Genomic DNA, 56801 nt, shown 5'->3' on the forward strand with positions numbered 1-56801 from the left:
TCGAACAGGTTGCGGCCGGCAAATTTCTGGCGAACGATGATATAAGCAGTGAGAAGCCCGACGGCTGCCGTCAACGGTGCCGAAATCAGCGCGATCTCCATCGTCGTCCAGAAGGAGTTCCAGGCGACGCCGGACCATTCGATGGCCCCATCGTTGCGCAACCCGACCGAGAAGGCACGGACATAGTGTTCGATCGTCAGGCTGTTATCAAGGCCCCAGGTCCGAACGAAACCACCGAACAGGATCATTCCGTAGATGACTAGCGTGAAGGCGATCCAGGGAAGCACGAGCACATGAATCGCGATTGACAGGCCTCGGGGAAGGCCGGCATGGGCGCCGGAATCGCCCTTGCCGGTCACCGTTGCAAAATTCTTGCCCGAAAGCCAGAAACGCTGAGCGATGAAGGCCGTCATTGTAAAGAAGAGAAGGATCATCGCCAGAACAGCCGCGCGTGACGGATCATTCTGGGAGCCGACGACGGCGAAGAATATCTCAGTCGACAGCACGCCGTTGCTGCCGCCAAGCACCATCGGATTGCCGAAATCTGCCATGCTTTCGATGAATCCGATCAGAAAGGCGTTTGCGATCCCTGGGGCCATCAGCGGCAAGGAAACCCGCCAGAACGTGCGCCAGCGGTCTGCGCGCAGAGTTTGCGAGGCCTCTTCCATCGACGGGCTGACACCTTCGACGACGCCGATCAGGACGAGAAATGAAATTGGGGTAAACGATAAGACCTGGGCGATCCAAATGCCGATCAGACCATAGAGCCAACGGCTCGGCTCCGTGCCGGTGAGGCTTGCGAACCATTGGGTGACGACGCCGGAGCGACCAAACAGCAGGATGAGCGCCAGGCCGATAACGAAAGGCGGAGTTATGATCGGCAAGATGGTGAGAAGACGAAGGCCTTTCTTGAAAGGAAAGCGCGTGCGTGTTGCGACCAGCGCGAAACAAAGGCCGAGCAATGTCGAGCCGCACGCCGTCATTATGGCGAGCCACAGCGTACGCCAGGCAACGCCGCATCGGTCACCGCCAACGAGGCAATCGAGGCTCCAGATCGATGGGTCCTGGATATTGCCGGTAAACCCGCTGGCATCAAACGAGCCATCGAAGGATTGGAAGGCGGCCACAAACATGCTGCCAACCGGGTAAAAGACGAAGATCGACACGAGTACGATCAGCATCGATATGGCACCGATGACAAAGGCATCGCCTTTCATCACGCCCCGTTCAGCAAGGCCAAAAGCGAACATCAGGACGAAGACGATGCCGGCTAAAACGCCGCCTGCACCGATGGAGGGTTGACCGTCGGCAAGTGGACCGAAGAGCGCCTCAAGAAATGACCAGCTCCAGCCGGAAAAATTGATCGCCAAGCCCTGGACCACCAGGAAGAGCACGCCGGCAGCACCCACACAGGACAACGCGGCGCCGCGAGTTTCCGGGGCCTGCAGGAAGCGCGTTGCACCAGCGGTCAGGAGGAGTAGGGCAGGGATGATCAGCCACCACCTTCCGAATTCGGCGATTTCCAGCACAAGCGGGGCATTTGCGGCATCGTTGAGGAAGCTCGAAAGCCAGCCGAAGCTGTAGAAGCCACCCTCGATCCGATACCAGGGCAGGGTGATAAGGCCGACGAGGCCGACGATGAAGGCAATATCCTGCCTCCAATGCACCCTTCGAATGAGATGGGTCATGGTGATCTTCCCGAAGTGATAAGAGCTTTCCGGTCCAGGCATTCGCCTGTGTTCCGGGCTATTGGCACTGCCTGATCCGGTGGTTGTCCTCCCACGGGCCAGGCAGTGGTCGAGGGCAGATCAGTTCGCCTTGGCGCCTATCTCTTTGTCCCAACGGGACAACAGCGCCTTGCGCACAGCCGGATCACCATACTTGGCAAAATCATAGTTGATCAGCTTGATGTCTTCGAATTTGGGCGCTTCTTTCGGTATCTCTGCCGACTTGTTGGATGGCAGTTGATAGGACTTGCCATCCTTCATATGCGACTGCGCCTCAGCACTCAGTGCCCAGTCATACCATTTCTTGGCGTTTTCCAAGTTTTTGGCACCCTTGATGATCGACATCGATCCAATCTCGTAGCCAGTCCCCTCGCAAGGGGCAACGGACTTGATCGGAAACCCTTCGACCGTCTGGGCAACGGCATCATGCATGAACACGATGCCGATCGTCGCCTCTCCGCGGGCCGCGGCCTTCACCGGCGCCGAACCGGATTTGGTATATTGCGAGATGTTGGCATTAAGCTTGCCTAGATAGTCGAATGCCTTGTCCTCGCCCATGATTTGCACGAGCGTCGCAAGTGTGTTGTAGGATGTGCCCGATGAATTGGGGTTGGCGATCTGTATCTCGCCCTTGTAGGCAGGATCGAGAAGATCGGCCCAGCATTTCGGCTCCTTCAGCCCCTTCTTCTTAAGAAGATCGGTGTTGTAGCCCCAGCCGAGCGCACCTGCATAAACCCCGACGGTGCGAAACTTGGCACTCTCCGCCTGTTTTTTCGCCCAGTCCTGCAATTGGTCGAACAGCGGTGACTTGTATTCCTGCGTCAACCCCTCCGCTGCAGCCTGAAGATGCGGGTCTCCCGTTCCCGCCCACCAGATGTCGGTCTTCGGATTGCGTGCTTCCGCACGGATCTTCGCATAGGTTTCCCCCGCCGAGAGACGGACCATGTTGACCTTGATGCTCGTCTGCTTCTCGAACAGGTTCTTCATGACGTCACAAACTTCGGGATCTGCCGAGCAGATCATATTGAGATCGTCCGCAGCATGCGCGGAAAAGGCAATAAGGGATACGCCCCCGGCAAGCATTGCCGCGGCCAGTGTCTTGATGCTCATATTTTCCTCCTTAGGGGCGACGCCTCCACGTCGCCAGCTATTGCAAGCGTGTGCAACGCTCTCATGGGCATTGCTTTATGTCAATCACTAAACCCCAGTGATGCGGATATTCGTGTTCATTTCGGCATTGCACGCAATTGCAATATGGTGCATTACCTTGTGCAATATCGTGGGGTTTGAGATGCGAAAAGAGTTTGTCAGTGCCCAGGAGGTAGCGGAAAAGGCAGGGGTTTCACGGTCGGCCGTCTCACGTACGTTTACAGCTGGTGCAAGCGTATCTCCGGAAACCAGAAAACGTGTTTTGGCCGCTGCCGATGAGCTTGGTTACCACGTCAACCAGCTCGCCCGTGGGCTTATGCGCAACGAGACGGGCATCGTCTGCCTTGTAGGATCTGAAGTTGCCACGCCTTATCGCTCGGTCCTGCTACGCGAACTGACCCAGCAACTCCAAAGCGTGGGCAAGGTGGCAATGCTGATCAATACCGACAGGTCTGACGGCAGTGTCGATCGCGCGCTGCAGCAGGCGATACGCTACCGCGCCGATGCTTCGATCATCATGTCGGGGATGCCAGACAAGTCGATCGCTCAGCTTTGCCTGCGCAGCGGTCAAAGGCTCGTTCTCATTAATCGGGATGACGATCAACTTGGTTCGCTGCGTATCAACCTCGACGATCATGAATGCGGGGCACGTATCGCAACGGCCTTCGTCAGGGCAGGGTGCCGACGTCTCGCCTTTGCCAATTCCGAGGCGGGAACTCCCAGTCTCATGGGCCGGGAACATGGTTTCGTTGCTGCAGCACGGCGACTGGGAATGGACGTGGTCGTGCAAAGATTTGGCCATACGGGCTACGATGCGGGTCGCGTTCTTGCACAGCGTCTTTTGACCCGATCCGACCGCCCTGATGCCGTGTTCTGTGCGACGGATCTTATCGCCTGCGGGTTCATGGATGCCGCACGCCATCAGTTTCGCATCGCGATACCGCATGAACTCTGTGTGGCTGGTTTCGACGACATAGAACAGGCTGCATGGTCTTCCTATGATCTGACGACATTTTCGCAGCCGGTGGCGGCGATCGCCAAGGAGGCTATTCGTTGGCTCCAGGCGAATGCGTCAGAGGGAGAAACACCAACCGGGGTTAGACTCAATGCGGATTTGGTCTGGCGGGGCACAGTGCGAGGCGCATAGCGAGTACCGAGCGGTGGCCGGGTACCAGCCGCTCGCCTTGGGGGCGTTATAACCAGTCGAGACCGAGGCTGAAATCATCTCCGTAAGCCTGCCAAATGGACGGAGCATCTTCTGGGAGGAGGAATTGAATGTTTTTAAAAGCACATGACGGATCAAACGTGCTCGCCCATTTACCATTGGGAGTGGGCTTTATCTGGATCGAAGCAGACGGAGGAGTACTCGACCGGGAAGCGAAACCTGCAATGGCGCGCGCAGGGTGTAAGGCCTCGGCATTTCTATTGGATTGGCTCCCGCAGTTCGTTGGTGCTCTGTTCGGGCTAACGTCGCCTAAAAGCCCGAATGGCAGTGCGGGATTGGAACGATCGGTTGTTAGGCACAGAACATTTCGACATCAGCACGCAGGACCGAGCGATGTCTGAGATATCCGTCCAGCAGGATGGAATGCGCTCGTTCACGTGCAACTGATCTCGCGTCGGTAGTCCCACGTGGCTGGGCCATCGGTAACGGCGTCAGGCTGGGACTGCTTATTCCGGCTCGTTGGCGATCGGAACAGTAACGAGGCATTTCCATTGACTGCGAACTTTTCAACAGGCCGGCCTCAACTTCAAAAATTTCCCTAAAGTTGCTGCATCAGAATTTGCAACAATTGGCGGGCAGTCAAAGGCGCATCTCTGCGGTATCGGATGGCTATATGCACAGCTTTTTGGCCAAGGTTGCTCGCCATGGAAGCCCCGCTTTGCTGACACCAGAAGTGGGCAGCTGCCATGACATCCTCGATCGCGGTATCGTCCAGTTCGAGAAGGGAAGGGGTCTCATCGCTGTTTCGGGGTTTGCTGCCCGTATCGTTCAAATGCTCTGTCACGGTGATTACAGTGCTGGAGCTGCGCTGTCGTTCGACGAGAGGCGGCTCTGCAACAGCTCGCCTTGCTTCTCAAGCACTGGGTATGCCGTCGCGGCGATCAGATGCGAGTTGATGGATTTCAAGTCTCGGATGATATCGAGATGCAGCGAACTCGTTTCCATAGTGTCCAGACCGCCCCTCCTAAGCCTGTCGAAATGGGCAGCTGTCGTCTCACGTTCGGCACGTCTGAAGATCACCTTTTCTCCTGCAAGCATGCGGGCCAAACGCTCGTCCTGTGACATGAACAAGGCCGCAGCCGTATCGAGATTGGTGACAAGCCTGTCGAACAGGCCGCAAAGTTCGTCCTGACCGGGCTTGGAGAAGGTCAAGCCGCGGCGCACACGCTTGGCAAGATGTGGCAGCAGGTTCTGATCGAGGACGTCGCCCGCCTGTTCCAGGTTCATCGAGAATAGAAGGATCTCGTCCATCCGGCCACGGTCAGCATCGCCGATCTCGTCGGGATCTATGGATGTCAGGTAGGTCTTGATGGCGGTGTTCAGGCTATCAAGGATGTTATCTTTCTTTCTCAACTCAGCGAGGGCTCGACGGTCGGTTGACGACACTGCGGCCTTCGCGCCTATGATCATTTCGCGTAGCACATCGGTCAGACGGAGCGCTTCGCGGGAAGCAGCACCGAGCGCAACCACCGGCGTCTCCTTCGCTCCGGCATCGAGGTAGCGAGGTTTGGATGGGTCTGCGTCGTCGATCCTCTGCGGAAGCATTTTCACCAGGAAGTCGGCATATGGCTGCAGGAACGGCATGAAGAGTATGGCGAGGAGGAGATTAAATGCGGTATGGAAATTGGCGACACTGCGCGATGCATCGTCGCTTAACATACTCATCAGCGCCGTCAGCGGGCTTAGGGTGGCGAGCGCGGCAACGACGCCAACGAACCTGGTCAGAAGATTGCCGAGCGGCAGGCGTTTCGACGCTAGATCACCGTCCGAGTGGCCCTCGACGACAGGATTGATGGACGTGCCGAGGTTTGCACCGAGAACGAGCGCGAACGCTTGATAGGGGTCGATCAGCCCTTTGGTGGCGAGCGACATGATCAGCAAGACGATGGCGACGCTGGAATGGGCGGCCCATGTCAGGACAGCCGCCAGAAGGACACTCAGGATGGGCGTCGTGGCAATGCTCTTCAGGACATAGGACAGGGCCTCCGATCCTTCGTACTGTGTCATCATCTCCAGCAACTGGTGCAGAGCCAACAGCATAAAGCCCAAGCCGATCACGACACGGCCGAGATCATGGATCTGCGGGTTACCGTTCCGCTTGAACATGATGAAGCCCGCGAGGACGAGCGCGGGATAGAGTGCTGCAACGTCGAACGACAGAACCTGGACGATCAGCGTCGTACCGACGTTCGCGCCGAGCATGACGGATAGGGCAGGCATCAAACCGACAAGGCCGCCGGCTGCAAAGCCTGACGCCATCAGACCGGTTGCTGTGCTACTTTGGAGGACGGCGGTCACACCGAGACCGGCCATAAATGCCTTGAAACGATTGCTCAATGCACGGCCAAGGAATGTCCGTAGGCTCGGCCCGAAGGCTCTTTGTATGCCCGTCTGAACCATGCGCGTGCCCCATAAAAGGAGCGCAATGTGACCCGCCAGTCCGACGAGGCCAATGATGAAAGCCATGGCCTTCCTTTCAACGGGAAGCAGGATACGTCTCGCTCCAAGTCTGCTGAAATCCCCAGCGCCTTAGAAGATGCTTCGCGTTAAGAGGTTGAAATTGCTCGACACGTACTGTCATAAAACTGTCACAAATCGACGGGCTGTCAACCCGAAAGTCGACAAATGGTCATGAGCCAGCTAAACATTGTCAGCATGTGCAAGACTGGCATCCGCGCGGCTCAGTCGTATAGATAATACTTCTTCCACTTCGAACGCGGTACAACCGGCCCTATCTTGTACTTGAGCTCATGGGCGTCGAGGTGGCGAGGGCCGGTTCTGCAGACGTACTGAAGACGATACCACTGGCCGCGGCTTCGTAGCACCGCCCCCGGGGCTTCGACCATGTTCTCGCTGGTTGTCGTGTCGCCGAACGTATACGCGATCACCTTGTCGACACCGAACTTTCTGTTCTCGCGGTTGATGCGCAGCATCACTTCTGTGTCGCAGGTCTGCTCCAGGCGGGTCGCTGGGTCGAGCTTGAGCAATTGCCCGTTCAGTCGTTCGTCTTTTAGCGCGTAAGCGGCCGGCGTAGACCCGATGAAAGCGATCGTGATCGCCGCTGAGAAACGGACCAGGAAGTACGACTTTGGCTTCCGGACGTTCTGAAGATGTCTCGACATACGGTGCATCCGGGCTGTGTACGGCGTTGGAAGCGCGACCGTCAACCGGACGAATCGCTGTAATAGGCTACTTCTGTGGATAGACCATCACAGGTCCGTCGATGCCAAGCAGCACGGTTCCGTCTGCTCCAATCTCTCTATCCCGGAGCAGAGGCACACTGAAGGTCCGGCCCGCGGCCTCGATCGAAGCGATCCAAACACCGCTCCTCATCGAGATGGAAAGCAACTGACCCGGCGTCCCGTCACATGCAGATCCGACCGAAATCTGCTCCGGTCGGACAGAAACAATACAACTGTCACCGGGGAACTTCTCGTGTCCTTCGGCAACAACGAGACCAAGGCAGGTTCGGACTCGTCGTCCCTCGACAGTTCCATCCAGCAGATAGCTCTGGCCAGTCAACTTCGCCACAGCCGGGGAGACCGGGCGCCTATAGATCTCCAATGGGCCACTCTTTTGCGCGATCACGCCATCCACCATTGCGGCGACCTCGTCCGCCACTTCGAAGGCCTCGTCGGGGTCGTGGGTTACCAGAACGGCAGTGACACCAAGGTCGCGCAAAGTATGGATAATGTCAGCCCTTATCGACTGCCGGAGATCCCGGTCGAGCGCATTGAACGGCTCGTCGAGGAGTACCACGTCGGGAGACGGGGCCAGAGCACGCGCGAGCGCACCGCGCTGCTGCTGCCCACCAGAGAGCTGGTGCGGAAAACGGTCCGCCAGATCTGCCAGCCCCGTCAACTTTAAAACTTCCTCGACGCGCCCTTGCGCGCGAGCGTGTCGCGATACGCCGTAGCCCACGTTCCGAGCGAGCGTGAGATGGGGAAACAAGGCGCCTTCCTGCGGCACGTAACCGATACGGCGCCGCTCGGGAGGAAGGTGGACGCCTTTGCCGGCGAGAACCGCGCCCGCTACCCTGATGCTTCCGCCGTCGATTGTGTCGAATCCCGCGATTGCACGCAGCAATGTCGTCTTGCCGCTTCCGGATGCACCCAGGAGGGCAACAATCCGGCCTTTCTCCACGATGCAGTCAAGTCCTCTCAGAACCTCTGTCTTCCCCAATGTCTTAACGATGCCAGTCAGCTCGATTGCATTCATTCGATATCTGCCCCCTTTGTTCCCCGGCGCGTGAAGACATAAGTCGGCACGGCCGAGACTACGACCAGCATGGCGGCGAAAGGGGCCGCGGCAGCATACTCGGTATCGTTGGTGTGGCTCCAGACCTCGGTCGCAAGAGTCGTGACCCCGATCGGCGCCAGCATCAGGGTCGATGTCAGCTCTCGCATGAGTTCCAGTGCCACAAGCGCAAGGCCGGCTCCGATCCCCGGAAGGATGTTCGGGAGGGTTATCGACATGAACGCACTGAGCGGTCCTCTTCCAAGGCCGCGGGCCAGCTCTTCCAGACTGGAAGGAACGAGCGCGATGGAAGATCGCAGGGCGGACTGAGCGAGCGGAAGGTACAAGATTGCATAGGCCGCCATCAGCACCGCATAGGTCTGATATAGTGCACTCGCATAGTGAATCGACACGAAGACCAGTGCCAGCGCGACGACCAGGCCCGGCAGCCCGTGAATGACGTAAGGGAGGCGGTCGGCCATGCGGGAGACCCCACCTGTATGTCGGCTGGAGAGAAGCACAACCGGCAGGGCAAGGACGACGACGATGACGGCTCCGGGAATTGCCAGGCTCAGTGACCCGTAGACTGCGTCATCGATGTCGGACAGGCCGTTTCCCGCTGAGAGACCGACGGACAGCCAGTAGCAGAGGATGGCCATGGGAACGGCAAGGGCAAATACAAGAAGGACGGCCAGGGCAAGCTGGACTGGCACCGTGCGCCATCCGAGCCGCACGAATGCGTCAGGTCTGCGAACACCCTTGCCGGACCTGACAGTGCGGCCGCCTGTTCGAAGCCGCATCTCGCCGTAGGCTGCTGGAAGACAGAGCAGGATGAGCACGAGCGACTGCAATGCCGCCGAACGGCTGTCGAATTCCAGTTCGAAACTGTCGAAGATCGCTGTCGTAAACGTCTGGACACGCAGGAAAGCCAATGCCCCGAACTCGGCGAACATATGCGTCAGGACAAGCAGCGATCCGACCCCGAGCGCCGGCCGGACCTGTGGCAGCGAAGCGCGGAAGAACGTTTCCCACGGTCCCTTGCCGAGAGATCGTGAAACATCCTCGTAAGTCGAGTCCATGCCCCGGAATGCTGCCGCAACCGGCAGGTAGACCAGCGGATAGGTCGAGAGCGTCAGAATGAAGATCGCGCCACCCATCGTCTGGAGCGACGCATCGAAGGACGACCACGCATAGCTGGAGATGAAGGCCGGCACGGCAAGCGGAAGACTGACGATCACCCGCCACAGGGATCGGGCAGGAAGCTCGGTCTTTTCCACACACCAGGCCACGGACGTCCCGACGGTCGCTGCTCCGGCGGTCACGCAGCAACCGAGAACGAGCGTGTTCACCAGCAGATCGAACGTGCGCCGCCTGAATATCTCCTCGACGCTCCCCTCCCATCCGATCTCGGCAGAGCGCGACAGCACGTAGAAGAGCGGAATGCAGGTGAGGGACAGAGCTGGCAGGCAACAAAGCGTCAGGAACAGGGGCGAACGTGCGCGCCCCTGTCTCTGTCGGATGGCAAAGCTCACGCCAGTCCGGCCTCGCGACGAAGCGCGAGTGCGTCGGCAGCATCCCCGAGATCGGCGGGCGTCACCGCCGGAGCGCCGATTTCCTTGAACGGCAGAAGTTTGTACGGCGACTTGATGCCCTCGCGGACGGGATATTCGGCGACGGAATCGGCGATGGCCTGCTGGCCGTCGGCACTGACCATGAACTCGACGAACTTCTGCGCCGTCTCCTGCTTCTTGCTCGACTTCAGGATGCCTGCTGCCGAAACAGTGATCAGCGCGCCGGGATCCTGGTGGCCGACATAGTGAAGCGCGGACTTCATCTTGTCCTCGCCGTTTTCCTTGGCCAGCGAGAACCAGTAGTAGTTGTTGATGAGAGCGGTCGCCACATCACCGTTCTCAACCGCCTTCAAGGCCGCGCCATTGCCGTTATAGATCTTGCCGTTTTCCTTCAGGCCCTTCAGCCAGGCGAGCGCAGCATCACGGCCCTTGAGGATTTCGATGGCAATGATCTGCTCCTGGAATGCGCCGCTCGTCGGGACGAAGCCGACCTTGTCCTTCCAGGCCGACGTCGCGAAGTCGAGAACCGAGCCGGGGAGCTTGCCGGCATCGATCATGTCCTTGTTATAGGCCACGACCCTGCAACGGGAGCTTGCGCCGAGCCAGGTCCCGTCCTTGGCATGATACTCCTTGGGGATCTGCGAGAGGGTGGCCTTGGCGATTGGAGACAGCAGACCTTTTTCTGCCAGGGTGGCAACAGGTGGGCTTTCTTCGGAATAGAACAGGTCGGCAGGAGAAGCAGCGCCTTCCTCGATGATCTGGTTCGCCAACTGCGAACTGCTGCCCTTGCGAGCATCGACCGTGATGCCGGTCGCTTTCTTAAAGGCTTCCACAAGAGCCTTGGTGGTCTGGGCGTGCTGGCCGTTGTAGAGCACCAGCGTTTCGTCTGCCGCCCAGGATGTCTTCACGAATGGTGTGGAGAGAATTGCGCCCGCGGCAACCGCTGAGCTCATCTTCAGAAACCGGCGACGGTTGAGTTCGTTCATCCGTTAGCCTCCTATCTAGTTTTCGAAACAACGCCTAAAAGGACCCTAGTGTTACAGCCGTCAAGGCGAAGTTGAACAAATCTGTCATGTTTTTGTCATAATATTTCGCGGCCGGGATCGGCTTCCCGAACGATCTTGGAAAGACTTCCGCCTTGTCGACGGGGAAATTCGGCCTACCTCCGTGGCAAATTTGACCACTGGAAATCAGTGAGGAATGTCATGACCATAAGACGTGTTTCATCCATCCTGGGAATGCTCCTCGCTGTCTCATTGGGCACCACGGCTCACGCTGAGCTGAAAGGAATAAGTTCTCGGGAGTACAAGCTCGGACTCGATCCCAAAAGCCTTTCGGGGCCGACTGGCGATGTCTTCAAGACCATCAGCGAACGCCTTCAAACTGCGCTGCCATTGCAATTCGGCGCCGCCAGTCACGGCAAGGTTCAGTTCTTCGACACACAGGCCTGTGACCTTTCCCACGGATCGATGCTACTTCGATATCGGCAGAGAGATGGCAAGGCCGAGCGGGTGACGCTGAAGATCCGCGACGCCGACATACTTGCAATCGATACCTCGCCTCTTCGGCCGGCGCAGGGCAAGATGCCGAAGATTGAAGACGATTTCAGCATCCGGGAGACCGGCAAGGCGGCGAGCGATTTTTCGAAGTCCTTCTCTTATGAAGGCGGCCAACCGGCGACGGTCGGCGAGCTGGCCGAACATCTCCTGCATCTGGACAAGGTCAGCAAGGCGGCTGCGTCAGATCGGTTTGTCGGCGGGCCTCCTGTTTCCGAAACGGTCTATGCCTCAAAGCCAGTAAGGCTGACCGATAGCCTCGATGTAACCGTCGAGGTTTCGCTCTGGTATGGAGAGGGAAGCGGAAAACCGCTTGCCGGCGACGTCTCCTTCACGATCGACGGACCGTTCGAGCACCAGTCGCTAGCTGTGGCGGGTGCCACGCTCGAACGGCTGGCCACTTCGCTCGGCGACATGAGGGGCAGTTCGGGCGAGAAGTCTCTCGCCGTCGTGCCTGAGCAATGCCGATAAGGAACTTTCGGCCACCGCAATGCATTCCGTCTCCACAAATCCATGGAGACATCCCCCTATGAAGATCACCGCATACGCCGTTTGCCTGTCCATTATCGCGCTCCCGACCTTGGCTTCGGCATCTGACCGTCCCGGTAGGGACTGGATCCAGAAGCCGGAGTTGAAGCAACAGATGCAGGCGGCTGGCTATAGCGCCATCGTCGTCGGGGCGGATGACGGACACTGGGAAGGCGAGGCTGTGAAGGATGGGCGCATCGTCGAATTCCATGCTGACGCCCGCACCGGAAAGATCACCAAGTCCGAGCCTAAAACGGAAGAATAATCGAATTGCCCTCTGGAGCATCGGCCCCCGAGGGCGCTTATAAAATTGACACTGCGGTCTCAGGGTCCCATGAAATCACGTCGACATCATCGAACGGAGATCATGGATGAAATTTTCCGCGTGCTATCTTGCCATTCTCGCGGCCTTGGCGACTTCGCCGGCCTTCGCTGACGATACCAGCTTTGGCGGCTCGACCACTGACCAGCTCGCGCACCAGGATCCTATCCACTGGGTGGACGTCGGCCAGATCGAGAAGTCGCTGGAAGGGAAGCCGCCGATGACGGTCGGCTTCGACATCGACGATACCGTGCTGTTTTCCAGCCCATGCTTCTTTTACGGCCAGCAGAAATATTCGCCGGGCAAGTTCGACTACCTGAAGAACCAGGCGTTTTGGGATGACATCAACAAGAACTGTGACATCAACTACTCCATCCCGAAGGATGTCGCGGCCAAGCTGATCGCCATGCATACCAAGCGCGGCGACACGATCTATTTCATCACCGGTCGCACCAAGAGCGAAGGCGAACGGGTCACCGAGACGATCAAGCGTGATTTCAACATGGATAAGATCAATCCGGTCGTGTTCACCGCTGGCGACGCCACCAAAACCGCCTTCCTCAAAGATAAGGGCGTGAAGATCTACTACGGCGATGCCGATGGCGACATGAAGCAGGCAATCGAAGTTGGCGCACGGCCGATCCGCGTCTTGCGCGCATCGAACACGACCTATAAGCCGATGCCCAAGAACGGATCCTTCGGCGAGGAAGTGATCGTCGACTCTGATCACTGACGAATCGCCTTGAAAACCCTGTGGGCTGCCCGTCAACTGTCGGGCAGCGATCTCTCTCAACGCCAGATATTCCCATGGCATCAGAAATACGGAAAAACGTTCATTGCGGTCTCTCCCACTACGATACCATTTATGCATAACACGTCTTGCGCCATCATCTCGGCAGGATGAAGTTGAATGCCACGAATTGAGCGTAGTACCAGGCTGGCCTTAGTCAACGTAGTAACCGAACAACCCGTATAACGGCAGAGGCGTAGCCGAGCGGCACACCAAAGCGGATGCCGTACTTTGGTCACCGCGCTATTCCGAACTTTCGATCGAGACCGACTTGAAGCTGGGCTTGGTCGAGCGTTGCACGGAGTACCTTTGCCCGCTGAAAAGAGCGATCGGTCCGCCCCCAGAGATGTCCGATCACGATTTGCTCGTCAAAGCGCTAGAGGTAAATGGACGACTTTCCAGCCATACGAGTTTGAGGAGGATGGTCGTAGGGAAGAGGCAATTTTTATCCTTGACGCTCAACCAGACACGTATCGATCTCACAGGGATTTCGGTTTTCCTTCTGTCGAAAGATTCAAAGCCAGCTCATAAGCCGTGCTGCGGCCGCCGGCCTCGCCTTTGTTCAGGATGCCTTTCGCCAAGAGGTCTGCGATGTCACGCGCGGCTGTGTCCTGAGACGCATTCGTCAATTTGGCCCACTTGGTCGATGTCAGCTTTCCCTCAAAATTCCCTTCCAGCAACCGGTTGAGAACCTTTGCCTGTCGCGGATTGAGATCAAGAGCGGCATGGCTTTGCCAGAACTGATTTTTGAGCATGACATTGTCGAGGGTCAACAATGCTGCGCTCACCGCGCTGCCCAGACGATCGAGGAACCACGTCACCCATTGCGTGATATCCAGATCCTCATGGCTGGTGATCGCCTGTAAAGCTTCATAATAGCCGGTGCGCGATTTCTCGATGGCTGCGGACATGGAATATAGCCGCTGAGCTCCCCCACCGCTGCGCGCGAGCGTCATATCTGCGATCGCGCGCGTTATGCGGCCATTCCCGTCCCCGAATGGATGAATGGCCACGAACCAGAGATGGGCGACCGCTGCTTTGATAAGGGGATCCATCGCTTGCGATCCGTTGAACCAATCAAGGAAGGCCGTCATTTCCTTTTCCAGGCTTTCGGCAGGCGGGGCCACATAATGCACCTTCTCATGTCCGAACGCACCAGACACGATTTCCATGCGACCGCCGGAATCGTCGCGCCATTCACCGACGCGAAGCTTATGTCCCCATTCGTTGCGGCCGGTCGGAAAGAGGGCGGCATGCCACTGGAATAAGCGCTCCGCTGTCAACGGTGTGGAGCAGTTTACGGTGGCATCGAGCGTGATGTGAACAATGCCCTCGACAGAGCGATTTGGCGTAACGAAGCCCTCAATGTCGATACCGAGCCGCCTTGCCAGAGATGACCTGACCTGTTGTTCGTCCAGTCGCTCTCCTTCGATCGCGGACGATTTGACTACGTCATCGGTCAAGGCCTGCAGAAATGTTGCCTCGCGGGTGCGAAAACCGAGGCCCTCGACCCGACCGATCAGGCGGCCTTGATCAAGCCGAACTGCCGCAACACTGGCCGCAAGCGGGTCTGACTGCCAATGGAATGATGGCCATTTAGGAGACTGCCAAATATAGGTCATGCTCAAGATAAGCCGGTGTTGCGGAGAATAGCAAGTCTATTGACCGCAAATATGCGGAGATTAGTACTCGTAATCTCCGCATATGGGTACGAGCGACGCGATCCTGAACTGATCGCAGAGCGGTTTAAACCTCCGATTTGGGTTGACGGCGTTTTCATCACTTCTTCTCGCGACAGCCTTTGATCTGGACATGCCTGACCGAGGTTGGTTATCCTCGCGTCGCTCTGGTCCCAGGGATTAAGGGAATCCGCTCCGGCGGATGACAAGCTCGGCCCGGCTTGCTCCCAGGGCTTCATCGACTCGAGCTTTTCATCCCTCACTACTGTGCGGCAACGGCTCTAGAGCGAAACAACGACTGCGGCTCGGAAGTAGGCCGTGGTTTACATCCGAGCCAAGCATCTCATGCGATTTTACGCAGCTTCCCAAACTTGATTGAGAATTTTAGCTGCCAACGCAGCCTTGTCTTGCGGTAGAAAGCGACCGTAGTGCTGTTGCACGACATCGGGCGTATCCTGAATGGCGTAGCTCGCCTGCTCGTATGAGCCGGTCTGCTTCAAAATATGCGTCGCAAGAATGTCCCGCAAGTTATGCGGGCCATGCGGCAGCAAGCCCTTGATTGCACCGCGTCCGGTGTAGGGATTGTATATCCCGTAGCGTTGAATAACCGTCCGCCAAGCTTCGTAGAACGTGGTTGAGTTGTAGGCTGCATCGATGCTGGTCCTCTTCACGGTTTTTACGAACAGCGTCCCGGGATCCTTTGCACCGCCGAGCAGAACACCTCGATGTCGGCCGATGTAAGCATCCAGATATTTGTAGAGATCGAGCAGGTCCGGCAGGATAAGCCGGAACGGCTTTTGTCCGAAGAAAGAGGAGCCGGAGTTTTTAAATGCGACAGATGGGATCAGGACCTCCCACCCATGGTCGCGATCGCTCCAGCGCAACTCGCCGCATTTCATATCTTCAAGCCGGCGTTCCGATGTTGGATAATGTCCTCGTGGGCAGACACGCAGTTGACGAAGGTTTTTCTGCCGCAGCCCGAGATGCAGGCCAAGCCTGAGCAGCAGGAACGACCTGACGGCCTCGGCCGCCGGCCGTGGATATCTGTTCTCATCCGGCATACGTGCAAGGATCTCGTCTGTGATCTTGCGATATTCCGCCAACGGGCTCTCGGCTTCGAGGACACACATGATCGGCTCGAACGGGTCACGATGAACACGCATGACGCGTTGGATTTCCTTAGAGCGATTGGCGGCGTGCCGATGAAGCGCGTCGCAGGCGCCATGCCAGTCGCGAGCTGCGAAGTCGATTTCTTCCTGTTCGACCAAGCCCGAGATCGGCTTGGCGTTCTGGACCAGTTCCGGGTGCTGCCGTATCCAACCGACATCCGTGCGAGTAAGGGCTTGGGCAACCATCAGCATGTCCTCTTCCCATTTGGTGTAGAAGCCACGGCGCTGTTCCCGCCACTGCAGATACCAGTCCCAAACGCCAGGAAAGATCAGCAGACCGAAACTCAACTGAGAGAGCGGCACGCCAAAACCCTTTACTGCACCGTTAGGTGAAGCGGCTAGCGCCCCAAACATGAGCCCGAGATGTTCAATCTTCTGAAAGGCCGTTTCCTTACCCCAAACGCCATTCCGCTGAAATCCAATTGCCGTTAACGTCGAGGTTTTGAAGCGGACAAGATCTGCCATTTCCATGGCAAGCCGCGGAGGCGCATCGACGACGCCTGACAGCAAATCGGGATCATCACACTCGGCCACGACTTTCTGATTTGCTCCAACCGCAGATGCCAGGGATCTCGGTGACAACGTGCTTCCGCCATAGGTGACGCCGGGAAAGCGGATTGCATAACGTTGCTTGCTGGCCGCCGCCTGATAGCGACGATATTCTGTCGATCCGGAAATGATCACACGGCGCACCCAATCAAGGACCTCTTCGCGCTTGGTGAAGGGCAGACTGCTGAAATCATCCGGCAGGTGCAATGCAATCCTGCGCCTCTCAGCCGGGCTGATCTCACCGAGATTGTGACCATAAAGGGAGCGCGCCTGGTGCGGCAGCTTCTCCTTGAAATATCCCTCTGGCAAACGATAGCGCCGCTCGATCCTACGGAGGATATCGAAACTTGCAACTGATCTGGGCACTCGCTCGCCCTGAACCCAGGATAACAATGTCTTGTTGTCGAAGGCCTCATTGAGATGAACAACGGCGCGGTAGAGCTGCCAATATGTGTCGCCGAACCGCCGCATGTGATAAACCAGTGCGTCCTGAAAGCTCGCCGGATCTTCTTTCGCTTCGAATAGTGGTTCTGGGAACGGACTGATCGGCTTCGGTGCAGGTCCAGGCTGTGTCGACGTAGACCGGACAAAGGAACCGTCGGCCGCTGCGCATTGGGGCTTTCTGGTGGAAGGCGGGCAAGCGGCCTTCCTCGCGGCCGCCTTTTTTACCTGATATGCCATCGGCTTTGGCGGCCGCCGTTCTTCCGTGGCTGGTGGAGCGCCGAGCCAGCGGATGATCGCATCCAGGCCTGGCCGGAGCTGCTTTTTCAGTTCTAGCGTCAACTCGGCTTCGATCCCACAGGCCTGAGCAATCGTCGCCCAGTCGATATGGCCATTCAGGAGCGGTGGTGATTTTCGGTAGATGATCAAACTGGCCAGGTAGGGCCGGATATTCTCCAACACCCGCCGGGATGCGATTGGTGCGATACGCAACTCGCAGAATTCGGATATCTTTCGCTGAAAATGACGTGATGAAATGTCGTTTTTGGTCATGCTCATTCCGTTTCTCTCGGCGCCAATGCCGAGGGCGAGCGGAAATAGGGTGTCGCATTTAATAAAATCATACCTGCCGCTGTGCGGATTAGGACGTCAACTATTGTGGTCGGTGCCTCGCGACAGTGAGCCCTTGGGGGCTCATTCTGGACTTGGAGATATGTAAGCAGATCATTTTGATAGCGAAACGCTTGACAAAAGAGCCGCATACGTCTCCTTTAAGAGAAAATGATCTGCCTGGGTATCAATGTGAGCGATTTGTCAAAACCTCTGTTGGAAATTGGTAGCCTGTTAAAGGCGGCTCGCAAGGACCTCCAACTCACACAGGAGCAGGTTGCCGATATGGCGGGCATCTCGCGCCCGAGGTATCGCGAAATCGAGGTCGGGAGCGCTGCTGCCCGCGTTACGACATTGATCAACATCACGCGCGCGCTCGGTCTGGAACTGATGCTCATCCCGAAAGCGATCGCCCCGGCAGTCAATGCTCTCCTAAAGCCTCATGATGACGATGATGATCTGCCAGCCTTTGCTGTCAGCCCGGAGAGCGACGATCATGACTGATGTTCCGGTTCATCCGAAGTCCATTTCGTCTCTCGAGGTATTCCTAAATGATCTGAAAATTGGGACGATCGTCAGGACCCCTGGCGACTTTAACGCATTCAGCTTCGAGGACAGCTATCGTGCGACTGGCGGGTTCCCTGTGCTCAGCCTGTCTTTTCGTTCAGCCACCGGTGGTCTCCGCAAAGATCCGAAGCCAGTAGCCAGAGCACTGCCTGCGTTCTTTGCCAATCTTCTGCCGGAAGACAAGCTGCGCGAAGCGATGGAGAAGCACCACGCAGGCAGTGTCCGGGCCGGAAACGACTTCGATCTCCTTGTCGCGCTTGGTTCGGATCTGCCCGGAGCCGTTCGTGTCGCGCCGAGCGGAGGCGCTGTTGCTTCTGTCGATGCGCGTTCGCGCCCCAGACCAAAAGCCCGATTTTCTCTGGCAGGTGTCCAGATGAAGCTCTCTGTCATCAAGAACACAGGCAAGGGTGGAGGACTGACCATCCCGCTCGGCGACGAGCAGGGTTCGTACATTGCCAAGTTCCCCTCGACATCTTTCCCCGGCGTCTCCGAGAACGAATACGCTCAACTCGCCTTGGCCGAAGCTATCGGGATGGACGTACCGGAGCGCGAACTTGTCGAACAAGCAGATTTTGAGGGCATTCCGGAAGAATTTTCGACGCTGTCAGATGGCAAAGTCCTATTGGTCAAGCGGTTCGATCGTGAGGCCAATGGTGAGCGTATCCACATGGAAGATTTCGCCCAGGTATTTGGTATCTATCCTTCCCGAAAATACGAAGGGGCGGCGTATCATGACATCGCCAGAGCGCTCGCAATCGCGGTCTCAACGGCGACCTCGCTCGAATTCGTACGACGGCTGGCTTTCGCCGTCATGACTGGTAACGGCGATATGCATCTCAAAAACTGGTCGGTGACCTACGGTGGTGTGGGCGACAAACCTGCGATCGCCCCAGTTTACGACGTACTCTCAACAATCCCGTATATTCCAGCTGACGCAATGGCACTGTCGCTTGCTGGCGAGCGCTCATTCAAGGCGATGAATGCCCAGAGATGGAAAGCATTCGCCAATCGGGCACAATTGCCGGAAGCTGCAGTCCTCAGAGCGGTGACCGAAATTGTGGGCCAGGTCGACAGGTTTTGGTGGTCCTTACCAGAACGGACTTATGTTCCCCAAAAAGTGCTGGAACGCATCGACGGGCATGTCAAGGCGATGGTGCCAATCCTTGGCACATGCGCCGAGTAGGCCGGCTTCGCACCGCTAGAATCGTCCTGCGAGGGTATCCACCAGAAAATCATGAATAGGTGCCAACTGGGTCGTTGGTTCTGATCCAGTCAGGACCGGATAGGCCCACTATCTCGGTATTCAGCGCCCGTCTATGGTGTGCGTTCACCAACGCAGCAAAGGTCGAGACAAGATCAATCCAGCCAGTCCAGACAGTGCTATGCCTGAACTGTACCAGAGCGCGACGAATGGAAGGCCATTTTCGATGCAGCCCCACGAGTAAGTCCAGGCACCAAGTGATCCCGCAGCCAGACCCGCGGCAAAGCCTGCCATCGGCAAGTTGGTTGGAGCGCTTCTCCGCAGGAACACGGTAATCGCGATGAATATCGGCGCGGCGGAAACCAGAATGATGAAAGGGCAGAACCAGGCGGAAATGCCAAAGATCAGCCTTGGGTAGTCTTCTGCCGGGGATGAATGCAGCTGCCAGAGGCCGAGTGCCACGAGCGCAATATAGATTGCAAACAAAGCAATGCCGAGTCGGCTTGGATTGCCGCCGGGGCGGGCAACAACCATAAGGGCTGTAATCGCGGCCATGGCCAATGCCAGCGGATAGATTGACTTTACCCAAAACGCAGGCAGATAGATGGCTGTGGCAAGATCCGGCCGCAGCCCATGCCCGAGAAGGATCACGGCCGCCGACAACAGTATGCCAGGTATCAGCAAGAAAGCGAGCAGCCGCCCGAGCGCTCCAGGCGGTACCGGCTGCAGATTGCTTGCCAGTCTGTCGATAAGATCATCCGTCTTCACTGCGCGCGCCTCTCAGTTTTGCGGCCATCGCCTGAATGCCTCTAAATACGTTAATCTTGACCGCGGCCTCGCTTCGCCCGCTTTTCGTTGCTGTGTCCGAGACGGAATGACCTTCCAGCCGCACCTGCCGTATCATCTCGCCCTGCCATGCGGGCAGGCTTGCCAGCAATCGGTTGACGTCCAGGCCGGCAGAGACGGCGTCCTCCCTGTATCCATCAGCTACCTCTTCCAGCATCTCCATTCCGAGGTGCTGCCTTTCGCCCGATCGGCGATAGTGATCGACCAGCTTGTGGCGAGCGATGGTGAAGAACCAGGCAGTGAAGGGCCGCCCGCGGTCATAGGTGATCCGGCGCTGATGCAGTGCCAGCAAGGTATCCTGAACCAGATCGTCCACATCTGCAGATGCCGAACGGGCAATCCGCCGACCGTAATAGTTCACGAGAAGGTGCCTCAGCATGTCGAGCAGGCAGCGGTAAGCGAGCTCGTCCCCATCGAGGGACAAGAGCATCAGGGCTTTAAGCTCGGGCTCGGTCAGTTGCTTCATGTTTTCGAAGCCTCATACGCAGACGCGATGAAATCGTTACACGCCGACCGAAATAAAAGCGAGAAAACAGCGACCATCACATGGGCGTGATTATAGTCACGATCTTTGTAACCGATCCCGGCCAGAGGCGAATGAGCCTTCCGTGACCCTCACCGCACAAGGCGGCGGGCATCTAAAAACTGGGAGAACCATCATGACCACTCGTCCTTTTGCCAGCGTGGCTGGCGCAATTCTCTTTGGCCTCTGTTTCGCGGTCGGCAGTGCCGGCGCACAGACGAGCACCGACAGCATGAGCAAGCCGGACGCGATGAAATCGGACACCATGAAGAAGTCCGACATGATGAAAAAGTGCGATGCGATGAAATAAGCGGACTGCGCCCTCGCCTCTGAAACTTCAGCGAGGGCGCTCCCGTACAGGACAAAGACTATCCGCACGGAGTGAACTCATGGAAGCACTGAACCACAAGATCAGCGGCAGGCGCGTGCTCATCCGCCGTCACAGCCTAATGGTGCGCCTGTCGCACTGGCTGAACGTCCTTTGCATGACGGTATTGCTGTTCAGCGGCCTGCAGATCTTCAACGCGCATCCGGCCCTCTACTGGGGGCAGTATGGCGCCGATAGCGATCCGTCCGTCCTGTCCATGGAGGCGGAAGAGGAGGGGGATGCGATGAGGGGCGTTACCCGGATCGCTGGCCTGTCCTTCAATACGACCGGTGTCCTCGGCGTCTCCGACGTGGATGGCGAGGCGACGGCGCGCGGCTTTCCCGCCTGGATCACGCTGCCGAGCTATCAGGATCTTGCGACTGGCCGGCGCTGGCACTTCTTCTTCGCCTGGCTTTTCGTCATCAATGGCCTGATCTACATGGCCTATGGTCTCATTGCTCGCCATTTCCGCCGAGACCTTCTGCCCGCACGGGACGAGCTTTCACTCGGCAATCTCCGCCACGAAATCGTCGACCATGTCCGCCTGCGCTTTCCCAAGGGCGAAAAGGCGCGCAATTACAATGCGCTGCAGAAGCTGACATATCTTTTCGTCATCTTTCTGCTCCTGCCGGCGATGATCGGGACCGGTCTCACCATGTCACCCGGCTTCGATGCTTTCGCGTCCTGGTTGCTCGATGTCTTCGGCGGCCGGCAGTCGGCCCGCACGCTGCATTTCATCACGGCCAGCGCACTCGTCGCCTTCGTGGTCGTGCACGTGGTGATGGTCATCGTTTCGGGCCTCTTCAACAATATGCGTTCGATGATTACCGGCCGCTATTCCATCGACATTGAGGATCGCACGGAGGTCCAGCCATGAGTCGCATCATCACGCGCCGCCGGTTCCTGATCGGTTCGACGCTCACCGCCTCGGCACTCGGCCTCAGCGGCTGCGACGCGCTGGTCGAAAGCCCGAAAGTCCAATCGGTTCTGAAGCTGGCCGAGGGGCTGACGATGAAGACGCAGCGCGCCCTGATCGGCGACGACACGTTGGCGCGGGAATATAGCCTGGCAGACATCTCGCCGACCTTCCGTGCCAACGGCACGAGCATGCCGGACGGGGCGCAATATCAGGATCTGCTCAGCCGGAAGTTTTCGACATGGCAGCTCGAAGTCGGCGGGCTTGTCGAGCGGCCGACGAAACTGTCGCTCGCGGCGCTGAAGGCAATGCCCGCACGCACTCAGATCACCCGGCATGACTGCGTCGAGGGCTGGAGCGCCATCGGCCAGTGGACCGGTGTGCCGCTCGGCGCGCTACTCAACCAAGTCGGTCTGAAGCCGGAGGCGCGCTACATCGTTTTCCATTGCGCCGACGAGTACGAAAAGACGCTCGATGGCAGCGGTTGGTATTATGAAAGCATCGATCTCGTCGATGCATTCCACCCGCAGACCATTCTCGCCCATTCGATGAACGGCCACGATCTGGAAGTCGCCCATGGCGCGCCGCTCAGGCTGAGGGTCGAGCGGCAGCTCGGTTACAAACAGGCGAAATACCTGATGCGCATTGAAGCGGTTGCCGACCTCTCCGCCCTCTACGGCGGCAATGGTGGCTTCTGGGAAGACCGCGGCTACGAGTGGTACGCCGGGATCTGAGAGGTCGCGGGACAGGCCTTTTTGGCCTGTGCCCTGAGAAAGCCGAGGGAATTCATCCCGTATCCTTCGGTCATTGAGATTTCGGGATATTCAAAAAAAGGAAAAGCAGATGTCCTCTATTTCCAAGACCGGCCTGTCGTTGCTCGCTGGCGCATTGATTGCGGTCACCTTCGGTTTCTCCGCCCATGCCGCAGATCAGATCCGCGTTCGCGGTACCGTCGAAAGTCTCGACGGTTCGACACTGTCGGTGAAGACCCGCGAAGGGACCGATGCCAAGATCATGCTCAAGGACGGCTGGAAGATTTCGAGCGTCGCCAAAGCTTCGGTCAACGACATCAAGGAAGGTGATTTCGTCGGTATCGCCTCCCTGCCAACTGCCGATGGCGGCAATGGCGCGCTCGAGGTTCTGATCTTCCCCGCGGCGATGAAGGGCACCGGTGAAGGAAGTTATGCCTGGGACCTGAAGCCCAACAGCTCGATGACCAACGCCACCGTCGCCAACGCTGTCAAATCTGTCGATGGCCATACCTTGACCGTCACCTACAAGGGCGGGGAAAAGAAGATTTCGATCCCGGAAGGCACGCCGGTCGTGACCTTCGCCCCGGCCGAGGTGGCAGATCTGAAGAGCGGTGCAACCGTCTTCATCCCTTCTGAAAAGGCCTCGGACGGCTCGATCTCGACCTCCCGTGTGGTGGTTGGCACGAATGGTGTTGTCCCGCCGATGTGAGCGCAGACGACAACGCGTGCACGTGCCGGCGGTGACGGAGGTCGGCGCGTGCTTTCACTGTTCGGGAAATTCCAGTTTGCGCACATCATAGCCGAGTTGGCTTGCCTTCCTGATCATCACGCTCAGCTTGGTTTTGGATGGCACTGTGCGTGCATAGATCCACAGGTTGGCCATGTCGGGATCCGCACTGATGAACCAGCTTTTGTCCGGTGATTTGTAGAGAACCCAGTAGTTGAAGGTGATCAACAAAGGATAGCGAACACGCATTTTCGCCCTGTCGCTGTCCAAGTCGAGTATGCGACCCGTTCCATGGACAGTCTTCAATCGACCCTCCGGATTTCCGACACGGCATCCGTCTTCGACAAGCACTTCATCCGGCGATTTGCCGCGGCGATAGGATGAATAGCCGGCAACGCAGCCGTCGGTCAGCCACATTGGCCGACGGCCAATCTCCAGCCATGTCCCGCTGTAATGGTCAGCGCCAACCTTGACCACTTCAGACTCGGATGCCGCGGTGGTGTGCGGTACAAGTGTTCCGGCACGCCAGAGAACGCCGACGAGGCATTTCCAAAGATGCTTCATGTTATCCTCCAATGTATTCGTTAGCATTTCTCCCCGGCCGAGTGTTCTGCGCTTGTCGAGACGCCTGCGTATCTTATGGCGATGAGTGCCATCAGGCATGCGACCGCAAAGATGTTGAGGTCGAGAAGAACGGCAAGATCGGCATCACTCCAGGCGTGGAATGGTGCTCCGCCAGTATGGCGGGATAGTAGCAAGATGGCGAAGACGAGGGCGGCCACACAGCGTTGAATCCACTTCTCTTCCGTTCGGAAGGAGCCAGCCGCAAGCATGATACAGGCGCCGAAGAACAATTCTGTCCCGGAGCCTTGGCCGAACAATCGTGTCTCGAACAGGGTGTCGAACGATCCCACGACGGGAAGCGAAATCCGCGCAATGAGCGGCGAGCGGCGTGCCAGAAATGGGATTGCCAGAAAGAATGGAGCCGCAATCAGCGAGCCAAGTGACGCGACGACGCCATCGCCGGCGAGATACCAGACATAGACGGGGTAAGAAGGCTTGTTGAGACATATGACCCAGGCGATCGTGACCGTCGCCTGGGTAAGAGGATCAAGAGGCGTCCGCTGCGCGTTCATGGTTTTGCCGGTTTCAGCAGGTAGTGACCGACACCCCATACGTCTCCGTTATCGTGGCCGAAAAGGCCGGCAGTTGCGAGGAAGAAGAGCCGCCAGCGACGTATCCAGAGCGATGCATCCTTGCCGTAAACCTCGGCGAAAATCAGCTGGATCCGATCGATTTCGCGATCGAAATTGGCGAGCCAGCCAAGTGCCGTGCGACGATAATGGGTTCCGGACCATCGCCATTCCTTTTCGACCGCGAACAGATCACCGAAACGATGAGGCAGATCATGGGCCGGCATGATGCCGCCGGTGAAGAAATGATGGGCGATCCAGTCTGACGGGTCATCGTGATCGAAGCGATAAGAGCGGTTCTTGTGGGTGAAGACATGCAGGAAAAGCTGGCCTTCCGGCTTAAGCCAGCCGCGGGCACGCTCGAAAAGCTTCCGCCAGTTGGACATGTGCTCGAACATCTCGATCGAGACGATGCGATCGAAGCGTTGGTCGATCGAAAAATCATTCATGTCGGCTGTTACAACCGACAGGTTGGTAAGTCTGCGCTGATTGGCCGTCGCCAGAATGAAGGCACGCTGCGAGGAGGAGTTGGAGACGGAGACGACACGCGAGTTCGGGAACAGCGCCGCCAGATAAAGCGACAGCGAGCCCCAGCCGCAGCCAAGCTCCAGGATGGTCATGCCATCCTCGATCGCGGCATGCCTCACCGTTTCGGAAAGGGCATGAACCTCCGCTTGCTTCAGTGTCGTATTCTCGTTCGGATAGAGGCAGCAGGAGTATTTTCGGCTCGGCCCCAGAACCCTCGAAAAGAAAGCCGCGGGTACCTCATAATGCTGACGATTGGCCTCATCCGCATGGACCGCCACTGGATACCGGTTCATGGCATCGACAAACAGGTTCTCCTGAGCCGCAGCTGTCGTGGCGAGGCGGCGCTTGGTGCGGCCACAAAGGAAGTCGATACCCGCGAGCGTCATGCCATCGCTCAGAGGTGCGCGTTCGGCGGTATTGATAGCGAAGGCCAGCATGTTCATTTCAACTCTCCTTCTGGATGGGTTTCTTGCCTTCTGGGGCCGGGGAAAAAAGCATTCACGTGACGCTGCAGGGCGCGGAATTTCTCGCCGCGCGAACGCAACATATGATCTTCGAGGGGCGGGATGCCGGAGACATGCACGAGCAGCCAGTACATGAGAAGCGGAGCCAATAAGGAGAGCCAGCTTGCAATGGCTGGCGAGACGGCGAGCAAAAACCAGCAACACCAGAACATCCACTCGAAGAAGTAGTTCGGATGGCGCGAATACCGCCATAGCCCCGTTTCGCAGACTTCGGTCTTTGCTTGAGGCGTCTTTCGAAAACGGCTGAGTTGCAGGTCCGCAATTGCCTCGCCCGCGAGTGCCATAACTGCGATGAAGATGCCGACAAGATCGAGGATGCGAGGGAAGGGCGCTTCGTTCGCGGTGGCCACATAGACGGCCAGAACAAGGATAAAGGCAGCGAGTGCCTGGATCTGCAGAAAAACGAAGAGCCTCAAGGAAGCGCTTTCACCCCATTCTTCGATGAATTTCGCATAACGGGGATCCTCGCCGGCGCCCTTGGTTCGGGATCCGATATGACTACCCAACCTGAGCGCCCAGGCGGCCACGATCACCAGAATTGCAACGCGCCGGTCGAAATCTCCATGGGCGAAGAGTGCTGCTATTATCCCACCCACACCAACGGCAAATGACCAGATCGTGTCGATCCATCCGCTCAGGCTGGTCCCGCGCTGGACAGCCCAAGCGATTGCCATGGCCAATGACAGCCATAATGCGATGACGATCAGCAGAAGCATGTCCATGGGCTCCTCCCAAGGCAAGGTCTCGATGCCTTCCTCGAGATCTACGGAGAAAAAGCCCATCCAGTTTCGCGCTGATCAAAAAAAACCGAAAATTTGTTCTGATGCACGAAACTAAAAGCCGGAAGCGCTCGTAGCATCTTGCAGATGGATCGACGCAATCCTCGCAACTGATGGAGGGAGATGGCATGAGTTGGTCAGACGAGGTCACCGGCACGCAGCTTGATCTTTCGCAGGCGACCGCAGAATTCGGCTGGGCAGGCGCGATGCTTGAGAGGTTTCTGGCGAGCGTGAGCTACGGCCATATCAAGATCGTGCTTCCTTCCGGCCAAGTCATCAATAAGCAAGGGCTTTACCCCGGTCCCGAGGCGATCATCCTCATTCGAAATTGGCGGATGTTGCGTCGGGTTATCGCTGCAGGCGATATTGGATTTGCAGAAGGTTTCATCGAGGATGACTGGACAACGCCCGATCTGACGGCAGTCATCCGTTTCGCAGCCAGGAATGGCAAGGCACTGGCGCCGGCGATCGAGGGCGGTTTTATTATGCGTGCCGTGAACCGCATGAGGCACCTGTTTCGTGCCAATACGAGGCGTGGCAGCCGCAAGAATATCGAAGCCCATTATGACCTCGGCAATGACTTCTATGCGCTTTGGCTTGGTCCCTCAATGCTCTATTCTTCAGCGATCTTCGACGAAACGACGCGCACACTCGAAGAAGCGCAGCACAGAAAACTCGACCGTATCGGCGAGAAACTCGGACTGGTGGGCGGAGAGAGCGTTCTCGAGATCGGCTGCGGCTGGGGCGCACTTGCCAGGTATCTGGCGAAGGTGAACCGTTCAAAGGTGACGGGTATTACCTTGTCGCCTTCGCAGCTTTCCTGGGCAAACGGCGTTGTCGAACGATCCGGTTTATCAAGCGATATCACGCTCCTCCTCCAGGATTATCGCGACACTGATGGGCAGTTCGACCGTATCGTCTCGATCGAAATGTTCGAGGCCGTTGGCGAGGCCTATTGGCCGAGCTATTTCGATACTTTGAAACGTTGCCTGAAGCCCGGCGGTCGCGCGGTTCTGCAGATCATCTCGATAGAAGAAGAGCGGTTCGGGACATATCGGGGAAGCACCGATTTTATCCAGCAATATGTGTTCCCCGGCGGTTTCCTGCCATCGGACAATGCCTTGTCGGCATCTGTCGCTCGATCGGGTCTGGCTGTCTGCGAGATCGAGCATTTCGGGGCTTCATATGCAAGAACGCTGGCGGAATGGCGAATTCGTTTCGGCGAGCACTGGCCACACATCGCCGCACAGGGTTTCGACGAGCGATTTCGGCGCCTGTGGCTTTATTACCTTTGTTACTGCGAGGCAGGGTTCGAGGAAGGCACGATCAATGTCGGGCTCTACACGATCGAGCATGCACCCGTGCCGGGACAAGGAGGCCTGTCGTGAAAAAACTTAGCGTAGTGATGGTTGGTGCTTGCCTCATATGGGGAACGGCCGCCCATGCCGCCGATATCGATGGCCAATGGTCCCGAGGTGATGGAAACGCCAGGGTAACGATCGCGCCATGCGGATCTGACATCTGCGCGATCAATACTTGGATCAAACCGGGCACACCGAAGGAGAAGGAGGGCGACAAGCTGGTGATGAGCATCAAGCCCGATGGTGATGGTCTCTATTCCGGCAGCGCCTTCGATCCCCAGCGCGGCCTAACCTACCGGCTGACGGTGACGGTCAAGGGAGACAGGATGACGACGAAGGGCTGTATCGTGGCCGGTCTGTTGTGCAAGGGCATCGACTGGACCCGGATAGATTGACTGTGCCTTAAGGGGAAATATCGATGAAGAGGTATCTTGTCGCCTATCTGGTAACGTTGATCGCTATGGTTTTGATTGACGCCGTCTGGCTGAGCAGCATGGCCGATCGCCTCTACCGCCCCGTGGTGGGCGACATGCTGGCACCGGAATTCAGGCTGGCCCCGGCAATCGCCTTTTATCTGATCTATCCTGCCGGGCTTGTATGTCTCGCGATCCGGCCGGCGTTTAGGGACGGCGCGTTAAAGGCCGCAGTCCTGTCGGGAGCGGCGTTGGGTTTTGTCGCCTATGCCACCTATGACCTGACCAATCAGGCGACATTGATACGCTGGTCGACGACGTTGACGATCGCCGATCTTTGCTGGGGTACGTTTCTGTCGGCCATTGCGAGTTGTGCAGGTTACTGGGCGGCGGAGCGCTTGTCCGGCGGCTCGGCTTCCGGAGGGAAGGGCCTGTGATCGACTTGAGGATCAAGGGGCTGACCAATTTCCTGACGTCTTTGCTGATCTGGTTCTCGGCAAGTCCAGGACCGGCTGCGGCGCGCGATGCAGGAGCCGATCCTGTACGCATCGATGTCGGCGGATATTCCCTCAACAGCATTCTCGTCGAAGCAGGGCGCAGAAAGGATCTCCCGCCAATTGTCTTCATCCACGGCGCGAGCACGAGCCTTTATGATCCGATGCTGTCGTTTCGCGAAAAGCTGGACGGCAGGGCCAGGCTGCTTTTCGTCGATAGACCGGGTCACGGCCAATCGGATGCCGGCGGACCGGAGAATATTCTCCCCGACGGGCAGGCAGATGCGATTTCGGCGCTGATGGAAAAGCGCGGCATCGGCAGCGCAATCATTGTCGGGCATTCGTTCGGTGGCGCCATCGCTGCGGCATTGGCGATCCGGCATCCTGACAAGGTGCGCGGTCTCGTTTTTCTTTCCCCGGCCGTTTATCCGTGGTCCAGCGGTGTCGCGTGGTATTACGATGCCGCGAGTGCTCCGGTAGCCGGGGCGCTGTTCAGCGCAATCGTCGTTCCGCCCTTGGGGCTTCTGGCCATCAACCGCGCCACCCGCGCTGTCTTTTCCCCGAACCAGCCACCTGCCGGTTACGTCCAAAAGACGAAGGCGCTGCAGGCTATTCGCCCCGACGCCTTTCGGCATAATGCGAAGGAAATCGCAGCTCTCAGCGATTGGGCCAAGGTCGCCAGCAGGCATTATCGACAGATCAAGGCACCGACGATCATCATAACCGGCGACACTGACAAGATCGTCTCGCCAGACATCCATGCCCGGCACCTGGCGCGAGATATTCCAGGCTCCAGACTGATCATGGTGCATAATCTCGGACACAAATCGGACTATATTGCCAGCGATCTGGCGGTTGCCGCGATCGAGCGCATTGCAAGCCACAGTGTCGATCTTTCCGCCGCCGCTCGCAAAGTCGAGAGCAGGATCGCGGATGACCGAGGTGATTAGAGCCCGGCGCCAGCGAACGATCACCGGGCTATCTATCGTTTATGCTATCGCCGGGATATTGCATCTCGCACTGCCGCGGCCCTTTCTCGCGATCACACCCGGATGGGTTCCCCATCCGGGACAAGTCATATTCGTGACGGGACTTTGCGAGATTGCGGGCGCTATCGGTCTCTGGACGCCGCGCCTCAACCGGCTCGCCGGGGTGGCGCTCGCTCTTTATGCATTCTGCGTTTTCCCGGCCAATATCAAGCACGCGCTGGACAGTTTGCAAACCGGCGATCCGTCGGTCTGGGAGGGGGCCTATCACCTGGTTCGTCTACCGCTCCAGCCCGTTATCATCTGGGCAGCTCTGTTCGCGGGAGGGGTGGTGAGGTGGCCCGTCAGATCAGGGCGTGCAGGTGACGATCGAGAGGCCCAATAGCTTCTGCGCCGACGCCGTCCGGTTTGAACTTCTGCCAAGCGGTTCTCTCCATGACCCGCATGATCTCGAAGGCCGGCCGATCCGGGGCCGGCTTTCATCAGCTTCAAGCATTCTATCGCGCCAGCCTTGCAAATCCCTTGGCAAGGATCGGCCCGGTCGGACGTCCGGTTGGCGAGCCTCCGGCCTGTTCCATCGTTATCTCGTAAAGCTGCGCGTCCCGAGGTTCCGGCAGTGTCGATCCGCTCAGCTTGGCCGAATGGGCCTTCTCTAGGAGGCCGAGTGACATCGGCCCCATCTGACGCGAAGGCAGCGTCCAGACCTGCATCGTCTTGTCTGCAGGCACATCGAAATCGGCGAGAAGCCTGATGCTGGCCGTGTCATTGCCGAAATCCTCGATCACCGCCTGAATGTCTCCGGATTCGTTCAGAAGCACCGCCACCACCAGTGGTTCCACTGATCGCGTGACGCTCCACACCAGCCCGACAGCGAGGACCAGCGATGCGGCAATCGCCGAAATCGCAGTCCTTCGCCAGCCGTAGCCAGCATTGTTGTTTGCGGCCATCGGGATTCTTGGTGAAACCGAAGCGATTGAAGGCGCCTCCGTCGCCTTCTGTTGCGGCAGGCGCGCCTCGATGTCTCGCCAGAGTGTTGGTGATACCGCAGCCGGATAGACACTGGTGTCGAGCGGCAGAAATCGTTCCCGTGCCTCCGCGACGGCGGTCGCCAGCGCGGCATTGCTGTCGATCTCATTTTCCACCTCGGCCACATCTGCTTCGTTGAGCAAGCCAAGCACATATTCGTCTGCGATATGGGAAAAATTTTCGGGATTGAGCGTCATGTCATGTCATGCAATCCCGCAGTGTCAGGAGCCCGCGTCGGATCCATGACTTCACGGTGCCGAGTGGGAGTCTCAGCCGCCCGGCGATCTCGCCATGGGTGTAGCCGCCGACATAGGCCATCAATATGCCGCGCCGCCTGGTCTCTTCGAGACGCCCCAGGCATTCCTTCAGCCGGCTGTTGTGGTCGAGCCGGTGCCATGCTGCCATGATCTGTTCCAGTTGTTCGGCGTCCTGCAGGCTTTCCATTTGATCTTCGGTGATCAGGTCTTTCCGGCCTGTGTCTCTGAGCATGTTGAGCGCGCGGTTGCGCACGATTGCGTAGATCCAGCCACGCGCCGATCCGCGCTCCGGCCTGTATTGGTGCGCATGGGTCCAGATGCGGATGAAAGCCTCCTGTACCACCTCTTCGGCCAGCTCCCGCCGCTTGACGATCCGCTGCGCGACCGCCACCAGTCTGCCGGCCTCCGCATCGAATATGTCATGCAGTCCGTTGCGCTCGCCCTTGGCGCAGGCGCCAAGCGCTGTCTCGAAATCCGTCGATTGGTCTGTCACCAAGGCCAGGCCGTCCTCTCTCCCCGAATATTCGCACAGTTGCGAATATTCACTCTATGCTGTTTTAGCGGCGGACATGCGCTCGTCCAGTGTTTCAGGTTTCCCGCGGCCCTCGTGAGACTGCATATGGAAGACACGCCGGGCGCGGAAATGGATGCAGGACTATAAATATTTTCAGGGACTGCATCCAAGGCGGCTTTGCCATGTGTCTGTATATCGAGAGCGCTGAAAAGGTCATGTGCCGCGCCGCTCTCGATCATGCTGGAAACATAACGGGAGAGACATCATGAATATCGTTCGCATCGCACTTGTCGCATCCACCATGCTTACCGCCTCCGCTGCCGTTGCAACGGCCGCCCCGGTCCTCGGGTTGACCGGCGACAAGACCCTGGTCATGTTCGATACCGCAAAGCCTGCCGTGACCAAGACCATGGACGTCACCGGTGTCGATAAGCTTGTCGGTATCGATTTTCGCCCCGGCAACAAGACCGTCATCGGCGTGACCCCCGATCACAGGATCGTCTCGATCAATCTCGAAACCGGGGCTGCCACTGAAGTCGCAAAGATGGACAAGATGCTGACCATGACCGAAGCCCCGGTCGTGGTCGATTTCAACCCGATGGCAGATCGCCTGCGCTTCATGACCGGCACGACAAACCACCGTGTCCAGCCCGATACCGGTGCCGTCACGGTCGATGGTGTTCTGGCTTTTGAAGAGGGTGACATGCACAAGGGCGAAACCCCGAACATCGTCGCGGCTTCCTACACCAATTCGATTGGCAAGCCGGAAAAGACGGCGATGTACAATATCGATGCCTCCATCGGTGCGTTGATCCAGCAGACCAAGCCGAATGACGGCACTCTGAAGGCTATCGGCAAGCTCGGCATCAAGCAAATGCCGGCGACATATGCCTTCGACATCTACGGAGAGGACGGCGGCAAGAACACGGCCTATCTGGTCGCAAACAAGACGCTCTATACCGTCAATCTTGAGATCGGTGCGGCCACCGAAATCGGCCCGGTCACTGGCATTAAAGATGAGGTGCGTGATATCGCCATCGTTCCGGTGATGTAGGTTGCTTTGCGTGAGCCGGATTAAGTTACAGCCTTCCGGCTCACGCATTCTGAAAGATATGGGTACTGAGTTCTGAGCTGCCACGGTGAGTGGATGCGCCAGTGCCGCTCGGGCGGCGTCTCGAACGGCATCAACCAGATCGCCGTGATCCCGAGACCGACGAGGTAATCCAGCCACCGCTGAAGGTCCTAGAAATCACCCCCTCCGTCGCCATTGGAATCCATGAAGGTCTCGACCGAGAGGCAATAGACAACGGCGTTCTTGTACCAGAGATCATTGATCACAGTCCGGCTTCTCGTTTGCTGGCTTTGTCACTTTTGCCGGGCTTGTTGCGTGCGGCAAAACGTTGCCGATTTCGACGCTGCGGGCCTCCGACCTTCATTCCTTTCCCGCGTTGGATGCCGTAATCTCGGTTTCGACGAACAGGCACGAGCGGTCTGCGGTATTTGCCAGCGTGTCCGCTACCTCGCCGTAGGACAAAGTCTCGCTGGTGCGGCGGCTGACGCCGAGAACTATGAGATTATACCGACCCGAGCGCGCCTGCCGCAAAATGGCAAGTTCGGGAGAGGCGCCCTTCTGGACAATCTTCTCCGGCTTGAGATCGTAGTAATCCGCGATCGCGTCGATCTTGCGGAACACCTCGTCGCGGTAGTTGCCTTGGTCGCTGACGCGTGGCGCCGCCGAGGCCTGCTGCGGTTCCTCGATCAGGATGATGGCGCATTCCGCGCCCGCAGCCTTGGAGATGGCGATGCCGAATTCTGCTGCGCGGATCGAACGTTCGGTGCCGCTGACGGGGATGAGTATCTTGAAGCCGTTGCTCTCCGTCGGGAGGTGATCGCGCGCGGACGCCAGGATGGATGTGCCGGAGAAGGAGGACGTTATCTTCAGGAGGGCATCACTGAACGAACCGTTGCCGTTGGTGGATGGCTCGATGCCGGCAAGCAGCAGATCGTGGCCGGCATCCGACAATTCGCCGAGTGCAGCCTCGATCTCCCCGTCTTTGTCGAACCGCGTGACATGCGCCTCGGCGGGCTTCTCGTCGCCCTCGGCGGCAACGCCCCTGGCATGTCGCTTGACGAGGTCCTCGATGCTGTCGTCTTCGACGCCAGTCCTGTCTTCGATCAGCTCCTGTCCCTTGCCGGTTTCCATTCGCCCCACGGTGTCGAGCACCGTGACCGGCATGCGCCGGCTTGAGGCGAGTAGACCTGCGACCCAGCCGGCAAGCCGGCTGCTGGCCGAACCATCCACCGCCAGCGCGATACGTTCGAAACGGGCAACGAAACTGTCTTCCTCGAAAGCTTCGCGCTCAAGCCGACCTTTTTCCTCTTCTCGAAGCGGAAGCCGTGCCAGTGCCCATCGCAATGTCGGCGGCATCGCCATCGTCGTGATGATCGCCATCGCAACGATGACGGAGAAGAGCTGCTGGTTGAGCACGCCGACGGAAAGGCCGATCGTCGCAACGATCACTTCCGTGGACCCGCGGGCATTCATCCCGCATCCGAGCGCAAGTGCTTCCGGCGTGGTATAGCCGCCGAAGCGGGCGGCGGCAAAAGCGCCGCCGAATTTGCCGAGTGAGGCAATCAGCACCACACCCAGCGTGAGAAGCGCAATGGCGGGACTGGCGAGCACTGTCAGGTCGGTCTGCAGCCCGGTCAGGCCGAAGAAGACCGGCATGAATAATGCCGTCGTCAACGCCCGCAACTGCGTGTCGATCTGGCGTGTCAGAATGGGGGATTCACCGACAAGAATACCGGCAATGAAGGCGCCGAGCACGGTGTGGACGCCGATCGCATCGGTAATCATCGCCATCGCGCCCATGATGGCGATGATGGCACTCAGGACAGGGAGTTCGCTGCGGAAGCGGTCATTCGTCCAACGGATGATCTCGAAGACGATGCGTCGGCCGATAGTGAAGCTGAATGCCATGAAGGCGAGAGTGCCGAGGACGCTCTTGGCCAGGGTGAAGAGGTCCACCGTGCCCGTCTTGGCGAGGCCGAAGGTCACTGCGATGATGACCCAGCCGACCGTGTCGTCGATGATCGCAGATGCGACAATCAGCTGGCCGACATTGCGCCGCATGAAATTCATTTCCCGCACGACCGAAGCGACGATCTTGACCGACGAGATCGACAGGGCAGTGCCGAGAAAGAGTGCTGTGACGAGGCGCTTGTCCGGCTCTGGAAGCAGACTGTCGGGAAGAAGCTCACCCAGTGCGAACCCGAGTGCGAAGGGCACGACGATACCTGTCAGGGAAACGCCGGAGGCAGACTTCCGCAATTTCCTGGCAAGGCCGAGATCGGTTTCCATTCCCGCCAGCAACAACAGAAACAGGATGCCGAGCTGACCGACCGCATCGGTCATGCTTTTCTGGGCCTCGCCAGAAGGGAATAGCATTTTCTGGAAATCAGGGAAGATCAGCCCGAGAACCGAGGGGCCGAGAAGGATGCCGCCGATGATCTGGCCCATGATAGACGGCTGCCCCAGCCGCACCATCAACTCGCCGAACAGGCGCCCTGCAACGACCAGCAGCACGACCTGAAGGAGGAATAGGGCTTCAGAGGGCGCCGCAGCTTTCTCGCTGCCTGCGGCGAAGGCCAAGGAAGAGACCAGCAACGTGCCCACAAAAGCCGTCGCTGCAAATGAAATGCGAGAAAATCGGGGGGAATGATATGGCAAGTGCTTTTCACAAATCGGGTCAGGACCTTGTGAACGCGTAGTGATCGGCGAGGTTCCATTGTCGCCGATCAGGACCAGCCGGCTGTCCGGCCGGCCGGGCGATCGGCGTATCAGCCGAAGGTGACGTTGAGGCTGATCGGCACTGCCGACAGCGCCTTGGATACGGGGCAGCCTGCCTTTGCCTTTTCGGCGATTTCCTTGAATTTGGCTTCGTCCGCGCCGGGCACGGAGCCGCTGAGGCTCAATTCGATCCCGGTTATGGCAAAACCTCCATCGACTTTTTCCAACGAGACGACCGCCTTCGTGTCAAGACTGTCCGCAGTCAGCCCGGCCTCACCGAGCATCATCGACAGCGCCATCGTGAAGCACGCGGCATGGGCCGCGCCGATCAGTTCTTCCGGATTGGTGCCTGGCTTGCCCTCGAAACGGGTATTGAAGCCGTAGGGCTGAGCCTTCAAGGCGCCGCTTTCAGTCGAGATCTCGCCCTTGCCGTCCTTCAGCCCACCGACCCAATGCGCGGAACCGTTTTTCTGGATCTTCATCTCGTATCCTCCGTGATCTGTTTGCTGGTTGCGTTCTGGAACAGCGACGAAGACTGAAAGGTTCCGTGCCTGCCGCAGCGCAATGAGGCCGCCGCACGAGGAGGCCGCAGCGCAATGAGGATGGCGTGGAACCCGGAGCGGGTCTCGCGGTTTAAGGTTGTGGGCGTTGCCAACGACTGACCGGACGAGGGTCCCTGCAGGCATCGGCGACGCTGTGTCTTTCGTCGCGGCGCTAGCCACAATGTCCGCGCTTGAAAAATCCACACATTGAACCGGATGGAACCCTGATGCTGGATCTCTCCCCACTCGAAATCTCCCGCCGCGATCTCCTTGTGTCTTCGGTAGCGACGGCAGCCGTCGTCAGCGTCCACGGCGATGCATCGGCGGCACAGACTGCAGGAAGCGATATGAATTACACATCGGACGTCTCCCTTACCGTCAACGGAAAGTCGCAAAGCCTGCACATCGACAACCGGACAACCCTCCTCGATGCACTGCGTGAACATCTGCATCTCACCGGCACGAAGAAGGGATGTGACCATGGCCAGTGCGGTGCCTGCACGGTGATTGTCGACGGTCGCCGGATCAATTCTTGTCTGACGCTTGCCGTCATGCACGAGGGTGACGAGGTGACAACCATCGAGGGCCTTGGCCAGCCCGGTAACCTGCATCCCATGCAGGCTGCCTTCGTCCGGCATGATGGCTTCCAGTGCGGTTATTGCACGCCCGGCCAGATCTGTTCCTCCATCGCAGTGCTGCAGGAGATCAAGGCAGGCATTCCCAGCCATGTGACCAAGAACCTTGCGGACAAGGTGCCGTTGACCGAACAGGAAATCCGCGAGCGCATGAGCGGCAATATCTGTCGGTGCGGCGCCTATTCCAACATTGTCGAGGCAATCGCCGAGATCGGGGGGATCAAGGCATGAGAGCGTTCACCTTCGAAAAGGCCGCCTCGGTCGAAGCTGCGGCACATGCAGTCATCGCAAATCCGAACGCCAAGTTCATCGCCGGCGGCACCAATCTCTTGGATCTGATGAAGCTCGAGATCGAAACGCCGACCCATCTGATCGATGTGAACGGCCTCTCGCTGGATACGATCGAAGCGACGCCGGAGGGTGGGCTGAAGATAGGCGCGCTTGTCCGCAATACGGATCTCGCCGCACATGAAGTCGTCAGGCGCGATTACGGCGTCCTGTCGCGGGCGCTTGTGGCCGGCGCTTCCGGCCAATTGCGCAACAAGGCGACGACGGCCGGCAATCTGCTGCAGCGGACCCGCTGTCCCTATTTTTATGACACGGCGCAACCCTGCAACAAGCGTCAGCCGGGGAGCGGCTGTTCTGCAATCGGCGGGATCACGCGCCAGCTCGGCGTCATCGGTACGAGCAAGGCCTGTATCGCTACCCATCCCAGCGATATGGCCGTGGCCATGCGGGCGCTGGACGCGGAGATCGAGACGGTGAATGCGGCCGGCAAGGGCCGGACGATCCCGATCGCGGAGTTTCATCGTCTGCCGGAAGAGACGCCGCATATCGAAACGGTGCTCGAACAGGGCGAGATTATTACGGCCGTCACCCTTCCTCCGCCCGTGCGCGGCAAGCACATCTACCGGAAGGTCAGGGATCGGGCATCCTATGCCTTTGCGCTCGTCTCCGTGGCAGCGATAGTTGGAGAGGACGGCAAGGGCCGTGTCGCGCTTGGCGGCGTTGCCCCCAAGCCATGGCGCATTGAGGCGGCAGACGCCGCATTGCCGAAAGGCGCGCGAGAAACTGCCTCAGCCCTGATGGCAGGCGCCAAACCCACAGACGACAATCACTTCAAGATCGCGCTTGTCGAGCGGACGCTTGCCGCGGTGCTGGAAGAGGCGAGGGGATAAGTCATGAAATTCGAGACACCTGCAGGCATCAATCCGATCGACCAGATGAAGGTTGTCGGCCAGCCTATCCACCGCATCGATGGCGAACTGAAGACCACCGGTCGCGCAATGTATGCCTATGAATGGCACGATCCCGACATAGGCTATGCCTATGGCTATCCTCTCGGTGCGACGATTGCGAAGGGCCGCATCCTTTCCATCGATACGAACGACGCCAAGGCCGCGCCCGGCGTCGTGGCAGTGGTCACGGCACTCGACATCGGCAAGCTCAAGCGCGGCTCGAAGAATGTCGCCAACCTGTTCGCCGGCGATCAGGTGCAGCATTATCATCAGGCCATCGGCATCGTCGTGGCAGAGACCTTCGAGGCTGCACGGGCCGCCGCGGCTCTGGTCAAGGTGGAATACGAGGTCGGCGCAGGCGCGTTCGATCTCGCGAGCGCAAAATCGACGGCAACAAAGCCCGAAGCGCAGGCCGGTTCGGAGCCGGATACGTCGGTCGGCGATTTCGACGGCGCGTTCCGGCAGGCGGCGGTAACGCTCGATGCCGTCTACACGACGCCTGACCAGGCACATTCGATGATGGAACCGTTCGCCTCGATCGCAGCCTGGAATGGTGACGAGCTGACGGTCTGGACATCCAGCCAGATGATCGACTGGTGGCGCGAGGATCTTGCCACGACGCTCGGCATGGATAAGCAGAAGATCCACCTGATGTCCCCCTTCATCGGCGGCGGTTTTGGTGGCAAGCTTTTCCTGCGGGCAGATACGGTCCTTGCGGCCTTCGCGGCCAAGGCGGCAAGGCGACCGGTCAAGGTGGCGCTGCCGCGGCCATTTTTGGTCAATAACAGCACGCATCGACCGGCAACGATCCAGCGCATCCGCATCGGGGCCGGGCGCGATGGAAAGATCACCGCGATCGGCCACGAAAGCTGGTCGGGCAATCTTCCCGGTGGCGATCTGGAAACGGCGGTGATGCAGACGCGGCTGCTCTATGCCGGGGCCAACCGGATGACCGCCATGCGGCTGGCGGAGCTCGATCTGCCGGAGGGCAATGCCATGCGCGCGCCCGGGGAAGCACCAGGCCTGATGGCGCTGGAAATCGCCATGGACGAGATGGCGGAAAAGCTTGGCATGGATCCGATCGCGTTTCGCGCCCTCAACGACACGCAGGTCGATCCGGAGCACCCGAAACGCCCGTTCTCTCACCGCAACCTCATCGGTTGCATGCAGCTCGGTGCAGAAAAATTCGGCTGGAACAAACGCGGCAAGCCGGGGTCACGGAGGGAAGGCGGACTATTGATCGGTCTCGGCATGGCAGCGGCGTTCCGCAACAATCTCGTCCTGCCCTCTGGCGCTCGCGTCAGGCTTGACGACAAGGGCGACATCACGGTCGAGACCGACATGACGGATATCGGCACGGGCAGCTACACGATCATCGCCCAGACGGCAGCCGAGATGATGGGCGTCGCGATCGACAGGGTGGGCGTTCATCTGGGTGATTCCCGCTTTCCCGTCTCGGCCGGGTCCGGCGGCCAATTCGGTGCCAATTCGTCCACGTCGGGCGTCTATGCCGCCTGCGTCAAACTGCGGGAAGCGGTGATCAGGAAGCTCGGCTTCAATTCAGGGGACGTCGTCTTTGAAGACGGCCACGTCCGATCCGGCAACAGATCGGTTCCCTTGGCACAGGCCGCCGGGGCGGAGGGCCTTGTCGGAGAGGACACGATGGAATGGGGTGATCTCACCACGACGCACCAGCAGTCCACGTTCGGCGCACATTTCGTGGAGGTGGGCGTCGATGTGGCGACGGGCGAGACGCGGCTGCGGCGCATGCTGGCGGTCTGCGCTGCGGGTCGTATTCTCAATCCGATCACGGCCCGCAGTCAGGTGATTGGAGCGATGACGATGGGCGCTGGTCTCGCGCTGTCTGAAGAACTTGCCGTCGACAGGCGGCGAGGCTTCTTCGTCAATCACGATCTGGCGGGATACGAGGTCGCCGTCCATGCCGACATACCGCATCAGGACGTGATCTTCCTCGACGAGACAGACCCGATGTCATCGCCGATGAAGGCCAAGGGCATCGGTGAACTCGGCCTGTGTGGCGTCTCCGCCGCGATCGCCAATGCGATTCACAACGCCACGGGCATTCGTGTCAGGGATTATCCAATGACACTGGACAAGCTGATCGATCGGTTGCCGGATGTTGCGTAACGGTGGCTTTAGGGAGTGGTGGATAGTCAGTTTGCCCAGTCCGGCCGGTCAAGTGACGCCCTCGCCTGGCAGATCGGAAACAGTTCCATGTCCCCGCGCCTTGGCGAGCTTATTCCCCAATCTCGACGTGGCGCAGCGCGCAAAGCAACGGGCCACCGATCTCGCCGTCTGCCCCGAACATTTCGCGCTGTACACCGATGGCGATCGGCATGGCGATGCGCAGGCTGGCGAGGCCGGATGAGGTGATTTCCACCCTCTTTGCGGTGGCGGGTTCGCGGCATGGAACCCTTGTAATCATCGCCTTTGCCTCAAGGGCCTTTAGCATCAGCGATATCTGCCACTTTTTGCATGTCGGCGCCATGGGCGATCTCGGCCTGGGTTGGCTGCGACCCGTCCTGTGTGAGACATGCGACCATCGCCAGCGTCGTGAGTCTATGGCTCGCTGGTAGCGGTGCATCACCCGCCACAGGAAGAAGCAGACCGCATTCTCGGGCGCTCCCAGGGACACCTCGCGAAAAAAGCAGCGTAATCTGACGCGGATCATCGACCATCACGCCGGGATGCGGTGACCGATGCGCTGCGCGACTTCTATTCGGCGCAGATCGGTTGATCGGGGGAACAAGCCGGGCTTCCACGCTCTCCGGGCTTGGAAGCGACGCCTACGCATCCGAACCCATCCTTGCTCGCGTGAAAGGGACCCTTGTTTTCACGTTTTGTGGGCGTTTATGGTGGCCGCCGCCGGATGCATGCTATCGATCCCGCGTCTCTTGTCGATCCAGCGCATGACCGGCGTCACGGAGATACCGTGCACGACGATGGAAACCAGGATGATCAGAAACACAGTCGCCCACACGGTTGAAATTCCCTCGAAGGAGGCCGCTCCAGAAGCATAGGCAAGATAGTAGATCGAGCCTATGCCGCGAATGCCGAAGACACAGACGATCAGTTTTTCTGAGGCCGGGCGGTTGCAGCCAAGAAGCCCGATCCATCCGGTCAGGGGCCGGACTACGGCAATCACCAGAAACGCCACCGCAGCAATCCGCCAGTCAATATTCGAGAGCAACGTACCTTCCGCCAGGATGGAGCCGAAGCAGACCAGCAGGACCATTGTGCCCAGCCGTTCGATCTGCTCACCGAAGTCGTGCAGCTGACCATGAAAGTCGCTCTCTCGCTCGACACTGCGCAGCGTCAGGGCTGTGACAAATACGGCCACGAAACCGTAGCCGTGGACAAGTTCTGTCGCTCCGAAGGAACCGCAGGTGAAGCCCAAGGCGGCCAGCCCGTCGCCCGTCTTCGCGATCCGGCCTGTCTCCGGCACCTTGAAGGTCAGATAACCGAGAAGCTTCCCGGCAATCCATCCAACCAGAACCCCCGTCGCAAGCTTCCAGACGACGTCGAGCGCGAGCCAGTGGCCGATCCACCCCGAAACAGATCCCTGGCCGGCAAGCGCGATGGCTGCCATGACGAACGGGAACGACAGCCCGTCGTTGAGGCCGGCCTCCGACGTCAGTGCAAAACGGATGTCGTCTTCCTCTCCAGTCTTGGGTGGCCCCACCTGCACGTCGGCAGCCAGGACAGGATCGGTCGGCGCAAGCGCCGCGCCCAACAGCAGTGAAGACGCTACGCCCAGGCCGAGAAGCCCCCAACCCAGAACTGCGATGGCGGCGATGGAAAGCGGCATCGCTATGCCGAGCAGCCGCCAGGTTGTCATCCAACGCCGCCAGCCCAGAGGCCGATCGATCTTCAGCCCGGCGCCCATCAAGGCGACGATGACGACGAACTCGGAGAGATGTTCCGTAACAGTCGCGTCTTGCAGCGGGTTCATATAGGGCAGGGGCGTAAACGGGGACAACGCGAGACCAATGCCGATTGCCACACAGCAGATCGGCAAGGAGAGCGGCATCCGCCGCAAGGCCAGCGGAAGCCATGTCGTCAGCAGGACGACGACGCCGAAGATGAAAAGCGTGACGACGTAAGTGTTCACCCAGGTCTTCTTTCCACTATGCGTCCCGCTTCGATCCGAACAGGAATAGCCTTGGAAGCCGGCGTCTTCGACAATTCGTCGTGGTGGTCGATCGCATTCAGAACATTACATTCTGGATAGTAGGCGGCGATCGTGCCGCTTGGAAGATTGTGCGTCCTCACTTTGAGGCCACCAAGTTCCCGGCGCCTGCCGTCTTCGAAGTCGGCGACCAGTGTGACGCTCTCACCGTCAGTCAGGCCTGCTGCCTTGATGTCATGCTCGCACATCAGCACCACGTCGCGGGTGCCTTCGATGCCACGGAAGCGATCGGAATAACCGTAGATCGTCGTATTGAACTGGTCGTTCGAGCGGATCGTCACGAGCCGGAAGCGACCGCTGGCATCCGCAAAGGAGAGGGCGTTGAGCTGAGCCGGCGTCGTGAAAACTGCCTTCTTCTGCGGCGTCTTCCATACCCGTTCATGCGCCGCGTTGCCACGGTAAAAGCCGCCCGGCTGAAACATGCGCGCATTGTAGTCCTTGAAATCTTTCGGATAGCTGTATTCGATCAGGTCCCGGACGAGGCCGTAATCCCCGGTCCATTCGTCCCATTTCAGCTTCGGATGGGCAGCAATCGTCGCTTTGGCGATCCCGGCGACGATGGCCAGTTCACTCTTCAGCGCCTTCGATGCCGGCGTGCGTTTTCCGACACTTCCACTGATATGCGAAAAGCTGTCCTCCGTGGTGACGGACTGGTTTCCGCTTGCCTGGTTATCGATTTCGGTGCGTGACAGGCAGGGTAGGATATAGGCGGTCTTTGCCGGAAAAAGATGGCTGCGGTTAAGCTTGGTGGACACCATCACAGCAAGCTCCTGTTCAGCCCAGACCCGTTCCATCTCGTTCTGGTCGGGCACAGCCCGGACAAGGTTGCCGCCGAGGCTGATGAACGCCTTTATAGATCCATCCATCAATCCCTTGACGGCATCAACGATGGGCGTGCCGTCCTTGGTCGGCGGATCGAAGTCAAACAGTTCCTTCAGCTTGTCCATCGGAATGAGCTTGGTCTTTTCCGCGATGCCGACGGTACGCTGCCCCTGGACGTTGGAATGGCCGCGTACCGGACAGCAGCCCGCTCCCTCGCGACCGATGTTTCCGCGCAGCATGAGGAGGTTCACGACCATTGCGACGTTGAGCGCGCCTTGGCTGTGCTGCGTCAGGCCCATCCCGTAGACGCCAATGACGTTCTTTGCGCGAATATAGATATCCCCCGCTGCTCGAAGGTCTGCTTCCTTCAGGCCACTCTCACGCTCGATCTCAAACCAGCCCGTCGACCGGACCAGGTCGATGAACTGATCAAAACCGGTCGTATGTTCCTCAATGAACGCAATGTCGAGAACGCGGTCGCGCCCCTCGGCGACAGCCTGATCGTCAGCCTCAATCACATGCTTGCAGATGCCGAGGATCGCCGCGATGTCGCCGCCGGCCTGAACCTGATGGTACTGATCGGAGATCTGGGTCTCGCGGCCGGTCAGCATGTCGATGGGGCTCTGCGGATTGACGAAGGAGATGAGGCCCTGCTCAAGGATCGGATTGAAGGTCACAATCCGCGCTCCGCGCTTCTTCGCCTCCTGCAAGGGGTGGAGGAAACGGGGGCTGTTTGAGCCGGGGTTCTGGCCGAAAAAGAAGAAAGCATCCGCCTTTTCGAGGTCGTCCCAGACCACGGTTCCGACGGGGGAGCCAATCACCTTCATGAGACCCACCGATGTCGTTTCGTGACACATGTTCGAACTCTGCGGCAGGTTGTTGTTGCCATAGAGCCGCGCAAGCAAGGCGTAGAGATAGGACGCTTCAAGACCGGCATGGCCGGAGGAGTAAAAGACAACGCTCTCCTTCTCCAGTCTGTTCAGGACTTTGGCGATGCCTTGGAAAGCCTCATCCCAGGTGACTTCGACATAGCGGTCCGTGCCGGCATCGTAGCGCATCGGATGTGTCAGACGGCCAGTCAGTTCCAAGTCTTGGTCCTTCCATCCGCGCAATTCCGACACCGTGTGATTGTGCCAGAAGTCCGGTGTGCAGCGATGCGAGGTCAGTTCCCACAGCGTCGCCTTCGCGCCGTTCTCACAGAACTCGAACGGATGGTAGTTCACCGGCTTGGGCCAGGCGCAGGAGACGCACATGAAGCCGCGCGGCTTGTTCTGACGGGCAAGCGTCTCGATAGCAGCCGCCGTTGGCCAGCTTTCGCCGTATATGCGGGCTATCCCCTTAAGAGATCCCCATCCGCCGGACGGACCTTCGGCTTCAGGATTTTTGATAGTGTCGGCCATGACCATGATCCTTTGAGGAGTTCGCGTGAATAAGGAAAGGCGCCGCTCATCAAGCGGCACCGTGGTCAGGCATCAGGAAGTCGGCTCGTGGATTGGACAGCGATTGAAGCTTGCCCTAAACTTGGCCGAATGCGCATAGGTCGCCTTGCAGGCGCGGTTGATGTTGCCGAGCGGCTCATGCGCGGCAAGTCCGGTCCAGATACTGAAACGCATCGCCTCATCGACTTTCTGCACGTTTGCGTCAGACCAGCTATCCTGTGGCTCTGCACGCAATGTGGCGACCGCCATGAAGGGCGCGTCATTCTCGTCCCACTGGGTTGTGGGATCTTCGATCGGCTGCTTTTCAAGATCGCGACAGAGCTGAACGCAGAATTCCCATTCACCGGCAAGATGCTGCATCTCTGCCTGCACCGCGTCGCGAATGGCGTCCGGCTGATCCTTCGTATCGATCTGCTTGCCGGTCAATGCGGTGAGATCCCGATTGACAGGTCGGAGGCTGAACTTGGCGATATAATCGCCGTACCGGAATGGAGTGACGGTATAATAGGTCTGACCAAGCGGATCACCATCGGGCGCGCCGCCCAGAGACTGCACCGTCGGGCTGGATAGGCCGACAGTTTCGAGCGCGGTATTGATCCCTTGAAGCGCGTCGGACAAGACTTCCTTCGTACCTTCCATTCGGTCCGTCGTTTTGGCCAGCATCTTCAAGCTGCCGAGGAATTTCTTCGTGTTTTTAGCCTGGAAAACCGGGCTGTTGACCATGACGAAGTCCTGCGTCGATCCTTCCGCGTCGGGCAGTCGCCCGCCAGGGATATCGACCACCTTGAGCGCGAGGCCGCGCGGCAACGAGATGGCGTCGGGAAGAATGTCACCGGCATTTGTCGAGATGCGCATATAGGTTTTGTAGGTGCCTGGACGGGCGAACAGCCCCTGGGCAAGCTCGGGTGGCAGATCATCTTTGACCGTCATCGTCGCTTCCAAAATGCCGTGCGCCTTCGCGTGCACCGACCGCACCGCGTGCCCGTAGTCCTCGGCAGTCTTGTCGAGAATGATGTCGAAGGTCTCGTTCAGCTCGGCGATGGTCTTTTGTTCGTCTTCTTCCACGCTTTCGACCTCTGGCGTGTAGGGGACTGGCGGTTTGATCGGCATGAGAACTCCTTGCTAGCGGGAGATAGCCAAAGCGTTAAAAGACGTAGAAGTTCCTGCAAGCGATGCCTGGTCACGCGATAGTTTTCACCCGGCCGCGAGAGGACGTGGCCAGTGGCATGAGACCATGCAAGGGAAAGCCTCGAACAGCCAAAACCAGTCAGGGTGGCAAACGGCGGGCTGAGACCCGACCGATGTAAAGGAAACAGGTCAGCTGGCTTTGGACGGCGGTGGTGCGTCGTCGAGTCATTTGTCTCGACTTTCTATATCACCGGTGGTTCAGGCCCTTCGGCGATGGATGACCGTAACCAGGCATGAGTTCCTATAATGCGATGTTCCGGCGTCTCTCGGGTCGAAGATCATGGCTGAGACTTGGTGCCGTCGGACCCATTAGATGGATTGGCGCCGCTCGGCAGTTGTCCAGGTTTGACAATGCGTGAATTGCCGGTGTCTGGTGCCGGCTCGATGATATCGCCGTCGCCCACCGGCGGGGCCTTGAGCTCGCCATTGCATTTATCAAGCTTATCCGAAAGGTCTGGCATCTTCTCAGCTTTCCGGTTTGCTTCGGACGATGAAGGTGGTCGCGCGGTGCAGTCGCTCTGTGCTGGCGTCTGAGCCGCAGCAGGTAACTGGGCCAAGACGCTCACCAGTGACGTTGCTGCCAAGACGGCAATCCACGTTTTGGTTTTGTTTGTCATCAGGCTCTCCTCTACGAAACAACCCAATTGAGCCTGTGTCGTTCCCTAATGTCCGAAACCATAGAAATGCGGATCGAAATGGCGTTCAAAGTGCCCCCAATCATATGAATACTGGCCCCATAGTGTTCGATCATGGTTGGAACGTACCCTCCCAGGGATCGTTTGCACCGCTATGAACAGCCCGAAGAAAGATTTTCCCGTCAGCCAAGCCAGGCGTTTCCTCGAGCCTGGGCCGGTAGTCCTTATCTCATCGCGATGGAATGGACGGGACAATATCATGACGCTGGGCTGGTATACGATCCTTGAGTTCACACCTTCGCTTTGGGGTGCAATGATTTCTTCGGGAAATTGCAGCTACGAAATGATCCGACGCAGTGGCCAATGTATCGTCAACCTTCCCACGGTAGACCAGATCGACACCGTTTCGCGGATCGGCAATTCTTCGGGCGATGAAATAGACAAATTCGACGAATATGATCTGACAAAGGCTCGGGCTGATTATGTCGACGCGCCCACAATTGCAGAATGCCATGCGAGTTTCGAATGCCGGCTTTATGACGACACCCTGGTTGCCAGCCGTAATTTTTTCATCTTCGAGATCGTGAAAGCTCGGGTAGCCGAGAGACCGGTGCATCCGAAGACCTTGCACTATATCGGTGGTGGCGCTTTTATCACCGCGGGCAATGTGACCAGTCGAAAAGCCTTATTTACCAAAGTCACATGATACCTTCGCCCAAAGCCAGCCAACAAGCTGATCATCCACAATGCCAGATGACAGCAAGCCTCTCGTATCTAAAGACCGGGTGGCCCATACAGCTTCAAACTGCGTCTGGCACTCCTAGAGCCTGGCATTTCGGATCGATTTATCATCCGGGCATTCTCTAGGGGAGCCCCGGATGAGGTAGCTGTGAAGTATCAGCTCTCCGAAAAAATCGCGAAAATCACATTCCCGATTGTCGAGATATTTCCCGGACGGTTCATACGGGAGTCCGAAGACCTGATGGCTTATTTTGCCATGGAGCAGCGAAAGGAGTTTCCGAACTGCACACGTTGACGGCCTATGTTGATGGGCCGTTCAAAAAAGCTGATGCAGGTATCCAGAATACGACTACGATAACAAATGCCCTATATTCGGTTTGCGGCCCGGGCCAATCACTGCCGCTGTCTTCATCCATCGCCACATACGCCTTCGCACTCCGACGGCATAGCTTGCATACCGCCGGCTTTCGCGATGGAAAATGACCCAGCCGTATTTGCCGGCATCGTAACGTCAGCTCGCTGCCCTACCCACCAGTTGCTCAGACCCTTTCCGGCATTATCAGAAGCCAGAAGGCGGCAATCGCAATCATGACAGATATGGCACCCATGACCACAAGAGCGCTTCGGCCGTATCCGCGCTTTGACGGTAGGTCATCTGTCATGACTATGCACTGGCGCTGGTCGCATAGACCGCGATGCCGATCCATACACAGGCAGCCATCGTAGCCAGTATAGCGATAACGATCAGCACCGATCGGCCGAACACCGCCTTCTGCCGCTGCTGCGGTAACGGCTCAGTGTGGTTTTGAATACCGGGTTCGTCTTCAACTCGCATCGAGACCTCCAATTCTACCGCCAAAAAAAGAAAGCCTGGAAACAATTCCAGGCCATCCATGATGTCGGGTTAGCAGCTGCCCGAGCTTGTGGTTCCGGTAGCGGAACCGGCGGCAGAATTATCGGCACCCGTCGAACTCTGGCCGCAGGGGCGGTTGGCTTGGCCGCCGTCTCCACCGCCCTGACTGGTCGTGCCAGAAGATCCGGAGGTTCCAGAATTGCCGGAATTGCTCGAATTGCCCGACGTGCTGCCGGAAGAGTCGCCTGCGCTATTTCCTGAGCCCGAGCTGCTATCGCCGCCAGAGCCGGAAGAGCCGCCAGAGTTTTGAGCAAACGCGGACGTCGCGAGGCCCAGAGACAGCACTGCGACGGTGAGCATTTTCTTCATTGGATATTCCTCCACTTGGCCACACCCAGTACCAAACCAGTCGCGCCCGGCTAAGTTCCTTGACGCCACTGACAATCCGGTCTTCACCGTCGGATTTGCGTTACGGACGCCGCGCGCTTTTGGATACGCACTTCTGCCAGCCTGGCCTTGTCGGACGTGCCGCCCATTGGTCATCTCTTGGTGTGGTAGGTCATGAAGGTAGGAGAAGGGCGTCGGGGTATTCGTTCTGCGAGTGTTTTCGATGAGCCGATCATTCAGCCGGCACCATCTCCTCTCGCCGCCCATCTCTGATTTGCAGGGTCGCCATGAGCGTACCGACCCCGGCGATGATCAACATGATGCACACGCCGCTCGAACCAATGGTGTCGATCAGCCACGCGGCAACGACTGGGGTTGCAGCCGCGCCGACGATCCAGCTCAGATCCGCCGAAATGGCCGCACCGGTGTATCGATCCCGGCGGGTAAACTGACGGGCGACCAGGCGCGGGTTCTGGCCATAGGTCAGGCCAAGCAACGCAAAGCCGGTGATGATGAATGCACCGGTACCAATGCCGTCGCTCTGAAGAAAGACCAGGCTGAGCAGCGCGAAGACGACAGTGGCGGCGCCACCTGTTCTGACGACACGCAACGCCCCGACATGCTTACTCAGATAGGCACCGGCAAAGATCGATATTATGCCGACCGCAACGCCGATGATCTCATAGACAAAGGTGGTGCCGATGGCGGCGCTATCTCTCGCGACCGCACGGCCGAGCGGGTAAAATGTGATGAGGACGAGAGTTGCGATACCTGCGAAGGGAACAATCGCTCCGATCCAGACCGCCCCCCATTTGTCGATCCGAGTGATTGGCTTCGGATCAAGCTGGAAATCTTTCGTCGCCTCGACAAACTCGGAACTGGCAACGATACGCAGGCGCGCGAACAAAGCGACGACATTGATCGCGAAGGCTACATACATCGGATAGCGCCACCCGAACGCGAGAAAGTCTTCTGTCGACAGAGAGCTGTGGATATAGGTGAAAATGAGAAGCGCAAGGCCGAAGCCGATCGGCGCACCAAGCTGCGGTATCGTCGTGTACCAGCTTCGCTCCGAGGGTTTGGCATTGGCGGCGGCAACCGAGGTCAATCCGTCGAAAGCACCCCCAAGCGCGAAACCCTGCAACGCCCGAAAAGCAATCAAAAGGATGACCGCCGCCGTTCCGATCGAAGCATATCCCGGAATAAAAGCCGTACCAGCCGTCGACGCCCCGAGCAGCAACAAGGCGACAGTCAGCTTCGACCCGCGTCCGTAACGTCGCTGGATGCCGAGAAACAGCGCCGAGCCCAGCGGTCTCGTCAGATAGCCGATAGCGAATACGAGAAGCGAGTAGGTAAGACCGGCGGTCGGATCGCTGGCAAATGAGAAGATAAGTGCCGGGAAAACCAGGATCGATGCGATCCCGTAGGTGAAGAAGTCGAAGAACTCGGACGCTTTACCGATCACCATCCCCAGCGCAACGCTTTCGGCCTTCGGCTCATGATCGCTATACATGGCCTGTACGGTCTGTTCTTGTGGCGTGGAAGACGGATTTGATCCGGCTGACATGGCGAGCCTCGTGGGTCTGTTGCGGGGATTATGGCCAGAACTCGTGACGTGCCGAACCGTTCCGCGATGCAGCATCTCTCCAGCCAAGTGGAAACGGCGGTTCAGCGCTGCAGCATTTTGTCGCTTCGTGAGGGGAACTGTTCGCTGCCGGCACTCATTTGGGCTCTGGTCGCCGTAAGCATTTAGGCTGCGTCCAGATCGATAACCCGAAAATGGAATTGCCACCACCATGACATCAGATGCAAAGAAAATTCGTTATGCCGTCGTCGGCGGCGGTCAGATCGCTCAGCAGGCATTCATGCCCGGCATAGGCCAGACGAGTAATTCCGAACTCGCCGCACTTGTCACTGGCGACCCCGTGAAGGCAGATAAGCTTGCAAAGCGGTACGGCATCAAGCCGTGGACTTACGAAAAATACGGCGAGCTGCTGAAGTCCGGGGAAATCGACGCCGTTTACGTGGCGACCCCGAACGCCCATCACACCAATCACGTCATCACAGCACTCGGCGCGGGCATCCACGTCCTTCTCGAAAAGCCGATGACCTCCAGCGTCGAGGATGCCGAGAAGGTTCTTAAGGCCCAGAAGGCGAGCAGTGCAAAATTGATGATCGCCTACAGGCTCCACCAGGAGCCGGGCACGGTCGAGATGTTCACGCGTGCCCGCAAGGGTGACTTTGGCGAGCTTCGCGCGTTCTCGTCGACCTTCACCCAGAATGTCGCCGAGGAGAACTCCCGTGGCCATAATGGTTATTGGGGCGGTCCCGTTCCGGACATGGGGACTTATCCGTTGAACGCCGCCCGCAACCTATTTGGCGGAGAACCGGTCTTAGTCCATGCCGTCGGGACGAAGGCGTCCGATCGGGGCTTCGACTTCCATGACACGGTCGCGGTCACCCTACGCTTTCCCGGCGAAAAGACGGCCCAGTTCACCGTCAGCTATGCGGCGGCTACGGCTGAGAACTTCACGCTCGTCGGCACCAAGGCGACGATCCATGCGACGCCGTGCTTCATGTTCGGCCCAAAGCTCGGCATCACCTATGTCGAGAAAAGCGCAGATGGTGAGAAGACGCATAGCTTTAATCCTGTCGACCAGTTCGCCAACGAGACCCAGTATTTCTCCGACTGCATCCTGAACGACCGCGATCCTGAAGCCGACGGCGAGGAAGGCCTGATGGACATGCGTGTCCTTGCAGCCGTGGAAAGGTCGCTCGATACGGGCGAGACGGTCATCCTTCCGCCTGCTGAGCGGACGCGGCAGGTATCTTCCGACCAAGCGCTGGAGCTGCCGCCTGCGAAAGAGCCATCGGAAAAAGCGATGATCAGCATCGTTCCCCAGTCAAAGTGACCAACATTCGCCCAGCCGCCACACCTTCGGCGATCGGGAATCTCGCGAGGTGCAGCCCGGACAGTCATGCACTCAAATGGTAACAACTATCCGTGAACGCCCCCTAATCGACTGCGGATTCTGCACCGAATTTTGACCTTTCCTTGCCGACGCCGACTTCATAGAGGAAAATTATCGAATGAAATCAATTCCGACGTGATGTCGAGCGGCAGCAGTTGCAACATCCTGTTTCTGAACTGAAGTTTTTGTGAGGCTTGTCGGCGGCGGTAACGCCTCTAGCTCGTTGATTACCCCTTCGGTTCGAGAGAAATCTGCAGAATGACCAGCCAGCACACTTTCGCGCAGCATGAGCGCGCTCATTCGATCGATAGGGGTGATGTACCTGAAGGCGGTGTTGCCCGACATTCGGGGATGCCTGTGGCATGGCGTCGACGGCTGGTGATGGCTTTAAACGTGGTGACGATCATTGCCTTGGATGTCGTCGTCTATCTCGTCCTGTCGCCCGCAAGCGTGTTCGAGCCTGACGCGATCATTATGGCGGGCTTCCTACTCGCTTCACCTTGGACCGTGCTTGGTTTTTGGAATGCCGTTATCGGCCTGATCCTCCTACATGGGGCAGCCAACCCGGCCAGGAGCATTTATCCTTACTACAAGGAAGGGGCGGACATGCAGCCTGAGGCGCTGTCGTCACAAACAGCGCTCACGGTCTTTCTGAGAAATGAAGACCCTCAGCCGGTGTTTGAACGCCTCGGCGCCGTATGGGAAAGTCTTCGCTCGACAGGGCTGGACGACCACTTCAGGCTGTTTTTCCTCAGCGATACCTCCGACGTCCATATGGCGGAAGCTGAGGAATGGGCTTTCCTGCGCCTTGTCGACGCCATCGAGGCTGAAGGCGGCCATCGCCCGGTTTATAGGCGCCGAGCATCGAACGTGGGCTACAAGGCCGGCAACATTGAAGATTTTCTGAGGCAATACGGCCAGGACTATGATTTCTTCCTGCCGCTTGATTCTGACAGCGTCATGGCTGGGGATGTGATCGTGAAGTTGGCAGCCGCCATGGAGACGCATCCTGAGATCGGTATTCTCCAGAGTCTTGTGGTGGGCATGCCTGCGACGAGTGGGTTTGCTCGCATGTTTCAGTTCGGTATGCGGCACGGCATGCGATCCTTCACTATGGGATCAACCTGGTGGACAGCGGATTGTGGCGCCTATTGGGGACACAATGCCCTAATCCGAACCGCCGCTTTTCTGGCACATTGCCGGCTTCCCGTGCTGCCGGGGCGTTCACCGCTCGGTGGGCACATCTTGAGCCACGATCAGCTCGAGGCGGCGTTTATGCGCCGGGGCGGCTACGAAGTCAGGGTTCTTCCGATCGAAACCCGCAGTTTCGAAGCCAACCCGCCGACGCTGATCGAATTTGCACGACGCGATCTGCGCTGGTGCCAAGGCAATATGCAATACTGGCGGTTCCTGTTCGCACCAGGCCTAAAGCTCGTCAGCCGCTTCCAGATATTGCAGGCCATCCTGATGTATCTGGCACCACCGGCATGGATTGCCATGACCTTTGCGGCCACCTGGAAGGGAGTGACCACGGGCTTCACGCCAGCCTATGTCGAGCTCGGTTTCTGGCTGTTTATCACGGTCTTCCTCCTTTCGATTTCGCCGAAGATCGCAGGTGTCCTCGATGTGGTGTTCACGCGGGGAGCGATACGCCGTTACGGTGGCCCGCTGCGCTTTGGCCTGTCCACCGTGATCGAGCTCGTCACCTCAATGCTGATGGCACCGATTATCGCAGTCTCCGTGTCGATATTCCTTCTCGGCTTGGTGTTCGGCCGATCGGTAACGTGGAGCGGGCAAAACCGAGACCAGCTTGGCGTGTCATTTCCAACGGTGATCAAGGCAATGGCAGTGCAGACCATCATTGGCGCGACGCTCGCGGTAGTCGTCTTTGAGGCTGGAGGTCCCGTTGCGACGCTGTGGGCACTGCCCTTTACCGGAGGCCTATGTGCCGCCATTCCCTTTACGATGGTCACCGCTTCGCGCTGGTTCGGCCGATGGAGCACGCGCCTCGGACTGTTTGCCATCCCGGAAGAAAGCCATATGCCGCGCGTTCTGAGCCGGATCTTGCCAGAGGAGGCGCGCCGTTGGCGCAGGCTGCAAAACCGGGGCGGACCAACATCTGGCCGAGCTTGGCCGCGCGCATCCATTGAGCAGACTGAGGGAGGACGGTAGACATGGCCCGCGCTCTCTGGCTGACCGATAAGCGGCAAGCGCAGTTGCGAGAGGAGCCTCTTGGGGCGCTTGCTGCCAATGAAGTGCTCATCGAAGCTCGTTTCAGCGCCATCAGCCGTGGTACCGAGGCGCTGGTCGCCAACGGCGCCGTGCCGGTGAGCGAGTACGAGCGCATGCGTGCACCGCTCCAATCCGGTGCCTTTCCGTTCCCGGTCAAGTACGGTTATGCCACTGTTGGAAAAATTACGGCTGGCGCAACAGACAGAGTTGGTGAAACGGTCTTTTGCCTGCATCCGCATCAGGATGTTTTCCATGCCCCAGTGGAAATGGCTATCGCCGTGCCGCCTTCTATCGAGCCGGCGCGTGCGGTGTTGGCGGCGAATATGGAGACCGCGCTGAATGGCGTATGGGATGCGGGCATTTCCCCTGGAGACAGGGTGACCATTGTCGGAGCGGGCCTGATTGGCTTGCTGATCGCTTTCCTCGCCGCGGCGATACCCGCAACGCGGGTATCTCTCGTCGATCTTAACCCGTCACGCAGAGATCTGGCAGAGACATTCGGTTGCGATTTCAGGACGCCTGACGAGATCGAAGAGCTCGCCGGCGATGCCGACATTGTGTTTCATACTTCCGCAAGTGCGGAGGGCTTGGCGACTGCCATCTCGCTCGCAGCCTTCGAGGCCCGGATCGTCGAGATGTCCTGGTATGGCTCTCGAAGCGTCGAGATCCCCCTTGGCGGATCCTTCCATAGCCAGCGCCTTTCCATAGTCGCTTCGCAAGTCGGTCACGTCTCGGTTTCTCGCCGCGCGCGTTGGCCGCTGTCCCGGCGGCTGGAGACCGCGCTCGCGCTTTTGGATGACGACCGACTTGATCTTCTCGTTTCGGGAGAGACCGCCTTTGAAGACATGGCAGGTGCCTATTGCGGCATCCTTGCCGACCCCGCCACTCTCTGCCACCGCATCCGCTACCGATAATTTGAAAGGACATCCATGTTTGCCGTCGAGGTTCGAGATCACATGATGATCGCCCACAGCCTGCCGCGCCCGGTATTCGGTCCGGCACAGGCCATGCACGGCGCGACCTTTGTCGTCGATGCAGCCTTCATGACCGAAGATCTGGATGAGGATGGTCTCGGCGTCGATATCGGGCTTGCCACGACGGTTCTCGCGGAAACGGTCAAGCCGCTGAATTACCAGAATCTCGACGAGCTTGAAGATTTTCGCGGGAGGGTGACCACGACCGAGGTGCTGGCAAAGCATATCTTCGATGAATTGCGCCGCCGTATCAAGCAAGGCGGTCTCGGCTTCGGTGGGGCACGTATCAAGCGTTTGAGGATCACGCTTCATGAAAGCCATGTCGCTCGCGCCTGGTATGAGAGCGAGGTCTAAGCGTGTCAGCAGACGATCGCCAACTGACATTCGCCATCCCCGGCGACATCGAGACCCCAAGCGGTGGCTATGGTTATGATCGACGAGTAATGAGGGAGCTCCTAGCTCTCGGTTGGACGGTCGACCACATGGTGTTGCCGGGAGCTTTCCCCCATCCCGCTGCGCGGGATATTCACGACGTTGCGGCCAGGTTCTCGGCAATCGGCGATGACAGCCTTGTCCTTGTCGACGGTCTTGCCTTTGGGGCAATGCCGCAGGTCGCAACCGCCGAAGCCGCGCGATTAAGGTTGGTGGCGCTCGTGCATCATCCGCTGGCCCTCGAAACAGGCTTGACCGACGATCTGCGTCTAGGCCTGAAAAATAGTGAAAAAGACGCCCTTAAGGCGACTCGCGGTGTAATCGTGACAAGCTCTGCCACCGCTCACACGTTGACAGGGGAATTCGGGGTGAATCCTGAGACGATTCTTGTAGCTGTTCCGGGCACTGATCGTCCCGTGCGAATACCTGCAGAGCGCGAGGACCGATCGGTGCAGTCACCTCTGATCCTTGCTGTAGGTTCGCTGACACAACGAAAGGATCACGCAACACTTATCTCCGCCCTGCAGATGGTGGCCGATCGACCGTGGCAATGCAGAATTGTCGGCAGTGCGACCATGAGCCCAGAAACAGCCCACGCATTGAGGCGACAAGTCGCCGCGTACGGCCTCAGCGATCGCATTGCTTTGACGGGCGCGGTCAACGACGTTGCTATTGAATTCGGACGGGCCAACATCTTCGCGCTCGCGAGCCGCTATGAGGGCTACGGGATGGTCTTCGCAGAGGCGATGTCGCATGGTTTGCCGATCGTTGCATGCCGGGGCGGTGCCGTTGCGGATGTGGTTCCCCAAACGGCTGGTATGCTTGTCGATCCTGGTGACGTTGCAGCTTTTGCCCAAGCACTGGCGTCTCTGCTCGATAATCCCGAGAGACGACGCAAGTTCGCGGCCGGATCACTACAGGCGAGCCGCTCGCTTCCTGATTGGTCATTACAGGCCCGTGCTATTTCAGACTTTTTGGATACGATCATATGACCGGCTTTCAGTCCCGCTGGCTCGATTTGCGCGAGCCTGTCGATAACAGCGCACGTCATGCAGGTCTTCGCAGGCTTGCAGTCGACTTCGTGGCTGAGAATGGCCCTGAAGCGCGGATCGTCGATCTGGGGTGTGGCACCGGTTCGACTTTCCGGGCCCTCTCACCCGAGGCATCGGGCTGGCGGTGGCAACTCGTAGATAACGATCCACGCCTGCTGGACGAGGCGCGGTCACGCCATGGGGCGAACGATCATCTAGAATTCGTCAGTCTGGATCTGACGAATATCTCAAACGATCTGTTTGCTGGTACGACGCTTGTGACGGCCTCGGCTTTGTTTGACCTCGTGTCTCTTGAGCTGGTCGAGACATTGGCGTTCTGCTTGAAAGCGCAGAGGGCAAGCCTCTATGCGGCGCTCAACTATAATGGCAGTTGCACCTGGAGCCAACAACACGAGGCTGACGGTGTCGTGGTCGCGGCGTTCAACGATCATCAGCGTAACGACAAGGGCATGGGCCCCGCGCTTGGGCGGGATAGTGGCCCAGCCCTGAAGCAGGTCTTCGAGAAAGCTGGCTTCAGGGTGCTCGTCGGTGAAAGCTCGTGGCGGTTCGGACCTGAGCATGGCGAGCTTCACCGTCAGTTCATTGAGGGCATGGCACATGCCGCTGGCGAAATGCGAAGCCTCGATCCGCTTCTGCTAGACGATTGGCGCCAGCACCGGCTCGCACGTACCAACAGTTCATCTTGCGAAGTAGGCCATTGGGACGTCTTGGCATTTGCGTCTTCCATGGCGACAACTGGTTGAAGTACGACAACATGATCGTGGCGGGTTTCATGAACCGCCTGTCAAGGAGGCTCTTACTCCCACGCAGCGCTATGGGAGAGCGAGACCGAGGGGTCAAGACCGAACTACAGTCGATAGTCATGATAGGCGTCTATATCTGCGCTGGCATTTCGCTCCGACTTCATTGCCGAAAGATCTTGCAGAGCCAGGCCTGCGCCATAAATCTGGCAGCGACACAACGGGAACAAATTGCAGTCACGCAATGGAAATGTAGAGCGGGTACCGATGCGGAGCGAAACGGGGAAGACTTTCAAAGGGACGGACGAGATCTCTCGGCTTGTCGAGAGCGGAGACTGGGACGATTCCATCCTCGGCCCGCCGTCGTCATGGCCTCTCTGTCTGAGATCCGCCG

Annotated in this window: 54 protein-coding genes and 1 pseudogene (2 of these 55 cut by a window edge); 27 read left to right on the forward strand and 28 right to left on the reverse strand. The window is 58.5% G+C overall.

Annotation, left to right across the window (positions count from 1 at the left end; translation table 11 throughout):
* Both NCHU2750_RS26710 and NCHU2750_RS26715 read right to left on the reverse strand, forming a co-directional pair.
* Positions 1 to 1688, reverse strand: partial view of an ABC transporter permease gene (locus NCHU2750_RS26710; RefSeq protein ID WP_119944846.1) — the 5' portion only. 565 nt of this gene lie to the left of the window's left edge; only the first 1688 of its 2253 coding nucleotides appear in the window; it begins with the start codon at positions 1686 to 1688; its stop codon lies beyond the left edge, outside the window.
* 120 nt (positions 1689 to 1808) lie between these two features.
* Positions 1809 to 2837 carry an ABC transporter substrate-binding protein gene (locus tag NCHU2750_RS26715; protein ID WP_119944847.1) on the reverse strand — a complete coding sequence of 343 codons (1029 nt, stop codon included), beginning with the start codon at positions 2835 to 2837 and terminating at the stop codon, positions 1809 to 1811.
* A 181-nt stretch (positions 2838 to 3018) separates the two neighbouring features.
* Here NCHU2750_RS26715 and NCHU2750_RS26720 point away from each other — a divergent pair, with 181 nt between their 5' ends.
* Positions 3019 to 4023, forward strand: coding sequence for a LacI family DNA-binding transcriptional regulator (locus tag NCHU2750_RS26720; RefSeq protein ID WP_119945070.1), 1005 nt, complete (start codon positions 3019 to 3021; stop codon positions 4021 to 4023).
* A 616-nt stretch (positions 4024 to 4639) separates the two neighbouring features.
* Here the strand turns inward: NCHU2750_RS26720 and NCHU2750_RS26725 are convergent.
* The 6 genes from NCHU2750_RS26725 to NCHU2750_RS26750 all read right to left on the reverse strand — a co-directional run bounded on the left by NCHU2750_RS26725 (position 4640) and on the right by NCHU2750_RS26750 (position 10894).
* Positions 4640 to 4873, reverse strand: coding sequence for a hypothetical protein (locus NCHU2750_RS26725; protein ID WP_119944848.1), 234 nt, complete (start codon positions 4871 to 4873; stop codon positions 4640 to 4642).
* A 17-nt stretch (positions 4874 to 4890) separates the two neighbouring features.
* Complete coding sequence (locus NCHU2750_RS26730; protein WP_119944849.1) at positions 4891 to 6567, reverse strand: Na/Pi cotransporter family protein; 1677 nt, start codon at positions 6565 to 6567, stop codon at positions 4891 to 4893.
* Positions 6568 to 6782: 215 nt separating this feature from the next.
* The gene (locus NCHU2750_RS26735; protein WP_119944850.1) at positions 6783 to 7223 is read right to left on the reverse strand and encodes a DUF930 domain-containing protein; all 441 of its coding nucleotides are present in this window, start codon (positions 7221 to 7223) and stop codon (positions 6783 to 6785) included.
* 67 nt (positions 7224 to 7290) lie between these two features.
* Complete coding sequence (locus NCHU2750_RS26740) at positions 7291 to 8319, reverse strand: ABC transporter ATP-binding protein (RefSeq protein WP_119944851.1); 1029 nt, start codon at positions 8317 to 8319, stop codon at positions 7291 to 7293.
* On the reverse strand, positions 8316 to 9869 hold the full coding sequence (locus NCHU2750_RS26745) for an ABC transporter permease (protein WP_245480547.1): 1554 nt from the start codon (positions 9867 to 9869) through the stop codon (positions 8316 to 8318). The genes NCHU2750_RS26740 and NCHU2750_RS26745 overlap by 4 nt, the downstream gene beginning before the upstream one ends.
* Positions 9866 to 10894 carry an extracellular solute-binding protein gene (locus NCHU2750_RS26750; protein ID WP_119944852.1) on the reverse strand — a complete coding sequence of 343 codons (1029 nt, stop codon included), beginning with the start codon at positions 10892 to 10894 and terminating at the stop codon, positions 9866 to 9868. Before NCHU2750_RS26750 ends, NCHU2750_RS26745 begins: the two co-directional genes overlap by 4 nt.
* A 219-nt stretch (positions 10895 to 11113) precedes the next feature.
* Between NCHU2750_RS26750 and NCHU2750_RS26755 the strand changes: the two genes are divergently transcribed.
* From NCHU2750_RS26755 to aphA, 3 genes are all read left to right on the forward strand, one after another.
* On the forward strand, positions 11114 to 11935 hold the full coding sequence (locus tag NCHU2750_RS26755; RefSeq protein WP_119944853.1) for a hypothetical protein: 822 nt from the start codon (positions 11114 to 11116) through the stop codon (positions 11933 to 11935).
* A gap of 58 nt (positions 11936 to 11993) precedes the next feature.
* A complete protein-coding gene (locus NCHU2750_RS26760; protein WP_119944854.1) occupies positions 11994 to 12257 on the forward strand; it encodes a PepSY domain-containing protein in 264 nt (87 codons plus the stop codon).
* A 106-nt stretch (positions 12258 to 12363) separates the two neighbouring features.
* On the forward strand, positions 12364 to 13047 hold the full coding sequence (gene aphA, locus NCHU2750_RS26765) for an acid phosphatase AphA (RefSeq protein ID WP_119944855.1): 684 nt from the start codon (positions 12364 to 12366) through the stop codon (positions 13045 to 13047).
* A gap of 536 nt (positions 13048 to 13583) precedes the next feature.
* Here aphA and NCHU2750_RS26770 read toward each other — a convergent pair.
* Positions 13584 to 14726, reverse strand: a complete 1143-nt coding sequence (locus tag NCHU2750_RS26770) for a Fic family protein (RefSeq protein WP_119944856.1) — start codon at positions 14724 to 14726, stop codon at positions 13584 to 13586.
* A 410-nt stretch (positions 14727 to 15136) separates the two neighbouring features.
* Positions 15137 to 17494: a hypothetical protein gene (locus NCHU2750_RS26775; RefSeq protein ID WP_205583931.1), complete on the reverse strand. Its 2358-nt coding sequence runs from the start codon at positions 17492 to 17494 to the stop codon at positions 15137 to 15139.
* A 228-nt stretch (positions 17495 to 17722) separates the two neighbouring features.
* Here NCHU2750_RS26775 and NCHU2750_RS26780 point away from each other — a divergent pair, with 228 nt between their 5' ends.
* Both NCHU2750_RS26780 and NCHU2750_RS26785 read left to right on the forward strand, forming a co-directional pair.
* Positions 17723 to 18055, forward strand: a complete 333-nt coding sequence (locus tag NCHU2750_RS26780) for a helix-turn-helix domain-containing protein (protein ID WP_119944858.1) — start codon at positions 17723 to 17725, stop codon at positions 18053 to 18055.
* Complete coding sequence (locus NCHU2750_RS26785) at positions 18048 to 19301, forward strand: type II toxin-antitoxin system HipA family toxin (RefSeq protein WP_119944859.1); 1254 nt, start codon at positions 18048 to 18050, stop codon at positions 19299 to 19301. The genes NCHU2750_RS26780 and NCHU2750_RS26785 overlap by 8 nt, the downstream gene beginning before the upstream one ends.
* Before the next feature lie 144 nt (positions 19302 to 19445).
* On the opposite strand, the gene NCHU2750_RS26790 is transcribed toward NCHU2750_RS26785, so the two are convergent.
* The gene (locus tag NCHU2750_RS26790; protein WP_119944860.1) at positions 19446 to 20087 is read right to left on the reverse strand and encodes an NrsF family protein; all 642 of its coding nucleotides are present in this window, start codon (positions 20085 to 20087) and stop codon (positions 19446 to 19448) included.
* Positions 20074 to 20631, reverse strand: coding sequence for a sigma-70 family RNA polymerase sigma factor (locus NCHU2750_RS26795; protein ID WP_119944861.1), 558 nt, complete (start codon positions 20629 to 20631; stop codon positions 20074 to 20076). Before NCHU2750_RS26795 ends, NCHU2750_RS26790 begins: the two co-directional genes overlap by 14 nt.
* 142 nt (positions 20632 to 20773) lie before the next feature.
* Between NCHU2750_RS26795 and NCHU2750_RS30705 the strand changes: the two genes are divergently transcribed.
* From NCHU2750_RS30705 to NCHU2750_RS26810, 4 genes are all read left to right on the forward strand, one after another.
* Positions 20774 to 20998 carry a hypothetical protein gene (locus NCHU2750_RS30705; protein ID WP_162939806.1) on the forward strand — a complete coding sequence of 75 codons (225 nt, stop codon included), beginning with the start codon at positions 20774 to 20776 and terminating at the stop codon, positions 20996 to 20998.
* A 79-nt stretch (positions 20999 to 21077) separates the two neighbouring features.
* Positions 21078 to 21932: a cytochrome b/b6 domain-containing protein gene (locus NCHU2750_RS26800; protein WP_119944862.1), complete on the forward strand. Its 855-nt coding sequence runs from the start codon at positions 21078 to 21080 to the stop codon at positions 21930 to 21932.
* Entirely contained in the window at positions 21929 to 22705 is a 777-nt protein-coding gene (locus NCHU2750_RS26805; RefSeq protein ID WP_119944863.1) for a molybdopterin-binding protein, read from the forward strand. The genes NCHU2750_RS26800 and NCHU2750_RS26805 overlap by 4 nt, the downstream gene beginning before the upstream one ends.
* 109 nt (positions 22706 to 22814) lie before the next feature.
* The gene (locus tag NCHU2750_RS26810; RefSeq protein WP_119944864.1) at positions 22815 to 23432 is read left to right on the forward strand and encodes a DNA binding protein; all 618 of its coding nucleotides are present in this window, start codon (positions 22815 to 22817) and stop codon (positions 23430 to 23432) included.
* A gap of 54 nt (positions 23433 to 23486) precedes the next feature.
* On the opposite strand, the gene NCHU2750_RS26815 is transcribed toward NCHU2750_RS26810, so the two are convergent.
* Genes NCHU2750_RS26815 through NCHU2750_RS26830 form a run of 4 tightly spaced genes read right to left on the reverse strand, consistent with a single transcriptional unit; the run spans position 23487 to position 26417 of the window.
* Complete coding sequence (locus NCHU2750_RS26815) at positions 23487 to 24014, reverse strand: lipocalin family protein (protein ID WP_119944865.1); 528 nt, start codon at positions 24012 to 24014, stop codon at positions 23487 to 23489.
* Between the two features lie 20 nt (positions 24015 to 24034).
* Positions 24035 to 24586, reverse strand: a complete 552-nt coding sequence (locus NCHU2750_RS26820; protein ID WP_119944866.1) for a hypothetical protein — start codon at positions 24584 to 24586, stop codon at positions 24035 to 24037.
* Entirely contained in the window at positions 24583 to 25614 is a 1032-nt protein-coding gene (locus tag NCHU2750_RS26825; protein WP_119944867.1) for an SAM-dependent methyltransferase, read from the reverse strand. Before NCHU2750_RS26825 ends, NCHU2750_RS26820 begins: the two co-directional genes overlap by 4 nt.
* Positions 25611 to 26417, reverse strand: a complete 807-nt coding sequence (locus NCHU2750_RS26830; RefSeq protein WP_502703882.1) for a DUF1295 domain-containing protein — start codon at positions 26415 to 26417, stop codon at positions 25611 to 25613. Before NCHU2750_RS26830 ends, NCHU2750_RS26825 begins: the two co-directional genes overlap by 4 nt.
* A gap of 185 nt (positions 26418 to 26602) precedes the next feature.
* Between NCHU2750_RS26830 and NCHU2750_RS26835 the strand changes: the two genes are divergently transcribed.
* From NCHU2750_RS26835 to NCHU2750_RS26855, 5 genes are read left to right on the forward strand one after another with little or no spacing between them, the layout of a single operon-like run.
* Positions 26603 to 27862, forward strand: coding sequence for an SAM-dependent methyltransferase (locus NCHU2750_RS26835; RefSeq protein WP_119944868.1), 1260 nt, complete (start codon positions 26603 to 26605; stop codon positions 27860 to 27862).
* Between the two features lie 17 nt (positions 27863 to 27879).
* A complete protein-coding gene (locus NCHU2750_RS26840) occupies positions 27880 to 28230 on the forward strand; it encodes a DUF2147 domain-containing protein (protein ID WP_119944869.1) in 351 nt (116 codons plus the stop codon).
* Positions 28231 to 28253: 23 nt separating this feature from the next.
* On the forward strand, positions 28254 to 28685 hold the full coding sequence (locus NCHU2750_RS26845) for a DUF2177 family protein (protein WP_119944870.1): 432 nt from the start codon (positions 28254 to 28256) through the stop codon (positions 28683 to 28685).
* Positions 28686 to 28726: 41 nt separating this feature from the next.
* Entirely contained in the window at positions 28727 to 29692 is a 966-nt protein-coding gene (locus tag NCHU2750_RS26850) for an alpha/beta fold hydrolase (RefSeq protein ID WP_502703885.1), read from the forward strand.
* Positions 29676 to 30113 carry a DoxX family protein gene (locus NCHU2750_RS26855; RefSeq protein WP_119944871.1) on the forward strand — a complete coding sequence of 146 codons (438 nt, stop codon included), beginning with the start codon at positions 29676 to 29678 and terminating at the stop codon, positions 30111 to 30113. Before NCHU2750_RS26850 ends, NCHU2750_RS26855 begins: the two co-directional genes overlap by 17 nt.
* A 112-nt stretch (positions 30114 to 30225) precedes the next feature.
* On the opposite strand, the gene NCHU2750_RS26860 is transcribed toward NCHU2750_RS26855, so the two are convergent.
* Positions 30226 to 30951, reverse strand: coding sequence for an anti-sigma factor (locus NCHU2750_RS26860; RefSeq protein ID WP_119944872.1), 726 nt, complete (start codon positions 30949 to 30951; stop codon positions 30226 to 30228).
* A 1-nt stretch (position 30952) separates the two neighbouring features.
* Positions 30953 to 31504, reverse strand: a complete 552-nt coding sequence (locus NCHU2750_RS26865) for a sigma-70 family RNA polymerase sigma factor (protein WP_119945074.1) — start codon at positions 31502 to 31504, stop codon at positions 30953 to 30955.
* Positions 31505 to 31790: 286 nt separating this feature from the next.
* On the opposite strand from NCHU2750_RS26865, the gene NCHU2750_RS26870 reads away from it, so the two are divergent.
* Positions 31791 to 32579: a DUF4394 domain-containing protein gene (locus NCHU2750_RS26870; RefSeq protein WP_119944873.1), complete on the forward strand. Its 789-nt coding sequence runs from the start codon at positions 31791 to 31793 to the stop codon at positions 32577 to 32579.
* A gap of 104 nt (positions 32580 to 32683) precedes the next feature.
* On the opposite strand, the pseudogene NCHU2750_RS26875 reads toward NCHU2750_RS26870, so the two are convergent.
* From NCHU2750_RS26875 to NCHU2750_RS26885, 3 genes and pseudogenes are all read right to left on the reverse strand, one after another.
* A pseudogene (locus tag NCHU2750_RS26875) lies at positions 32684 to 32863 on the reverse strand (alpha-amylase family glycosyl hydrolase); the annotation flags it as partial.
* A 94-nt stretch (positions 32864 to 32957) separates the two neighbouring features.
* Positions 32958 to 35177, reverse strand: coding sequence for a cation:proton antiporter domain-containing protein (locus NCHU2750_RS26880; RefSeq protein WP_245480548.1), 2220 nt, complete (start codon positions 35175 to 35177; stop codon positions 32958 to 32960).
* Positions 35178 to 35365: 188 nt separating this feature from the next.
* Positions 35366 to 35797: an OsmC family protein gene (locus tag NCHU2750_RS26885; protein WP_119944875.1), complete on the reverse strand. Its 432-nt coding sequence runs from the start codon at positions 35795 to 35797 to the stop codon at positions 35366 to 35368.
* Positions 35798 to 36084: 287 nt separating this feature from the next.
* Between NCHU2750_RS26885 and paoA the strand changes: the two genes are divergently transcribed.
* From paoA to paoC, 3 genes are read left to right on the forward strand one after another with little or no spacing between them, the layout of a single operon-like run.
* Entirely contained in the window at positions 36085 to 36723 is a 639-nt protein-coding gene (paoA, locus tag NCHU2750_RS26890) for an aldehyde dehydrogenase iron-sulfur subunit PaoA (RefSeq protein ID WP_119944876.1), read from the forward strand.
* Positions 36720 to 37670 (forward strand): FAD binding domain-containing protein, encoded by a 951-nt coding sequence (locus NCHU2750_RS26895; protein WP_119944877.1) that lies wholly within the window; start codon positions 36720 to 36722, stop codon positions 37668 to 37670. The genes paoA and NCHU2750_RS26895 overlap by 4 nt, the downstream gene beginning before the upstream one ends.
* 3 nt (positions 37671 to 37673) lie before the next feature.
* Positions 37674 to 39878: an aldehyde oxidoreductase molybdenum-binding subunit PaoC gene (gene paoC / locus NCHU2750_RS26900; RefSeq protein WP_119944878.1), complete on the forward strand. Its 2205-nt coding sequence runs from the start codon at positions 37674 to 37676 to the stop codon at positions 39876 to 39878.
* A 109-nt stretch (positions 39879 to 39987) separates the two neighbouring features.
* Here the strand turns inward: paoC and NCHU2750_RS26905 are convergent, their stop codons facing one another.
* The 5 genes from NCHU2750_RS26905 to NCHU2750_RS30710 form a co-directional block, all read right to left on the reverse strand.
* Positions 39988 to 40203, reverse strand: a complete 216-nt coding sequence (locus tag NCHU2750_RS26905) for a winged helix DNA-binding protein (RefSeq protein ID WP_205583935.1) — start codon at positions 40201 to 40203, stop codon at positions 39988 to 39990.
* A 381-nt stretch (positions 40204 to 40584) separates the two neighbouring features.
* Positions 40585 to 41862 carry a cation:proton antiporter gene (locus NCHU2750_RS26910; RefSeq protein WP_119944879.1) on the reverse strand — a complete coding sequence of 426 codons (1278 nt, stop codon included), beginning with the start codon at positions 41860 to 41862 and terminating at the stop codon, positions 40585 to 40587.
* On the reverse strand, positions 41859 to 44168 hold the full coding sequence (locus NCHU2750_RS26915; RefSeq protein WP_502703883.1) for an FdhF/YdeP family oxidoreductase: 2310 nt from the start codon (positions 44166 to 44168) through the stop codon (positions 41859 to 41861). Before NCHU2750_RS26915 ends, NCHU2750_RS26910 begins: the two co-directional genes overlap by 4 nt.
* A gap of 66 nt (positions 44169 to 44234) precedes the next feature.
* Complete coding sequence (locus NCHU2750_RS26920; RefSeq protein WP_119944880.1) at positions 44235 to 45311, reverse strand: catalase family protein; 1077 nt, start codon at positions 45309 to 45311, stop codon at positions 44235 to 44237.
* Between the two features lie 356 nt (positions 45312 to 45667).
* Positions 45668 to 46006, reverse strand: coding sequence for a hypothetical protein (locus NCHU2750_RS30710; RefSeq protein ID WP_162939816.1), 339 nt, complete (start codon positions 46004 to 46006; stop codon positions 45668 to 45670).
* A 172-nt stretch (positions 46007 to 46178) separates the two neighbouring features.
* Here NCHU2750_RS30710 and NCHU2750_RS26930 point away from each other — a divergent pair, with 172 nt between their 5' ends.
* The gene (locus NCHU2750_RS26930; protein WP_119944882.1) at positions 46179 to 46730 is read left to right on the forward strand and encodes a flavin reductase family protein; all 552 of its coding nucleotides are present in this window, start codon (positions 46179 to 46181) and stop codon (positions 46728 to 46730) included.
* 699 nt (positions 46731 to 47429) lie between these two features.
* On the opposite strand, the gene NCHU2750_RS26935 is transcribed toward NCHU2750_RS26930, so the two are convergent.
* Positions 47430 to 47660 (reverse strand): hypothetical protein, encoded by a 231-nt coding sequence (locus NCHU2750_RS26935; protein ID WP_119944883.1) that lies wholly within the window; start codon positions 47658 to 47660, stop codon positions 47430 to 47432.
* A 577-nt stretch (positions 47661 to 48237) separates the two neighbouring features.
* Positions 48238 to 49803, reverse strand: a complete 1566-nt coding sequence (locus tag NCHU2750_RS26940) for an MFS transporter (RefSeq protein ID WP_119944884.1) — start codon at positions 49801 to 49803, stop codon at positions 48238 to 48240.
* On the opposite strand from NCHU2750_RS26940, the gene NCHU2750_RS26945 reads away from it, so the two are divergent.
* The 7 genes from NCHU2750_RS26945 to NCHU2750_RS26975 form a co-directional block, all read left to right on the forward strand.
* Positions 49802 to 50917 (forward strand): Gfo/Idh/MocA family protein, encoded by a 1116-nt coding sequence (locus NCHU2750_RS26945; RefSeq protein WP_119944885.1) that lies wholly within the window; start codon positions 49802 to 49804, stop codon positions 50915 to 50917. The two genes, NCHU2750_RS26940 and NCHU2750_RS26945, sit on opposite strands and share 2 nt — an antisense overlap.
* Positions 50918 to 51235: 318 nt before the next feature.
* Entirely contained in the window at positions 51236 to 53149 is a 1914-nt protein-coding gene (mdoH, locus tag NCHU2750_RS26950; RefSeq protein ID WP_119944886.1) for a glucans biosynthesis glucosyltransferase MdoH, read from the forward strand.
* Positions 53150 to 53151: 2 nt separating this feature from the next.
* Positions 53152 to 54123: a zinc-dependent alcohol dehydrogenase gene (locus NCHU2750_RS26955; protein WP_119944887.1), complete on the forward strand. Its 972-nt coding sequence runs from the start codon at positions 53152 to 53154 to the stop codon at positions 54121 to 54123.
* Between the two features lie 15 nt (positions 54124 to 54138).
* Positions 54139 to 54537, forward strand: coding sequence for a 6-pyruvoyl trahydropterin synthase family protein (locus NCHU2750_RS26960; protein WP_119944888.1), 399 nt, complete (start codon positions 54139 to 54141; stop codon positions 54535 to 54537).
* Between the two features lie 2 nt (positions 54538 to 54539).
* Positions 54540 to 55607, forward strand: coding sequence for a glycosyltransferase family 4 protein (locus tag NCHU2750_RS26965; protein ID WP_245480549.1), 1068 nt, complete (start codon positions 54540 to 54542; stop codon positions 55605 to 55607).
* A complete protein-coding gene (locus NCHU2750_RS26970) occupies positions 55604 to 56410 on the forward strand; it encodes a class I SAM-dependent methyltransferase (RefSeq protein WP_119944889.1) in 807 nt (268 codons plus the stop codon). The genes NCHU2750_RS26965 and NCHU2750_RS26970 overlap by 4 nt, the downstream gene beginning before the upstream one ends.
* A gap of 264 nt (positions 56411 to 56674) precedes the next feature.
* On the forward strand, positions 56675 to 56801 hold the start of the coding sequence (locus tag NCHU2750_RS26975) for a PAS domain S-box protein (protein WP_119944890.1). The gene runs 1691 nt beyond the window's last position; 127 of the gene's 1818 nt are visible here — the first part of the coding sequence; the start codon lies at positions 56675 to 56677; its stop codon lies beyond the right edge, outside the window.

It is taken from the genome of Neorhizobium sp. NCHU2750, assembly GCF_003597675.1.
Taxonomy (GTDB): domain Bacteria; phylum Pseudomonadota; class Alphaproteobacteria; order Rhizobiales; family Rhizobiaceae; genus Neorhizobium.

Coding starts and splice junctions, on each gene's coding strand:
- NCHU2750_RS26715 (WP_119944847.1), bottom strand. CDS start 2,837: ATGAGCATCAAGACACTGGCCGCGGCAATGCTTGCCGGGGGCGTATCC.
- NCHU2750_RS26720 (WP_119945070.1), top strand. CDS start 3,019: ATGCGAAAAGAGTTTGTCAGTGCCCAGGAGGTAGCGGAAAAGGCAGGG.
- NCHU2750_RS26730 (WP_119944849.1), bottom strand. CDS start 6,567: ATGGCTTTCATCATTGGCCTCGTCGGACTGGCGGGTCACATTGCGCTC.
- NCHU2750_RS26735 (WP_119944850.1), bottom strand. CDS start 7,223: ATGTCGAGACATCTTCAGAACGTCCGGAAGCCAAAGTCGTACTTCCTG.
- NCHU2750_RS26740 (WP_119944851.1), bottom strand. CDS start 8,319: ATGAATGCAATCGAGCTGACTGGCATCGTTAAGACATTGGGGAAGACA.
- NCHU2750_RS26750 (WP_119944852.1), bottom strand. CDS start 10,894: ATGAACGAACTCAACCGTCGCCGGTTTCTGAAGATGAGCTCAGCGGTT.
- NCHU2750_RS26755 (WP_119944853.1), top strand. CDS start 11,114: ATGACCATAAGACGTGTTTCATCCATCCTGGGAATGCTCCTCGCTGTC.
- NCHU2750_RS26760 (WP_119944854.1), top strand. CDS start 11,994: ATGAAGATCACCGCATACGCCGTTTGCCTGTCCATTATCGCGCTCCCG.
- aphA (WP_119944855.1), top strand. CDS start 12,364: ATGAAATTTTCCGCGTGCTATCTTGCCATTCTCGCGGCCTTGGCGACT.
- NCHU2750_RS26770 (WP_119944856.1), bottom strand. CDS start 14,726: ATGACCTATATTTGGCAGTCTCCTAAATGGCCATCATTCCATTGGCAG.
- NCHU2750_RS26775 (WP_205583931.1), bottom strand. CDS start 17,494: ATGACCAAAAACGACATTTCATCACGTCATTTTCAGCGAAAGATATCC.
- NCHU2750_RS26780 (WP_119944858.1), top strand. CDS start 17,723: ATGATCTGCCTGGGTATCAATGTGAGCGATTTGTCAAAACCTCTGTTG.
- NCHU2750_RS26785 (WP_119944859.1), top strand. CDS start 18,048: ATGACTGATGTTCCGGTTCATCCGAAGTCCATTTCGTCTCTCGAGGTA.
- NCHU2750_RS26795 (WP_119944861.1), bottom strand. CDS start 20,631: ATGAAGCAACTGACCGAGCCCGAGCTTAAAGCCCTGATGCTCTTGTCC.
- NCHU2750_RS26800 (WP_119944862.1), top strand. CDS start 21,078: ATGGAAGCACTGAACCACAAGATCAGCGGCAGGCGCGTGCTCATCCGC.
- NCHU2750_RS26805 (WP_119944863.1), top strand. CDS start 21,929: ATGAGTCGCATCATCACGCGCCGCCGGTTCCTGATCGGTTCGACGCTC.
- NCHU2750_RS26810 (WP_119944864.1), top strand. CDS start 22,815: ATGTCCTCTATTTCCAAGACCGGCCTGTCGTTGCTCGCTGGCGCATTG.
- NCHU2750_RS26815 (WP_119944865.1), bottom strand. CDS start 24,014: ATGAAGCATCTTTGGAAATGCCTCGTCGGCGTTCTCTGGCGTGCCGGA.
- NCHU2750_RS26820 (WP_119944866.1), bottom strand. CDS start 24,586: ATGAACGCGCAGCGGACGCCTCTTGATCCTCTTACCCAGGCGACGGTC.
- NCHU2750_RS26825 (WP_119944867.1), bottom strand. CDS start 25,614: ATGAACATGCTGGCCTTCGCTATCAATACCGCCGAACGCGCACCTCTG.
- NCHU2750_RS26830 (WP_502703882.1), bottom strand. CDS start 26,417: ATGGACATGCTTCTGCTGATCGTCATCGCATTATGGCTGTCATTGGCC.
- NCHU2750_RS26835 (WP_119944868.1), top strand. CDS start 26,603: ATGAGTTGGTCAGACGAGGTCACCGGCACGCAGCTTGATCTTTCGCAG.
- NCHU2750_RS26840 (WP_119944869.1), top strand. CDS start 27,880: ATGGTTGGTGCTTGCCTCATATGGGGAACGGCCGCCCATGCCGCCGAT.
- NCHU2750_RS26845 (WP_119944870.1), top strand. CDS start 28,254: ATGAAGAGGTATCTTGTCGCCTATCTGGTAACGTTGATCGCTATGGTT.
- NCHU2750_RS26855 (WP_119944871.1), top strand. CDS start 29,676: ATGACCGAGGTGATTAGAGCCCGGCGCCAGCGAACGATCACCGGGCTA.
- NCHU2750_RS26860 (WP_119944872.1), bottom strand. CDS start 30,951: ATGACGCTCAATCCCGAAAATTTTTCCCATATCGCAGACGAATATGTG.
- NCHU2750_RS26870 (WP_119944873.1), top strand. CDS start 31,791: ATGAATATCGTTCGCATCGCACTTGTCGCATCCACCATGCTTACCGCC.
- NCHU2750_RS26885 (WP_119944875.1), bottom strand. CDS start 35,797: ATGAAGATCCAGAAAAACGGTTCCGCGCATTGGGTCGGTGGGCTGAAG.
- paoA (WP_119944876.1), top strand. CDS start 36,085: ATGCTGGATCTCTCCCCACTCGAAATCTCCCGCCGCGATCTCCTTGTG.
- NCHU2750_RS26895 (WP_119944877.1), top strand. CDS start 36,720: ATGAGAGCGTTCACCTTCGAAAAGGCCGCCTCGGTCGAAGCTGCGGCA.
- paoC (WP_119944878.1), top strand. CDS start 37,674: ATGAAATTCGAGACACCTGCAGGCATCAATCCGATCGACCAGATGAAG.
- NCHU2750_RS26905 (WP_205583935.1), bottom strand. CDS start 40,203: ATGCTAAAGGCCCTTGAGGCAAAGGCGATGATTACAAGGGTTCCATGC.
- NCHU2750_RS26915 (WP_502703883.1), bottom strand. CDS start 44,168: ATGGTCATGGCCGACACTATCAAAAATCCTGAAGCCGAAGGTCCGTCC.
- NCHU2750_RS26920 (WP_119944880.1), bottom strand. CDS start 45,311: ATGCCGATCAAACCGCCAGTCCCCTACACGCCAGAGGTCGAAAGCGTG.
- NCHU2750_RS30710 (WP_162939816.1), bottom strand. CDS start 46,006: ATGACAAACAAAACCAAAACGTGGATTGCCGTCTTGGCAGCAACGTCA.
- NCHU2750_RS26930 (WP_119944882.1), top strand. CDS start 46,179: ATGAACAGCCCGAAGAAAGATTTTCCCGTCAGCCAAGCCAGGCGTTTC.
- NCHU2750_RS26935 (WP_119944883.1), bottom strand. CDS start 47,660: ATGGATGGCCTGGAATTGTTTCCAGGCTTTCTTTTTTTGGCGGTAGAA.
- NCHU2750_RS26945 (WP_119944885.1), top strand. CDS start 49,802: ATGACATCAGATGCAAAGAAAATTCGTTATGCCGTCGTCGGCGGCGGT.
- NCHU2750_RS26940 (WP_119944884.1), bottom strand. CDS start 49,803: ATGGTGGTGGCAATTCCATTTTCGGGTTATCGATCTGGACGCAGCCTA.
- mdoH (WP_119944886.1), top strand. CDS start 51,236: ATGACCAGCCAGCACACTTTCGCGCAGCATGAGCGCGCTCATTCGATC.
- NCHU2750_RS26955 (WP_119944887.1), top strand. CDS start 53,152: ATGGCCCGCGCTCTCTGGCTGACCGATAAGCGGCAAGCGCAGTTGCGA.
- NCHU2750_RS26960 (WP_119944888.1), top strand. CDS start 54,139: ATGTTTGCCGTCGAGGTTCGAGATCACATGATGATCGCCCACAGCCTG.
- NCHU2750_RS26970 (WP_119944889.1), top strand. CDS start 55,604: ATGACCGGCTTTCAGTCCCGCTGGCTCGATTTGCGCGAGCCTGTCGAT.